Here is a 57,671-nt window from a genome sequence, read left to right as displayed (position 1 = left end):
TCCATTTTTGTTCATCGTCGAAGTCGGATAACTTAATGATTAATTGTAAGGCATTCATATCCGTTGCTGTAAGTAAAGAAGTGAATGCTGTTTTATCATCTTCAGAGTAATTCTCCAATATTCTTTCGTGGTTGACGAGCAACTCATCCCAGTAAGTTGCAGTAATATCAGTTCTACTTGTAATTTGAAGTAAATACGGCATAAATATCATTCCTCCGACAATCTATTTCTCTTGAAAAAGTTAAGTGAACCAATATACCTATTCCCTTTATACTATAATATTGTAAAAAAACCAATAACCATTAGGTCATTAGCGTTGAATAAGAGACAAAGTGTTTTGAGAAACATGTTGGTTAAAGCTTTTATTGCAATGAAGTTATATATCACAAGAGTAGGATACAACAGCTAATTAGTTCAAGTACATTTTGTTCAGACGATGGACTGTTCTTTTTCTTTTGTTCTATACATCTATGTTAATATAAGGATATATCTTTTTAAAAGTCACGCACTAAGGGAAGGAATGCTTGACGGTTCTCGACTTTATTGGCCAATCGCATAAGGACTACAATTTTCAAGATAAGTTTCGAGCGATATTGGGCAAAACGAAGCATTCTGTCCAGCATTATGTAGAGCATGGTTTTTCGAGTCTGCCGAAGGGCAGCTTTATTCAGCTAGAGAAGCTCGCCAAAACCTTCATTCTACATAATTTGAAGCAGGCAACGATAAACAGAAGAAGTCTTATTTTTAAGCTGAAATATTTTGAAGGGGACACAGGACTTGAGCTGAGCCTTGAGAATTTTGTCCATTATCATGGAATGACCTTACATGAGCTTTATGGCGGGAGAACAGGAAAACGTTCCTTTCGAGGCTTGATGGTGGAAGCAGAGGTTCTAGATGCTTTTGAAATGGAGCAGGAGGATCACTTAGTCAAACGATTGCCTGCCTTGCTAAGCCTTAACTCGCGTAGGCTATTAAAGTTCCTCATTGCTTACCTATCTGGTGAAAAAATCGCGGCTACAGAAGAAGAGCAGCTCATGCTGAATCTGTTCTACTACACGTTCTATTCATCTGAGCCTAGCAAGCAAGGCTTTACAAGTATGGAACAGGGTATTCAATTCATTATTTCCTGCCCAGCCTTCCGGGAAGAAATCATTGATATTTTATCCTACAATATGAAGCATATAAATTTCGTTGACGAGTCCAATGCTTTTCCATACGCGTGTCCGTTGGATTTGCATTGCAGGTACTCGACTAATCAAATATTAGCGGCTTTTGGGGTTTGGAACGAGCATAAGGCGCCAAGCTTACGTGAAGGCGTGAAGTATTTGGAGGACAAGGGCACGGATATTTTCTTTATTACGCTCAATAAGTCAGATAAGGATTTTTCGCCGTCCACCCTGTACGAAGACTATGCGATCAACGAGCGTTTGTTCCATTGGCAGACCCAAAGCCGCATCTCGGAGGAGACGAAAACCGCTCAAAGATATATTCATCATAAGCAGTTGGGCCATCGCATTGCCTTATTCGTTCGGGAATACAAGGAAGAGCATAGCTTCACGTCGCCGTTTATGTTTTTAGGAGAAGTGGAATATGTTAGACACGAAGGAAATAAGCCGATGAGCTTTGTATGGCGCTTGAAGAAGGAAATGCCTCCTGCCTTAGTGCCGGCAGCGAATAAAGCCATTGTTTAGGAGGAGGTAATTGGATTGCTCGAGGTGGCTGCGGCTATTATAAGCAATGAACAGAATCAGCTCTTAATCGCTCGGCGCAAAAAAGGAAAATCGCAGGAAGGGCTATGGGAGTTTCCTGGCGGGAAAATCGAGCAGGGAGAATCGGCGCAGGCCTGTCTCCGCAGAGAGCTGCTGGAAGAGATGCAGATCGAGATTTTTCCCTATGAATGGTTTGGTGTGAATGACCATTATTATGGTGCTACTCATATCCGGCTAATCGCGTTTAAAGCCAAATACGTGAGCGGTGAAATTATTTTAGTCGATCATGATGACTATCGTTGGGTTCGTCGTGAGGAGCTGAAAGAATATAGCTTCGCGCCAGCCGATATTAAGTTTGTTGAGATGCTGGAGCTCGAAGAGAGCCTAGAATAGATGGAAAAAGACGATTTCTTAACGGATATGCTCCCATCATAGTAGATAGTAGAAAAAACAAAACTTCTACTGCTACCATGATGGGGGTTTTTGCAATGTCTAAAAGGAGTCCAATTTCATTAGATGTAAAACGACATGTTGTAAAAAGATGCCTTGAACATGATTCAAATCCTTATTATGAAGCAGAGGGTTATGAAGGATAATTTGTATTTCCTGTACATGGTTTGTTGATGTGAAATGGATGTGAAACGGCCACATTTACCTTTAAAACAAGTCATAACCACCGCTTAGTCGGTGGTTATGACTTGTTTTTTTGCAGGAGAAAACGACTGATCAAGATCATTGTTCATGTGAAGATTCATATAATTTGGCTTGTATGCGTTCTTTGTGAAGGCAACATGTTGTGGAATTATGTCGATTTTTAAGGTTTTTTTAAGGTGCGATTTTTTATACTAGGCTAAAAGGAAGGGGACAAAAGTATGATGATCTGTGGGGGCATACGCACATTGCAGGAGAGATAAAAAAGCTTGTAGATTTTGTGATTGAACAAAAGAAAGAAGAGGATGGTACATCCTATGTGACTTTTCAGAATGTAAGTGACGCGCTGAATGTCGTTGTAATGAAGTATAGCGAGGGCCATGGCCGGATACCCCTCAGGAATCTGGATCCTCTGCCGACAATGGGTTATAAATGCTGGACTGGATATAGACGAGGCTGGAATGTCCTATATTGCTTTTACTAACAACTACAACATATTTGTCATGAAGCTTGATCTGGCAGATGGGAATTGGAAGCAGAGAATATTATTGGCGATGGTATTGTGATGACAAGGATGTCAAGGCAATCTTGGCGATTATTTCAGGAAAGGGTTGAGCACATGAAATTTTATGAGATGAAGGAGCGAAATTTGGCGGGCTGGAGAAGATGGATATCCCTCTTGCTGGTTATTTGTCTGGTGCTGTCCGTCAGTCCGACGGTTAGAGCCGGAAGTTCCTCGGGTACAGATAATCTGCCTGCCATTGAAGTGAGCAGTACGGAGGGCAAGCCGGGCGATACAGTAAGTATGGCAGTGTTTACCGAGCCGGAAGACCTTATTTATAAATTTGATTTCTCGCTCGAATACGATGCCAGTTCACTTGAATTGCTGTCAGTGGATGACGAGCTTCATGTAAGCAGTATAGAGACCTACACAATTGATAGCAGCACAACAGGCAGCATTCACTTCAATGCACTTCTTGCAGATACAGTAATTTTGGAGAAGACCAAGATTGCTACACTGAACTTCAGAATCAAAGAAAGTGTACTGCCTGGTGATTTAATGGTAAATGTAACGAATTATGTAGGTAATGATCCATCCGATTCAATCTATATTTCTAATGGAAGCATTACGGTCACAGCAGCGAAGTATTCAGTGGCCTTCGATTCACAAGGAGGCAGCTTGGTGGAGAGCGTCATCGATGTAAACAGCGGAGCAACCATCAGCGAGCCGCCCGCTCCGATCAGGAAAGGCTACAGCTTCATGGGCTGGTATACCGACCCGGAAGGGACATCGGCCTGGGATTTCTCCTCAGCAGGAGTTAAGGCGAACACGACACTTTATGCCAAATGGCAGCGTCATACAGTAACGATCGGCATTGGGAGTATAGCCGGAGCGCCGGGTGAGACAGTCAATGTTTCGGTAAGAGCCGTTAGCGAGATTTCTGGAGTCGGCTCCTACATGCTGCGAATAGACTTTGATGCAGGCGCCCTGGAAGTGACGGATATTCAAGGTGCAGCGGGCGACTACTTCGACTCCAATTATAATAATACATCAGGCTGGCTCAAGACGGTCTGGGTAGACAGTGACGGTGGAGATACGCCGATTATGGCTGGAGACGAGCTGTTCACGGTGAGCTTCCTCATCAAGAGCGAGGCGACAAATGGACAGAAGGCTCTGACCGTGCAGACGTCAGACTTGAATCAATTTAGTGTCACAGATGCTTCGGCAAATGAGATGGAGAAGACACTGAATCCCGGTAAAGTAACAGTCTCGCCGTCGTCTGGAAATTTGGACGTACCTGCTGTTCCACAAGGACTGACAGCAGTTGGAGGAGACAGTCAGGCTTATCTGGAATGGACTACAGTAACAGAAGCGACATATTACAACATTTACATGGCGACAGAGCCAGAGGGATATAGTGAACAGAAGATCGCGAGTGTAGCGACCTCTGTCTACACGGTCAATAATCTGAGCAACGGTCAAACTTATTACTTTACGGTCAAAGCAGGCAATGCTCATGGGCTGAGCGAGGCTTCGGTACAGCAGAGTGCAACTCCAAGCGCTGGAGGTGGTTCAGGACCTGACACACCGACGCCTGCAACCGTTCCGGGAGTGCCAACGAACGTGACAGCTATTGCGGGAAATGGACAAGCAACGGTCCGCTTCACAGCACCGGCAAGCGATGGCGGCAGCTCGATTACTGGCTACGAGGTTACTGCCGAGCCGGGCGGAGTTGTTGTGACGGGAATGGCAAGTCCAATCGTCGTGACTGGTTTGACCAATGGAACAAGCTATACGTTCACGGTAAAAGCTGTGAATACAATCGGGGCAAGCGCCGCTTCAGCTGTATCCAATGCAGTGAACCCTTACAGCAGCACCAGTGGTGGTAGCGGTACGCCTGTAACGACAACGCCGCCCCAGGCTGCCAGTGGCGTGGAGATTCTAGTCAATGGCAAGGCTGAGCAAGCGGGGACGGTGGTCACAAGCGATCGCAGCGGCCAGAAGGTAATAACCATTCAGGTTGATCCGCAGAAGCTGGAGCAAAGGCTTGCAGCAGAAGGCCAGGGAGCGGTCATCACGATCCCGGTCAGCACAAGCTCGGATGTAATAATTGGCGAGTTGAACGGTCAAATGGTCAAGAACATGGAAAGCAAGCAGGCGGTGGTCGAACTCAGGACCCCTCAGGCCACGTATACGCTCCCTGCAAGTCAAATCCAGATTGATGCCATTACGGAGAAAATGGGCAGATCAGTTGCACTGAAGGATATAAAAATATACATTGAAATCGCTGCGACAACAGCAAGTATGCTGAAGGTATTAGAGGATACAGCTGCGAAAGGCTCGTTCACTTTCGAGGTGCCGCCGATTGAATTTACAGTGAAGGCCGTGAATGGAGATACTACTGTTGAAGTGTCGAAATTCAATGCTTACGTGCAGCGGAGCATCGTGATTCCGGCTGGAGTCGATCCGAACAAGATCACGACAGGTGTCGTGGTTGCTCCAGACGGCAGCGTGCGGCATGTACCGACGAAGGTCGTGAATGATGGTGGAACCTATTATGCTCAAATTAACAGTTTGACTAACAGCACCTATTCCGTTGTATGGCATCCGGTGGAGTTCGACGATGTGGCTTCGCATTGGTCACAGTCCGCTGTAAATGATTTGGGGTCACGGATGATTATTGAAGGGACTGGCGATGGGCAGTTCAGTCCGAATCGCGACATCACCCGTGCGGAGTTTGCGGCCATTCTTGTACGGGGGCTGGGACTTGCTTTCGAGCAGGGAGAAACAGCATTTTCGGATGTGAAGCAGACGGACTGGTATAGCAAGGCAGTCAGCACAGCACAAGCATACGAACTGGTTGGTGGATATGAAGATGGTACATTCCGTCCGAACGACAAGATTACGCGTGAGCAGGCGATGGTCATGCTGGCGAAGGCGATGAAGTTGACGGGACTCAAGGACAAGCAATCTTCTGTGACCACATCCACAACCGCCGTACTCGATTCGTTCAAGGATGCAACAGCCGTATCGACCTGGGCACAAGACGGTGTAGCCGACAGCGTGCAGGCAGGCATTGTATCCGGTAGAGGCTCTGCTGAGCTGGCACCTAAGCAGCATATGACTCGCGCCGAGGTAGCGGCGATGGTTCAAAGGCTTCTGCGGCAATCCGGTCTGATTTGATTAGTTCAGTTCAGGGGGCAATTCGCCCCCTGTGTTTGTATACGTTGGCAGACGTTCTTTAAGCGGTATTTCTGCTTGCATCATGGGAAATATGGAATGCATTTTTGCATTATCGAGAGGAGAAAGAACAATTTATGCTCAAAAAAGTAGGAAGAGTTGCTTTATGCCTGTCGTTGGTCTCCACCTTGCTGGTCAGCTTGTTGCTTTCCAAGGACGAGGTACAAGCAGATGGTTCAGCAACGGCTCCGCAGTATAAATACAAGCTGCTCAAGGATAACATAGGTTCCCCGATGAAGCTCTATTTCAACAACGGTACCTTTTATTACAAATCGCAATTGACTGGTGGCCATAATGTCGCTCACCAATCCACGGATATGCAGACATGGACCAAAATCATTGGCTCGGATACCTTCGGTTCGAGCAAGAGTTTTAGCCTGGCAAACCTGTCCTTTATTGGAGATAGAACCTATGCGACGGGATATAACATGACTACAGACTTTTTTGATTATACGACTACTTCTTTCTTGGGTTACATGAATGATACATCCAATACCAGCTCCAGTTGGACTCCATCCGCCTTTCCAGTGGAAAGCTTGTTGCTTGGGCCCGTTGTTACTGACGGAAGTAATTTTGTAATGGGAGCTGGAAATAGCAATGTCATCTATCGGCAAGCTTCATCCACTGGGAATATAGAAGAGAAGGCATGGACGAAAAATACTTTCAGCGGCGTTCGCATTATAAATGCTGTATATGATCAGGTTAACAGTCGATTCATCTTAGGAGATCTGAGAAAAAATATTTACTATTCGACTAACGGAGGCTCTACCTGGAATTCCATTCAGGTGAGCTCTACAGATACGGACTTTAGCGACCTTGCTCAAGCCGGAGGGACAACTTATATTTCCGGGGCAGACGGAGTATGGAAGCTTGTAGGCACTACAGTAACCAGAATATTGCCCTCAGGCAGCAATTACCGCGCTCTAGCTGTTGATGAAGACAATAATGTGTATGTATTGCGTTCTAACGGAACCGTGCTCATGTCATCCGATGACGGGACTACGTGGACATCCATCGCGACACCAGACAGTGACATTACTTCTACTTCTTTTGGTGCTATGCAATATGGAAACGGGAAGCTGCTTGTCGGCGGTAATGCTGGATTGTACCAGGTAGGAGCCGATTTAAGCATTACTAAGCAGCCGGAAGATACACCGGTGGATGTTGGTGCAGCTGCTACCTTCTCTGTAACAGCTAGCGGCAGTGGCCTTACCTATCAATGGCAGGTAGATACGACAGGTACAGGTAACGGTTTTACGGATGTGAGTGGAGCAACAAGCAGCAGCCTGACTATTAATCCGGTATTACAGAATATGAACGGTTATCTGTATCGCGTCATCATTACCGGTGCCTCCGGGCAGCAATTAATCTCGAACACAGCGGTCCTTTCTCTCCATTTATTGAAGGTGAGCTATCAGCCTGGCGATCATGGGACAATCAGCGCACAGAGCGAGGACGTTGAGGTTGGAGCCAAGCCAGTAGCTGTACCCACTGTTACTCCAGATAGTGGGTATCGGTTCATAGGCTGGAGCAACGATGGTGGTGTGACCAAGCTGAGCAGCGAAGAGTTGAAGGCGATGATAATCACTGCGGAGACCACATACACAGCCTATTACGTCCAGATTGTTAAAGGGGATCTTGATGGCTCTGGCAGCGTATCGTCTGCGGACGCCCAGTTGCTAGTGAAGTATCTGAAGGGACAAATCACACTAGAACCGGATCAATTGGCAGCAGCGGACTTCAATAATGATGGATTTGTGGATGAGCTGGATGTTAAGGCAATCCTGGCCTACATTATAGGAAGATCCTAAGTATTCAGTAATTGGAAAGTAACTCGATGTAAAGTCTGAGGGCAGCCGTATCGCCATATTTGTTCGTGAATACAAGGAAGAGCATAGCTTCACGTCGCCGTTTATTTTTCTAGGGGAGGCGGAGTATGTGAGGCATGAAGGGCTATGAGAGTTTCCCGGCGGGAAAATCGAGCAGGGAGAATAGACGCAGACCTGTCTCCGCAGAGAGCTGCTGGAAGAAATGCAGATTGAGATTTTTCCCCATGAATGGTTTGGCGTGAACGATCATTATTATGGGGCTACTCATATTCGGCTAGTTGCGTATAAAGCGACATATGTAAGCGGGGAAATTATTTTAGTCAATCATGATGATTATCGTTGTGTTTCTCGTGAGGAGCTGAAAGAATACAGCTTTGCACCTGCCGATATTAAGTTTGTTGAGAAGCTGGAGCTCGAACAGAGCCTAGAATAGCTTGAAAAAGACGATTTCTTAACGGATATGCTCCCATCATAGTAGATAGTAGAAAAACAAAACGTTCTACGTCTATCTATGATGGTTTTTTTCATGTCTATACGCAGTCAGCCATCTCTTAAAGCGAAGCTGCACTACACATTTCTAACTGCATGTTAAGTTGTATTTCAGGTTTTTTCAAGGGCAAGAGTGGGTTATCTATTCAATAACCTGCTCTTGCCCTTAATTTCTGAACTTGATCCTTAACTTAATGACATTGGGGCGACGAGCCCTTCTTTGTTGTTACTAGACACAGATTTGACGCTTACATCTCAGGATTGAACCGCTTGGTTATATAAGTGTCGCTGCCATAGACTCCAATACAAGGAAGCGATACATAGAAAATTGACCCCGTCTTGCCGTCGCTCTCCGCTCGAACCGTTCCTCCATGCGCCGGACGATATTCCTGCAAATCCCCAGTCCAAGCCCACTTCCCTCTACGCCATTCCCCGGGCTCAGTCCATCATACCTGTAATTACGATCAAAGATTTGCTCGAGTTGGTCTGGAGGAATACCCGTGCCAGAGTTTTGTACGCTAATTTTCGCGCAACGGGAAAGGTTCACCTCATCCGCAGCCAGCACAATTTGCACCAGCCCGTCTTTGGAGGTGAACTTCATGGCGTTCGATACGAGATATTATCATCATTAAAGGGAAAAGTGCCCTACAAATAGCTGAGCGACAATAGGAAACTTTCTTCAGATCGAGACAACCTTCAGGTCTTGCGCTTCCTTAACGCAAGTGCGAGTAAACGCGAATTTAAAGTTTTCTTTACACTCCGCAATTGGTCCTATTAACGATGATAAAATAGTGACATAAATCTACATATATTTACAAGGACGAAGCGAAGGAGGACTATACCGTTTTTAATCTGATAGGGAAAGCGGTATGGAGGTAAAAGAGATTCATAGCAGCTAATGGAAGGGTTGGATGGGTTTGAAGAAGATAGCAAAGCGGGTATGGAAGTTGAAATCTCAGATTCTGACATGGTTGCTGGTCATCAGCATGTTGGTGACCGTACTGCCAGTGCAACAGGCGGCAGCGGCCGAACTGCCGGCGCAGCAGGTGATAGCGGCCGAACTGCCAACGCAGCCGGTGATAGCGGCCGAACCTGGGTTCCAGGATGTTCGTCCAACGGACTGGTTCTATGATGCGGTCGAATATGTCCAGAAGAACGGCATATTCAGCGGAACGGGCGTTGGCACCTTCTCGCCCCAGAGCACGATGACGCGTGCCATGTATGTGACGGCGCTTGGACGAATGGCAGGTGTGGATGTAAGCGAGTATTCAACCTCGACCTTTGCCGATGTGCAGCCGGGCATTTGGTATGCGCCATATGTAGAATGGGCGGCTAAGAAAGGGATTGTCACCGGAACGGGCGGTCGGAACTTTTCTCCGGACGCAATCGTATCCAGAGAGCAGATGGCGACGCTGAATTTGCGGTATTTCGAAAGCTATCAGATTCCCTATCAAACAAGCAATCGCGTAACCACGAAGCCGGGGGATCTCGCCGATGTTTCTTCTTGGGCGGTTGACGCGGTCGTCAAGCTGTGGCAAGCAGGTTTGTTCCTCGGAGATGGGAATGGCAATTTCAATCCGCATGTCCAAGCGACTCGTGCGGAAGCGGCTGTTCTCTTCATGCGCAATAACGAAGTTGTGCAGACGTGGAAAAATCAGAATCCAACGGCACCGACACCGAAGCCGACATCTGAACCCGGCAATAATGGTGGAAGCAATAGCGGGGGAGGAACGAACGGAGGCGGTTCTACCCCTAATGCCTCTACATATACGCTTACGTTCGAGAGCAACGGAGGCACGGAGATTAACGCCCGAACGGTACGGCAAGGGGAAGCGCTAAGTAATCTGCCTGCTCCTGTGAAAGAAGGGTATATTTTTCAAGGTTGGTTTAGGGATAGCGAGCTTTCTCTTATTTTTGCGAATGGCAGTACCATTGCCGCTGATACGAGGTTGTATGCAAAGTATATCGATAACATTAGTAATGCGGTACAGAACATTCCCAGCTATTCGGTGCTGAATGTCGCACCGGACTTCACCATCCCTGTAAACGATGCGACCGGCAGTCTGACGGCAGCAGAGGTACAGGCGGGTATGACGTTTGAAGATATCGCGAATCCGGACTCCGCAGGGATTACCGTCACCGCTGCGGACGGACTCTTCACGATAGCGTCTGCAACCGGTCGGTTCGAAGAAGGCAATACTTATCAGCTTACGTTGACGGACGATAAGCTGTCTTTCCAAGGCCAAGACGCGACGACGAGCATCTATGTATTCAGCGTCGCCAAGCAGGAAGTCATGAATATCCCGTTGAATCCGAATATGATTTATCTGCCCTTCGCAGAAGTTTCGGATATGATGCTGAATGGCGCGGATGTAGATTCGCCGGCGATTCCGGTGGTCACGACGACGGTGGGCGACAGCGATACCGGTCTCGCTGCGGCGAATGCAAGCGGCGGAACGTTCACGTATACCGGTGCAGTCGGGATTCAAGTTGGCGATACCGTCGCCATCTATGAAGGGGTTCGCCCCGATCAGCGTACGGTAGAAACAACAGGTGACGCCGATGGTGCTATCGCCTATGTACAGATTACGGAAATTGACGGCAGCACCTACACCTATGATCACGCGGATGCCAAGCAGGTGTTGTTCAGGCCGGATGTTCTGCCTGTGAGCGTAGAGGCAGACGAGGACGGAGAGCGGGATAACCACTCTATCACGGTAGATCATATCGCGATGAACTACAGCGACAGCCAGTATGCGTCACTAGGCTTGAGTGAACTCACCACCGTCGATGTGGGCGATTTTATCGCTTTCTATGAGGGTGAACTAACGGATGTAAGCTCCCAACTGGTCGGTTATGGACGCATTACGTCGATTGTGCCCGACGCGGAAAAGGATATCATTACGTATACCGATGCCACAGAGGAAGATATTAAGCATGTCTTCGACATCTATCAGCAGCAAGCGATTGACGGCGAGCAGCTGCTGTCGAAGGATGATATCGCGAAGCTTGAGGATCAGATTGAACAGCAGGCGACAGCCAGCGGATTCGTCAATCAAGCTGCGGACTATCTGTCCGCTCTGGCTTTGAGTACGAATGAATTCAAATCACAGATGGAAGTGAAGATGCTATCGGCAGACCAGAGCAATGTCAGCGTGGAGAATCTGACCGTCGTCGCTTCACTCGGCACGAAGCTGCAGCATATTGCCGGCCAAACCTCCGGTGTAAGCGCCTCGCTTCAAGTGGGAGCCGATATTGTCATTCGGATTCATGAGGAGAGTGACCTCGTCATCCATATGACCGGTACTTTCCTTGAGGAGATAAGCCTGGGGCTAGGCGTAAATGGAGAGACGGAATGGGGAGAGGCATGCGCATGGTTTCTTTGCATACCCTACCCGAGTGATTATCGTGTCACCGCGAATCTGGATGCCTACAGCTATACCGGGATCAACGTTACGGCGAAAATAGCCACCGTCGAACACGATAAGCTGCAGGAAGCGTTGGACGACTGGGATAAAGCGAATAATGGCGGCATACTAGGTCATGTGCGGGACATCGCAACCGAGATTCAAGCGTTAATCGATGGCGTGCAAGATACCGGCGTAGACGAGGCGTCGCTGAGGGCGCAGTATCAAGAGATGATGGAGAACGAAACGGATTGGGTTCCGTTAATCAAGAAAGAGCTCGTCGACAAGAGCATGCGCGTGGCGCTTGGTATTGTTGAAGTCAACTTTACCGCAGAGTTCGTCGTCAAAGCCAATGTGAACTTGACGATCGGGGCGGATTTTAACTATACGACGGCGAAGCGCTACTCGGCTACCCTGCACGTGCTTAGGCTCACAGGATCGAGTAGCACCGTAAGCTTGCCGGGTGACGGCAATTATCAATTCACCTTCTATGTTATGGGGACGCTCGGATTGCGGGCGGGCATTCATCTGGAGCTCAAAGCAGGGGTTGGAAGTGTCAAGCTGAATAGCATCGGGTTATCCGTAGAACCCGGCGCTTATGTGAATCTATGGGGGTACTTCTACTATCAGGTGAAGCAGCTGAATGGGAAGCAGACATCTCGGTCTTTAGGCGCTCTGTTAGTTGAGATTGGCATCTATCTGGAGAGCTCAATAGGTGCACAATTGGGCGATGGATTGCTCTCGGCCAGCATACCGGTGTACGAGAATACATGGCCGCTGTACACGGTAGGGGAACAGCAGCAAGTTGTCGACTTTGCCTATTCGCAGGGTGATGCGCCGACAGTGAACTTGGCGGGTTCCGCGTCATCCATCTCTGTTCCGCAGACGCTGCTCACGATGAGTACGTTTGATTTGAAGACTGGAGAGATGAATACCCAGGTGTATGACCGCTCGAGATTTGATATTCAGGTGGACAACAGGAATTTCAGGTATAGAGCGGATACCGGGAAGATTGAAGTGGTGAACAAGGATATTCAGGTGAGCGAGGGCAACCTGGTCATCACCTGGAAGGGGGCGCCGCTGTCGTACTCGTCAGATTCACTCACGCGCAAGATTCCGTTGAATTGGTTGGCCAGAGTGGGCGACTATATATTCCAACTGCATCCGGAGAATGGTGGCATGACCGAGGTTGTCGCCGCCCCATATAACGCGGAAATCAGCTTGAACAACCCGGTATATCCGGGATACACCTTTGACGGCTGGTACTGGACTGCCTCCGGCGGTACGAAGGCGACCATTCCGAGTCGTATGCCTGCCTCGGATTGGAATCTGTACGCGCACTGGATCCCGAACACGGATACGCCGTATACCGTTCGGCATTATTTGATAGACCCGAACACCAAGACATCGACGTCGCCTGTCGAAACGCAGACTTTGACCGGAACAACCGGCACGGAGATTCGGATCAGCTCCGACAAGTTTAAGGACCAAGGCTATGCGACAGGTACATTAAGCGGTGTCACGATCAAGGGAGACGGCTCGACGGTCGTCAGGGTTGATTACTACCCGATGAATCGAACGATGACCTTCAATTGGGCTTATGCGGGTGCGCCTGGAAGCTCGTTAACGGAAGCAGTAGGCAAGAATATCGCTGCTCGTATACCCGTGCCGACAAGACAGGGATATACGTTCGCCGGGTGGTCGCCGGACGTTCCAAGTGAGATGCCTGCTTCGGACACCACCTATACTGCAATGTGGACAGGGAGAGAGGACACGTCTTACCAGGTCGTCTACTTGCTGCAGAATATCGGAAGCGACACCTATACGGTTGCGGATACGGAATCGTATCGCGGGACAACCGATACTGTGGCGAGCCTGACGAATCCAACCAAGTCCTATGAGGGCTTTACTTTCAATGACACCGTACCGGGAACGGTGCTGGAGGCTCTGATTACGGGCAAAGGCACAACGGTGCTGAAGCTGTACTATAAGCGCGATAGCTACAAGATGACGCTCAATTACAATGGCTCCGGCAAAGCAACTGAGTTTGTTAACGTACCGCTTGGGGCAACGATCCAATCGTACCTTGCCGCTCCGACTTGGCAGGGGCATGCATTCACAGGATGGTCGCCTGCTCCTTCGACAACGATGCCCGCGCACGATGTCGAGTTCACCGCTCAGTGGACGCTGAACAACAACACGGTGAGCTACGATAGCAATGGAGGGTCTGCGGTGGATGCTCAGACGGTAGGCTACGGTTTGCCGGTAAGCGAACCGACTGAACCAGCGAAGGACGGTTGGGTGTTCGGCGGCTGGTACAGTGATAGCGCGCTTACGATCTCCTACGACTTCGCGACACAGGTGACGGAAGACCTCACGTTGTATGCGAAGTGGCTGCACAGCTACACGGTGAGCTTCGACAGCAACGGCGGGTCGCAGGTACCTGACGCGACGGTCTACGAAGGAGCCAAGGCTGCGGCGCCTGGCGCACCGACGTTGGAAGGCTATGTGTTCGGCGGTTGGTATCGCGATATAGATTTTGAGATTGCTTATGACTTCGAGACAGAAAGGGTGACGGAAGACCTCACCTTGTATGCGAAGTGGACGATTGCCACAAAAGACAGCTACACGGTGAGCTTCGAAAGCAACGGCGGCACGGTAGTGGATAACCTTACGGTGGAAGACGGCGCCGTGGCTACGGCGCCTAGCGCACCGACGATGAGCAACCATACATTCGAAGGTTGGTACACTGACAGCGAATTGACGGGCACGAGCCGCTTCAGCTTCTCGACGACACCGATTACGGCTAACCTTACGCTATATGCGAAGTGGACGATAAACAGCTACACGGTGAGCTTCAACAGTAACGGCGGGTCAGCGGTGGCTAACCAGCCGGTGGAATATAACGGCAAGGCTACGGCCCCTGCCACACCGATGAAGAACGGTTACACGTTCGTCGGTTGGTACAAGGATGCCGTTCTGAACACACCCTATGACTTCGAGACACAGGTGACGTCTAACTTTACCTTGTACGCGAAGTGGACGGCCATCTACACGGTCCGCTTTAACAGCAACGGCGGATCGCTGGTGGATGACCAGCATGTGGAACAGGGCGACAAGGCTGCGGCACCTGCCGCACCGACGAAGGACGGTTATACGTTCATCGGTTGGTACAGCGACGAGGCACTGAATGAAGCCTATCTCTTCACGGAGAGACAGGTGATCGCTGACCTCACATTGTACGCGAAGTGGTCATTTAATAGCTACACGGTGAGCTTCGACGGCAACGGCGGGCCAGCCATAACGAGCCAGGCGGTGATTCCTGGAGAACAAGCTGTGGCACCTGCCGCATCGAAGTGGGTGGGGTATCGGTTCGGTGGTTGGTACAGCGATCCCGAGTTGACGATTACCTACGACTTCTCGGCAGCGGTGACCGAAGATATTACCCTGTACGCGAAGTGGACGATGACATCGTGGCTGGAACTGGGTGATACGTCAGAATTGGCTGTGACCAGCCAGTCCAACGTCGTTGTCGACAGTAATGGCACTCCTTATGTTGCTGTATTGAACTTTAATAAAGAGGTGTTCGTGAAGAAATATGTGGGAGCGACAGACGAGTGGCAGATCGTTGGCGGTCCAGGCACCTTCCCTGAGGCTCAGAATAGTTCAGTAGACGTAACTCTCTCCATAGACAGTCAGGACAACCTTTATTTTGCTTATGTTGCTCGTATTAATGCATCATGGAGAACCGTGGTATATCGATATAATGGGGAAGCTTGGGAAACCGTAGGCAGTACGATAACGCATTTCGGAACAAATATGTCGATTGTGTTCGACGAGGGGAACACTCCTTATATGGCTTATGTCGATGCCAGTACGACCAATCAAACCATATACTTGGTGAGGTTAATAGATGGCCAATGGAAAAGAATAGATAGTATAGGGACTGGGGATTTTAAAAATCTAGTCATCGCGTTTGGCAAAGACTCTGATGGCGAAGGAGAAGTAGAGACTCTTTATCTATTCTATACGTATTACACCATTCAGAGTGGAGTTCTAGCTGCCGCTGTGAAATACGAGGGTGCGAATCTTGCCAAGACCTCTCTCAGCACTCCCCCGGTTCCAGGCGGTTATTATGGGGCATCCTTCAAGCTTGATCCGAGCGGCGTACCTTATATCGTCAATACGAAAGATAACAAGGTGACCGTGGTGAAATATGTGGAGAATGCTTGGGTGCCTGTAGGCATTGCTGATTTCCCGATCCAAACGAATGGTGGGAAGCTCATCGCGGATATCGCCTTCGACAGACAGGGTAATCCTTACGTTGCTTATCTGGATGCTTCACTCGGCAACAGGGTGACGGTGATGAAATTCGAGAACAATTCCTGGAGCGTCGTAGAGTATGCCGGCATCTCCGCAGCTAACGTAGCTGAAATTATGTGGTTACAGATCAGCTCAGACAGGAACGACAACATCTATGTGAACTATATTATTAGACCAAATACGAACTCCATCTTAGGTGATAAAGTGATTGTGATGAAGTATGATCCGGCCTTGCATTAACCTTTAATAATAGATCAAACAATTAGAACAGCCTGCTCCCATCGGAGCAGGCTGTTTTGCTGCGAGTTCGGTATGGCCATATCTTGGCGGATGCGATTGAGCGCAAGGTGCGCATAAAGTTTTCTTTGTCATGCACAAGTGGTCTCATGTGCTGTGATAAAATTAAGAGGTGAAAAATCGATATGGGCGAAGAATACGGACGGAAGGTGACGAGGGGCCTGAGGCACTTGTGAAGCCGATCTCAACATACGTATCGGCTCCTGTTTTCGGCGTCAGCATCATAACGAGCTTGAACATAAAGTTTTCTTTACATTTCATTTGCGTAGCAATCTACCATGATAAATTAGAAGAAATATTTGTAGTTTTTTGACGAAGAAGAATGATTTGTCATGAGAAGGTAGATGCAATCGGATGCTTGGACAGAGGCGTCGTTGCATGTGACGACATTTGTATTTAGGAGGGAAATGGCGTGAATGTAAAATCCGTGCAGCTGGCTAGTAATTATTTCAAAGGAATGCAGCAAAGCAAGGACGCTCTAGCGACGAATGATCAGACGCGTTTGGCATCTATTAGAAATGTACTCATGCTGGGAAAGAAGCTGCGCACCGACGAAATGGACTACTTACAGCGAAAAGATTCCAATTTATATGATCAAGCAATCAGCCTCTCGATGGAACGCCAAGCATATAAAGACGTATTGCAGCACAGTCGAAGCAAAGCGGATGCGAGCTATTACAGAACGTTCAAGCTCATGCAGATTGCGGGGCAACTGAAGCATGGCGGTTCCGAGGAGCTGCTGATGCGCGTGAACTCGATTCAGGAAGCCCATCGCGAGTTCATTCGATCGAGCAAATATGCCTCGCTGAGGTAAGGTGGGGCGTAACTGCCAGATTTAATGCTGTGATTGCAATTGACATTGCAACAAAAACAGAGCATCGAAAAAAAAGGACTTGTGCTAATGTTAACCCAAACGTTTGTTAATGAATGTGTGGACAGAGGATGGACACCCCAATGGTCTTGCTTGAGCGTGTCTAAGTTCGTTGTAGATACCCCTTAGAATAGTCATTGGAAAAACCCGCGGGTAATCCGATGCATGCTAAGGGGTGTGTTTTTTAGGCCAAGAAGCAGATTCGGCTTTCGCTCGAAGCCATCGAAGGCTTCTTTATATTTCTTTTGCATATTCAGTATTTTTAAATGCCATCGTAAGACGTGGCAAAGGTATGCCGGCCTTTTTTGCTTCTCTCACAACTTCAAGTACCGCAAAACCTGCTTTACTATTGTTGTATTCCACAAAAAGTCGCGGTAAGCTGCCTTTTGCAAAAATAACCTTGTTAAAAAGTATGCCGAGAAGTACCGGTGGAATTTTAGTCAACATGAGAGAAATGGCATCAAGCTTTGCACCTCTTGCTTTAAGTACAGGGATCATTTCTCTCATATTTAACCCAACATTTGCAAATGAGGTCCTATGATTCAGGAGTGCTGAAAAACTTCCCTGTTTTAATACCTCGGTTTCCATAGCTGCATTCATGGCAAAGTGATTCCATAGCCAGTTTTGCATATCCTTTACCCAATTAATTTTAAAATGGGCACTTTCAAAACCTTCTTTGACCAATTGGTTAATATGCTCAGTGCCTGCCCGTGGTTTTTCAAGAAATAGCATTTTCAAAAAGCCACCTCGAAGCCTATTGTCCGCTATGCCGCCTCCTGCTCCGGGGAAGCCAAAGACAACATTGTTCATTGACAATGGTGCGATCGATGATTTCAAATCTTGCCAAACGTTATTGAATATGAGGACAGGGGTGTTTCCTGCAGCAGTCGATAGGAATTGTGCTGCTTCCGGAAGTTGTTCCGTGTTGACGCTCACAATAATGAGATCATAATTTGGAAGTATCTCCTCATGCAGTTTGACGTTCCAGCTTTCTTTTATGAGTTTTTTCCCTCTTCGTGCGTCCCACATTTCAAGCTCTATACTGCTTCCGAAGGTTTCTTTTCTCCCCTTTCTGACGTAAAACTCAACTGTATGCCCTGCCTGTTCAAAAGCCCACGCATATTGGGTCGATATTACACCTCTACCGAAGAATAAAATTCGCATGTTAGCCTCCCTAAAATAGTTGATAATCCTTGTTGATGATCAAACAACGTGTTGTATAATAATATTGTATGTATTCACTATACGGTCATCAACCATCAGATTTTTAATATCTGTCGGATAATGTATTGAACAGAAAATGGAGGCTAATCATGAAAAAGCAACCTGAAATTACGGACAAAACAAGGCAAGCATTTATAAGTGTTTTCTGTGATTTATATAGCCAAAAACCAATTGAAAAAATATCTATTCAAGAGATTGCTAACAAGTCAGGATATAATCGCAGTACATTTTATCAATACTTTACAGATATCTATGAGTTGTTGGACTATGTGGAAGAGAGTATTTTGAAATCCATTAAGGAGGAAATGGCAAGCAGGGAGCTTTCTACGCATAATTTCCAAGATGCCCTTCAATGCTTGGAAAATACAGAAGAAATTTCAGTCCTAAAAGCCCTCTTAGGTGACTATGGTTCTGTTCATTTTCTTGAACGTCTGAAAAGAGAAATTCCCTTTGAGAGATTGATTGTGGACCTTCCAACAAATGATATCTTAACGCCATACCTGATTGAGTTTTACATATCAACTTTAATGTCTATGTTTCGCCTTTGGATACGCAACGGCAAAGATTTATCGTCGGAAGAATTGGTCAAGCTGATAGATAGCCTATTCGCAAATGGGATAACACCGTTTCATATCTTTGGCACGGTCAATCCGCAGCGCCCTGATTCGAATAAAATGATAGAATAACAAGAAGCACTGCGTACGGATTGGAGAGGGACCTAGGATGATACTTACAGAAGCTATTCATTTGAAGGAAATGATGAACGGAGATCCAATGGACGTCGCTTCCTTCTTACGTATAGCTATAGGACTAACTGAGTCGGTACATCGGGCTCATAAGCAAAATGAATTATTTGGAAATTTAAATCCGGCGAATCTTCAAATTCAATTTGATATGAAATCAGCTATTCTCACAGATCCGCTACTCATGGATTACACCTATATGTCTCCTGAACAAACGGGCAGAATCAATCATATGCTAGATGGGCGCAGCGATTTGTATGCCCTGGGTATGATCTTTTATGAGATGCTGTCAGGCAGTCTGCCGTTTCATGCACAAAGTTTAGAAGAATGGATACATGTGCACCTTGCTGTTGTACCGAAGCCTCTGCGCGAATGGCGTTCCGATGTGGCTGGCTCGCTTGAGGCTGTTATTATGAAGCTGTTGTCGAAGAATCCGGAAGAGCGCTATCAGAGTGCTTATGGTTTATTAAGTGATTTGAAGCAGTGTGCCTTATCGATGGAGGAAAAGGGAGAAGTCATATTTTTCGAAATCGCTCAGGCAGATGAGGCAAGCCGATTTCGGCTTCCTCAGACCCTCTTTGGTCGTGAAAGGGAAGAAAGAGCTCTCCGAGATGCTTTCGAACAGGCAAAAGCTGGTGCATCTTCGTTCGTTTTCGTCAGCGGAAGTGCAGGCAGTGGCAAAACGGTGCTCGTCCGAGCGCTTCAGATGTTAGTTAGAAGGGATGGAGGTCGGTTCATTAGTGGCAAATGCGATATGATGAATCGCGACATTCCGTTCTCTTCATTGCTGGAAGCTTTGCGAAGCCTAATCCGACAAATATGGAGCGAATCGCCGGATAGAGTAGCGAAACTGAAGAAACAATTAACAAAGGCTTTAGGCCAGGGAGCAGCTGTTATTGTACAGCTGTTACCAGAAGCTGCAGAGCTGTTCGATGTCATTCCAGCGATAGAGCCGCTGCATCCTGCTGAGGCTGCTATTCGCTTTAACCGCTTAGTACCTATATTCATAAAAGTTTTTGTAGATAAGCAGCATCCCTTAGTCATATTCTTGGATGATCTTCAATGGGCAGATCCTGCTACAATAGATGTTCTTCGTACAATTGTACACGATCAGGCACGGCCTGGCTTACTAGTAATCAGTGCGTTTCGGGAGGAATTCACTTTAGGATGGCAAAAACATGAAGAGAATAAAGTGGATGCAGCTGTATGGATGGCGGAGTCGCTTTCCTTGCATGATGAATTGCAATTATCTGTACATCATATCCATCTCGAGGCTCTGTCCTACATTGAAGTGAGACAATTCGTGTCGGATGTTCTTGATGAGAACTCCGCCCGTATTCGCTCGCTTGCGGAGGTGTTATACCACCGAACAGGCGGCAATCCACTATACCTGAATCGTTTACTGGACAATCTGTATCGAGAGAATAAGCTTTATTATGATGAAGTAGAGGCCTCATGGGTCTGGGAACCATCTGTCATCACGGAAATTCCTGAGGATCCTGACATTGTACATTTGATTGAGGCTCGTATTCGTATGCTATCCCCCGAAAAGATCGAGCTGTTAGCCATAGGGGCAGCTATCGGACATCGTTTCTGTCCACTCACGATCTCTTTAGTAAGTGGATATCCCCTGCTGCATGTACGCAGACTTCTGCATGTCATAGAGGAAGAGGGGCTAATCTGCCGAGAAAATGACAGTGATGAGTCAGACGGTGTTGAACGTTATTATAGATTCTTGCACGACCGTATTCAACAGGCGGCTTATATGACAATGTCTGAATCGGACCAAGCGAGCTTACATCTGACCATTGGCCGTGTCATACGCGATCATTTATTAAGTGAGAGTGTATTTACTATATTTGATAGGGTGCATCACTTGAATCTGGGCAGCGAGAAGATAGTGGATGATGCGGAGAAGAGAGAGCTTGCCGCATTTAACTATCAGGCGGGTATAAAGTCTAAGGCAACAACAGCATTTACGGCTGCGCTCCATTTTTATGAGATCGCTTTACGTCTGTCTGGCGGTGACTGGAAGAATACAGCGTCCCTTGATTACCGTATCATGCTGGAGATATCCGAATGTGAATATATGTGTGGTTATACAGAGCGTGCGGAGGAGCTACTTGCAAACTTAATGTCTTGCACAACAAACGTGGTTGAACGTTCTCATATCTATTTGATACGTATTGCCATGTATTCGTATTTGAAGAAGGATGAAACGGCTGTCCATATTGGGCAGCAGGCGCTAGCAGAATTGGGCTGGCATTTACCAAGCAAGCCCTCCAAAGCATTAGTTATAAAGGAAATATTAATGACACAGAGCGTATTGTTCAATAAGGGTAGCGAGGTTCCTCATTTACCGATTAATCGTGACCCGCGCTATAAAGCATTGTCAGACCTGGTCATGGCGATTTCGCTCCCTGTCTATGTACTAAGTCTAGAGCAGTCAGCTGTGTTATTCTCAAGATTTGTTCGGTATGGTCTAAAGTATGGAAGCAATGAGGCTTTCTCCTTTATGCTTGCCAGCTACGGGATGGTTATTTATAAAATGTCAGGTTTCCGTACGGGGCCTCAATATGTAGATCAGGCATTCCATCTAGCAGCCTCCTTTGACAGCGCAGACCTGCGAAGCCGATTATATTATCTGAAAGGTCTTGTCGGAATTGTTACTCCGGATGAAGGGATTAAGCAGTTTGAGAAATCGATCCAATATGGGATGGAATCGGCTAATCTAACCTATGTTAGTATTGCGATGATGACGACTATAACAAACTACACCGGCGATTTGTATTCATTATCTGCACGGATAAAAGTGTATGAAGAGACTTCACAGCAGCTTGTGGACGGTGTCACACGTAATATTTTTCGTAGGGCGAATTGGTACATCGCACAAATGCAAGATGGGGCTGGAGAAAGCGATCAATACGTTACGCCCTTACTGAATGAGCCATACAAGGATTTTTTGAATAACGAGGTCTATTACACATGCACCTGTAACATAGAGATTGCTTATCTCTTCGGGCGGTACCGGGAAGCCCTTGAATGGGTTGAAAGAGGTGAGAGAAATACTTTCCTCCAAACTCGGCCGCATGTTCGTAAACAGAGGATGTACCATTCATTAACGCTTGCTGCTATGTATTCGGAAGCGTCGCCGAATGAGCAGAAGAGGATACGGATTAAGTTGCGTAAGCACTTGCGTTCCATGAGGCGATGGTCTGGTTATAGCGGCAAGGATTCGTCTACTTATTTGCTTTTATCAGCTGAACGCTATCTGATGGAGGGCAATAGAGTTGCTGCTGCACAATTATACGAGGAAGCCATTCGGGCAGCCCGCCAGGCGGGAGAGGGACTAATGGAGGCTATTTCTTGTGAACGGGCTTCTATTTTCTATAGGCAGATGGGGAGTATGAACGGGGCGGAGGCTCTTATTGCTGATGCTTGTGACGCTTATACAAGATGGGGCGCTACTGCCAAAGCAAGGCAGCTAAGAGAAACAAATGAAGGATTAAGAACAGCTGCGATTGAGAAAATAGGGGATGACAAGGCAGTTGCAGATGAGCCTAGAGCAATCGAAATCAAGTCTGAATTCACGTCTTGGCTTACTGCGGACAATAGGCAATACAAACAGCAGCAAGAATGGATGACTTCACTAGACCATTGTCATACCATGGACCAATTCCTGGAGCTTGCAATCCGCTATTCTGGTGCGGAAAAGGGATTTATTGTGGGTAGCGAGGGAGAGACCTACGTCGTTGAAAAGGAAGTCTCATTGAGCGATAGCAGCGGAGCTTCGTATGGTGAGTCTATTATCCGTTATGTACTAAAAACAGGCGAATCGGTGGTACTTGCTAATGCTTCGCACAGCTCTTATTCCGCTGATCCCTCTATTCATAGAAACCAGTCCCAATCCGTACTGTGTATGCCTGTTCTTTTCACAGGAGGACTAACGCCATTCGCACTTTACTTGGAGAACAGTCTCATAGCCGGCGTTTTCACTCAAGAAATACGGGTCATGCTGGAGCAAATGATTGCCCGAATGATGTATGTGAAATCATTAGATGAAGCTCGCAGCCAAAGTTATTCACCAATCGTTCCAACAGATGATCCGTCATCAACTTCTGCGAAAGCTTCACAGCTGTTATTCGAATCACTTACAAATCGTGAAACAGAGATCCTGTACGCGCTGACAGATGGATTGACGAATAAGGAAATTGCCTATCGATTCGGATTAACAGAAGGGACAGTCAAAGGCTATATTCATAACGTATACGGAAAACTGGGAGTTAAAAGAAGGAGTCAGGCAATCGCCCGTGCAAAGGAGTTGGAACTCATAAATTAGACTTTTTTCTACAATATTTGCGAAACACTAACTTTGGTTAGTGTTTTTTTGTATGGCTTGGGACCTATACTTAGGTCCGAATTCAATAGTGGTATGGAGGAGAAAACGACATGAGTACAAGATTTCGAGCAAGTAAGAAAGTAACGTCTATCATCTTAGCGATGTTGATAGTACTAGGCGGATGGAACGGGCTGTTCGTTAGAGGGAATCAGGTATCTGCTGCGTCAGGTGTAGAATTTGCAGGAGGAACGGGTACGAGCAATGAGCCTTATCTCATTGAAACGGCTGCTGAGCTCGATGAGGTCAGAAATCATTTGGGATCCGGGATATATTTTGAGCTGATCGCGGATATCGATTTAAGCGGTTTTGCGGGAGGAGAAGGCTGGGCGCCGATTGGCAATCCATTTAGAGGGAGCTTTAACGGCAAAGGGTATAAAATTACTAATCTTACGATTAATCGACCACAAAGTAATCGTGTTGGGCTTTTCGGAGAAACCTCTGCTTTAAGTTCAATTGTTAATATCGGGCTGGAAGATATCGATGTTGTGGGTAATGCTAATGTAGGAGGCTTGGTTGGGTCCAGCTTTGGAGCAATCAGGGGAAGCTTCACGACCGGCAAGATAAGCGGAGGTTCATCTGTAGGAGGCTTGGTAGGGTTCGCTTCTGGATCAATCAGCAGTAGCTACAGCAATGCGAGTGTGAATGCGGCGCATAGAAACGCAGGCGGCTTGACAGGGATTAATCAATGGGAGATCCACAATAGTTACGCCACAGGAAAGGTAGGGGCTGAAAGCTCTCCTACAGGAGGCTTGGCCGGTGCTTTGAATCCAGGAGCATCAGTCTCCAATAGCTTCTACGACAGCGACACGACGGGGCAAAGTGATACGGGGAAAGGAACAGGTAAAACAACTTTAGAGATGAAGACGCTAAGTACGTATGTAAATTGGCCGGGCTTTAACGATTATTGGGGAATCGATCCGGATGTGAATGAAGGCTATCCCTATTTGAAAGCTTTCTACCGTTTTGTGAACTACGACGGTAACGGTAACATGGGAGGAAGCGTGCCGATTGACAACAACGTATATTCTAATGATGCAATGGTTACCGTGAGTGGAGATATAGATCCTTCAGATCCTTTAGTCAAAACCGACTATGTCTTCGTGGGATGGAATACGTTAGCGGACGGCAGCGGTACCAGCTATGTGTCAGAAGACACATTTTCGATAACCAAGAATACAACCCTGTATGCGCATTGGCTGAGCACCAAAGCTACTTTGACATCCGGGTTTGGAACGGTGAGCACGGGCGGGACAGCGACGGAGACCATTACGAGCATTCCGGGCGATGTGACGTTAGACGAGTTGAAGGCAGCGATCACGCCGGCAACGAATGCTACGTTCGAGATTTATGATGCTGATGGAACCACGGTAGCGACGACGTTGGCATCGGGCAATAAGGTCATTGTTACGGCTCAGGATGGAGCAACGAAGATTACGTATACGGTGACGATGAATGCTATAGATGTCATTGCGACTGCAGCGATTAGCGGGGTACCTGCGCCAGTCGCGGGCGAAGTGCCAGTTCGGGAGACAACTACAGATGAATATACCGCATCAATCGCTTGGTCTCCTGAGGCTGCTCCCCGATTTGCAGAGGGAGAGACCTACACGGCAACTCTGACGATCACGCCCAAGAGGGGGCATGTGTTGACGGGAGTGCCTTCGGATTTCTTCACGTTAGCGGGGGCAACAATCGTAACGAATTCAGCCGATTCCGGAGTGGTAACAGCGACATTCCCGGCAACGGGTACGGTATTTGCCGGTGGTTCGGGAACAACAGAGGATCCTTATCTCATTGCAACCGCGGCCGAGCTTAATCAGGTCAGGTATTTCTTAAACGCGAGTTTTAAGCTGACAGCGGATATCGATTTGAGCGGATATGCGGCCGGTGAAGGCTGGATGCCAATTGGTAATTGGGATTATGGTAATGGATTTGCAGGAAACTTCGACGGCAGCGGTTATACGATTGCGAATTTAAAGATTAGTAGGACTTATTCTTACGATCCTCTAGGGCTATTCGGATTTATATACCATGGGATGGTCAGCAATGTCATTCTGGAAAATATCGATGTAAGCAGTGGAGAGGTTGTTGGTGGACTAGCTGGAGTGAACAGCGGAACGATCACGAACAGTGGAGTCATCACAGGAAGCGTCAACGGGTACTTTGCAGGCGGATTGGTAGGCTCTAATGAAAGCAGCATTACCAATAGCTTCTTTGCGGGAAGTCTGAGCGGAGCGGCGACATATGCTGGCGGATTGGTCGGCGTGAACTATAGCACGATTAGAAATAGCTTTGCTACCGGAAGCATTAGCGGTCAACATCGGACAGCAGGCGGATTGGTAGGAGGCAATGAAGGATCTATCTCTGACAGCTACTTCAATGGAAGCGTGAATGGGAAGAATTCCGCAGGCGGATTAGTTGGCGGAAACTGGTCTCCTATCGTCAACAGCTATGCAACGGGTGCCGTAACAGGTGACGGAAGCTTAGGTGGCTTAGTAGGAAACAATAGTGGGGCTAACAATAGCTTTTTCGATAGCGAAACAACAGGACAAACGAGTTCGGGGACAGGTGGCGGTACGGGGCTAACGACAGCGGCGATGATGCTGCAAAGCAGCTATGAAGGTTGGGATTTCGAGCAAACATGGGCAATCGATTCCTCGCTTAACGAGGGGTATCCTTACTTGCGGAGCTCTCAGCTCCATCATGTCACCTATAACGGAAACGGTGAAACCGATGGAGACTTGCCGAGTGCCGAAACCGCGTATTTGCGTGGAACAACGGTTAGCGTTGTCGGAAACACCGGCAATTTGGTCAAGACAGGTTTTACGTTCGCGGGATGGAATACGCTAGCGGACGGAACCGGCAAGAGCTACTCGGCTTCAGACAGCTTTACGATTACGACGAATAAGACGTTATTTGCTAGATGGATTAATACCACCGCAACGTTAACCTCTACAATCGGAACGGTTAGCACGGGCGGAACATTGCACGAGACGATTACGAACATTCCGAGCACAACGACGTTAGAGGCGCTAAAGGCAGCGATTACGCCAGCAGCGGGTGCGACGGTTAAGGTCTACGAAGCAGATGGGACAACAGCAGCATCAACTTTGGCAACAGGCTATAAGGTCATCGTTACAGCACAGGATGGAGTCACACAGGTTACGTATACGGTAACGTTAGTGAAAACGGTGGCGACGCTAACTTCGACAATCGGCACCGTAAGTGCAACGGGCACAGGAAATGAAACGATAACAGCCATTCCATCCGGTATAACTTTGGCAGCGCTGAAAGCAGCAATCACGCCAGCAGCGGATGCGACGTTTGAAGTGTACCAAGCAGACGGAATAACGGTAGCTACAGTATTAGCGACAGGTAATAAAGTCATCGTCACTGCTGAGGATGGCGTAACGCAGGTTACGTATACGGTGACGGTAAATGAAGCAACTGCTCCACCCAATAATGGAAGCAATAGCGGAAGTGTTGTTCCAGCTCCAGCTAAAGTGACGTCAAAAGATGGGAACCTAACGCTTCCAATAGGATCAATTGGCGAGGTAAGCTTGGAAGAGCGGTTCACGATTACCGTTCCTACAGGCGCAGTCAATCAGGAACTGAAATTAACGATTACGAAATGGCTAGATACGAAAAATGTGTTAGTCCATAAAGAGGTTCTTGCAAGCTCGGTATATGAAGTATTGAAAAACATTCCAGGTAATTTCATCCAGCCTGTAACGCTCACCTTTGCTTTCGATGCGAGCAATGTGAAGAGCGGCCAAGGGGTTGCGATCTTCTATTTCGATGAAGGGAAGAAAGAATGGGTAGAAGTGAAAGGCAGCAAGACAATCGGAAATGTGGTTTCAGTAGAGGTTAATCACTTTACGAAATTTGCGGTTCTTGTTGTAGACCAATCGACAGGGCTTCCCGTATCAGAGGGAACAACGCCTGCTGAACTTAGTGATATCGCAGGACACTGGGCTGAAGCAAGTATCAAGCAAGCAGTAAAAGATGGTGTTGTTAATGGCTATGTGGACGGAACGTTTAAGCCAGGTAAAACGGTAACCCGTGCAGAATTCACAGTTATGCTGATGAAAGCATTGAACGCTCAGGAAGAAGGAGCGGAGCTGACCTTCACAGATAAAGCGGATATTGGGGCTTGGGCACAGGCTGCGGTAGCACAAGCTGTGCGAGCTGGCATTATTAGCGGTTATAAGGAAGGTACCTTCCAGCCGAATGCAAATATCACGCGCGCAGAGATGGCAACGATGATTGGGAAGGCATTTGAGCTGCCACTGGACCCGAATGCAGTCACCTCTTTCTCAGATGATCAATTGATTCCGGTCTGGGCAAAAAGCGCAGTAGCCGCTCTGAAAGAACGCGGCGTAGTGAAAGGAACAGGGGCGAACACGTTTAATCCCCGTGCACAAACAACAAGAGCTGAAGCGGTTGTTATGCTTTTGAATATGTTGAATCTAGAAAGTGAAAAAAGCAGTCAATAAGTACATGATTGTTGTAAAAATAGAGAATTATCTCCCAAGAAACGAAGATAATCCGGCGTAGCCGATATTTAAAAGACGCTCGGGAGATGCCGCCCTGAGCGTCTTATTTTTAGAATTTGAAATGAACAGTTTCACTGCCCCGTGTGGATTGCACAATTCTTAGTTCAGATCCGTAACTGGATTTAGGATGGACTTGGGAAAAAGAGGATCAGTTATATGCTCCCGCATTCAGAAAAATGTCGTGAGGAGCTGAAAGGTTATAGCTTTGCGCCAGACGATATTAGTCGTGTACACGACCAACCTTATCCCTATGTTAACGCTTACTGGCAACCAGCATATATCCGGCCCCGCGAATTGTAATGATTCTCTCAGGATTGACAGGATCAGCCTCGATTTTTTTGCGTAAATTACTGATGTGTACAGCGACCGTTCTCGTATCCTCCAGGCTCTCCATTCCCCAGATGAGCTGAAACAATGCATCGGCACTGACGACACGATTCACGTTTTGTGCCATATAGGACAGTAGATTGAACTCTTTTTTTGATAAAAAGATGGGTTCACTACCCAGGTTGACGGACTGTGCGTAGAAATCGAGCGTCAAACCCGGTAGCTCCAGCTGTTGTTCCCTTCTGCCCTTCGATACTCTGCGAAGGTGAGCCTTGATTTTGGCCATGAGTACGCCTGGGCTAAACGGCTTGGTCACATAATCGTCGCCCCCATCGGATAATGCGCTGATTTTCACCTCGTCTTCCTCACGACTGCTCAGAAATACGATCGGTGCATCCGTGTAGCTACGGGCGTTTCTGCACCAATCAATGCCATTTTCATTAGCCAGTAGTACATCCAGTACAATCAAATCCGGCTCGAAAGACGCAAGCAGCTCCATAGCTTCTGTCCCGTTATGACTGTAGGCGGATGTGAAGCCCTCTCTCTCACAATACACCTGAACTATTTCGCAAATATGGGGATCATCATCGACGATCATAATTTTGTACGTATCCTTCATGCCATCACCTTCCTGCTTCTCAAAAATACAGAGGCAGCGATACATAGAATATCGACCCCGTCTTGCCATCGCTCTCCGCTCGAACCGCCCCGCCATGCGCTTGTACGATTTCCCTGCAAATCGCCAGCCCGAGGCCGCTTCCCTCTATGCCATTTTCCATGCCTGATCGATCATATCTGTAATTGCGATTGAAGATTTGCTCAAGCTGCTCCGGAGGAATACCCGTACCAGAGTCTTGTACGCTAATAATCGCACAGCGGTTATCCTTCAGCTCGTCCAAGGCAAGTGCAAGACGCACCACCCCGCCGCTAGTGGTGAACTTCATCGCGTTCGACACTAGATTAAACAAAGCCTGCTCTAATCTTTGTTCATCCATCTCGACAACAGGCATGTCGGGTCGTTGGTCTTCTATATTTCCGATATCCAGTATGAAATCCAGCCCTGCGTCACGCACAACCAGCTCATACTGTTCAAAAAAACCACGCAAGAAGTGAATCGCATGAACCGGTTCCATTCGATACGCTATTTGCCCCGTCTCCAGATGTGACAAGAAGGACAACTCCTCGATCATGCGATTAATCCTAATCGTGTTGTCCTGAATATACTTCAGGTACTGTTCATTGCGCTCCGGCTTAACCATGTCCTTCACAGCCTCGACATAACCAAGCATGCTGGACAGCGGCATGCGCAAATCATGTGTAATGTAGGCAAGCAGCTTCTTCCTCCCTTGCTCAGAGTGGAGTAACCGCTCATATGACGTGCGGAGATCTTCGTGAGCTGCGGATAAAGCATGTGTGCGCTCCATCACGATCCGCTCCAAATTGGTATTCATTTCAGACAGCTTGTTATTCGCTTCCAGCAGCTCGCGTGCTATCTTCTCTTCGTTCGTTGCCGCCCTCGTAAATCTTGAAGAAAGCAGAATCATCTGTGCGATCGTAAATACCAACAGACCAAACGGAGATGTATTTCCGATGGGCGACCATTCGCTGTAATATAAAAAATCGTTGATAACCGTAACGAGAGTAACCACCGACACGAGCAGGAAGATCAGCGCTCCCTCCAGACGCCGCAAAGCCGCGTAGGCAAGCCCGATCATCAAATACGCCATCTGCAGTACAACGATTACACCAATCACCAGTAACAATTTGGAATAGATTAGCGCAGGGGTCATCACAACAATTAGGCAGAGCGCGCCAGTTGCGATATGGGTGCAAAGACGAAACCATCGCGACACATAATTCGGGAAAATGCATTCAAAATACATGGTGATGATATAACCACTGATGCAAAGAATTAAATACTCAATCTTGAACTGCAATTCCCAGGGAAAATGAGGAAGCAATTGTGTAATCATAATCTCGCCGTTGAGCAAGGAGCGGATGCCGAACAACACGGTGAACAGACCAAAGTACAACGGCGCCCTATCCTTGCGTCGCAGCACGAACAACAGCAGATTATACAAGCCAATCACCAGCAGGCCTGCCGTTATGAACATATCTGTGGCAACCTTCAGCTTTGTCCTGACCGTTAACTCATCACTGCCGCCCAGCTCTATATACGTGGTGATGCCGCCTCGCTTATGATGGAAGTTCGATACTTGCATAACCAGCTCTACCTTATCGTTTTTGGGCTGGAAGAACACCAGCTTCGTTGCCAGATGGGGTGTCATGTCACTTTTGTCCTGACCAACCACACCGACTTCTGCTAGCAGCTCACCATTAACCCATAATTTATACGCATGAAAAATAGAAGGTAGCCGCAGAGCAAGCCTTTCGTTCCTATCCTGATCGCTAAGCTCAATGACCAGCCGAAATGTGGCAAAGCCTTTTCCTTGCAGCTCTTGACCATTGAGCGGGTAGCCTAGCCAGGAGCCGGGGATGTTGATGTATCGATCAGCCTGTCCCTCTTTTTCGATGCGGCTTCGTATATCCTCAGGCGAAAGCAGCTCTTGCCAGTAGAACGCCCATTCCCCTTGCAGCCTTAGCAGATTCTTACTGACATGATCCTGCGTTAAATCTAGAATGCCTTCTTCGCTTTGAATCCGAGGGGAACCCGGTGCAGACGAGATGAGATAGCTTGCGACCAAACCAGCAACTACGGAAATAACAGCTAAATGAAGCAAGATAGTACGAGTACCAAATCGGAGAATATCCCTCATGATGAAGTCGACCCCAATCTACAAGTTGCGCTATAAATAAGTTGATTATTTTAATGATAGCATGATTGGCCTATTTTATCTCAAATGCGAGTTTAAAGTTTTCTTTAGGTTTCATTAAAGACCCCTCCTCTAATCTTCTATCAAAATTACGAGGTTACAGGTTGGACAGCAGTAGATGGAGGTCCAGTGATAGATAATCTTTACATTCGTTCACTCCCAATACCTGCACAGAACGTAACCTATGGAATGATTCTTGGTGACTACTCTGCTGATGGTGGCGGTGGCGGTTTCTCAGGCTGGCCATTATGATGAATATTTAAAAGCTCAGCGAAGTCACTAGGGAAATAAATTTTCTTGCATCATTATAAAAAGCCGCAAAGCCTTGGTGCTGTGCGGTTTTTGCGTTTTTGCGTAAAATTCCATCATTATTCTTTTATTAGGCTGTAATAAGCTTATTTATGAACGTCTAAGGGATAATGGAGGGGAGAAAAGCAATGCGTAGACCGGGAGCGAAATGGTTGGTCGTGCTGGTGACGGCGGTCATGTTATGGAATGCCATAATTGGAGGGGGCTTCGGAAGTGGCAAAGCCTTCGCGGCGAATGAATTTTCTGGTAATGGCACATCGAGCAGTCCGTATCTTATTGGAACGGCCGATCAGCTTAACGAAATCAGGGGTTCTTATCTGAATAAGGATCTTTTTTTCAAGCTGACAAAAAATATTGATTTCAGCACCAGCAGCTATAAGGATAACTGGACGCCGATTGGAGATAGATCGAATACACCTTTTCGGGGGAATTTCGATGGCAACGGATTTGTGATTTCTGGGCTGACTATCGATAAGCAGAGTAATAATCTGGGATTGTTCGGTAATACCAGCGTAGAGAGTGTTATTCATAATATAAAGCTGGAAGATGTGAATATTACCGGTTTGAATTCGGTAGGCGGTCTGGTTGGCGCTAATAAAGGTAAAATCACAAACAGCTATGTAAAAGGTCAAGTAAATGGAGACGATCATACGGGCGGTTTAGTTGGTTACAATGGTGTCACGCTTTTTAATGCGAATGCGATTATTGACCATAGCTTTGCTGTTGTGGATGTGTTTGGAGCGTATGGAACAGGCGGTCTTACGGGTGGGAATACGGGAACAATCACATATAGCTACGCCACGGGGGACGTGAAAGGCGATTATGCAGTAGGGGGCTTGGCAGGTGAAAATGATGGATCAATTAGTTACAGCTACGCCACCGGGGAAATGTTGGATGGACAAAGTATAGGCGGATTAGTGGGCAGCAATACTGGAGCAATTGACAGCAGTTTTGCCATGGGACGGGTGAACGGAACGTATTATACGGGTGGTTTAACAGGCTACAATTATGGAACGATCAGCAAGAGCTATTCCACTGGGGATGTATACGGAGAACAGCATGTAGGAGGCTTGGTCAGCAACCTTGAATTAGCCGGATCCATCAGTGACAGCTTCGCCACAGGTAATGTAAGCGGATCATATTTTGTGGGCGGTTTGATAGGATATGATTACGCCAATAGTACAGGGTCGTATAGCAACAGCTACGCCAGCGGGAATGTGAGCGGAATTGCTGATGTAGGAAATTTGAGCAGCAGGGACTTGGGGAATAATGTGGGCAGTCTCTACCTGGACGCAAGTATGAAAGGACCTGTTGCCGGGTGGGATTTTGTAAACCTATGGGCGGTAGATCCGCTGCGTAATAACGGCTATCCTTATTTGCAGGATTCTTTGTTTCAACTGCAATATGACGGGAACGGAAACAACGGCGGGGCTGTTCCAAGCGACGCCAACTCGTATTTTCCGGGTGAAACGGCCAGTGTTTATGCGGGAGCAATTAACCTAACGAGGACGGGATATACGTTCAGCGGCTGGAACACACAGCCAAACGGGTACGGCAATAGCTATAGCGGCTCTTTGCAGATTATGCCTTATACGACCTTATATGCACAATGGGCTGCACAAAGCTCCGCGGCTACATTGACTTCCGGTATCGGAGTCGTCAGCCAGGGCGGAACGGCAAACGAAACGATAACAAACATCCCATACGGAACCTCATTAGCTGTTTTAAAGGAAGAGATCACACCAGCACCTAATGCGACTTTTGAAATTTACGATGCAGACGGAACGACTGTGGCGACGACCCTGGCTTCTGGCAATAAGGTCATTGTAACCGCGGCGGATGGTTTGACGAGGGTTATCTATACCGTGACCGTCATTGCCAGCAGTGAAAAGGATATTACAGCCTTCAGCTTCGCTGAACAGACCGAAGCAGCAACGATTAATCAGGCTGCCCAGACAGTAGTGGTAGAGGTGGCGGGCGGCACTGATGTGACTAGTTTGAAAGCCGCATTCACGTTATCTGCTGGAGCGACGGCTTCGGTTGGCTCTATTGTTCAGGTAAGCGGGACGACGGCCAATGACTTTACAAATGCGGTCATCTATGAGGTGAAGGCAGAGGACGGCAGCACGCAAAATTGGACAGTCACCGTGACGAAGAGCAGCGAGAAAGAGATCATGGCATTTTCAGTAATTGGGGTTACACAAACGAAAGCGGCAGTTATTAATACGACTGACTATACCGTAGATGTTGAGGTCGCCTACGGAACGAGCCTGACTAGCTTGTCTAATTTGAAGGCAACGTTCTCCTTGTCTTCTGGAGCGACAGCGAAAATCGGCAGTGTCGTTCAAGTGAGTGGTTCTACTGCCAATGATATGAGAACTCCTGTCACATATGTCGTAACAGCGGCAGATGGCAGTTCTCAGGAATGGCTCGTTAATGTCTACATTGAAGCGAGCAATGCAAAAGACATTACGGCGTTCAGTTTTACTTCGCAAACCAAGCCGGCAACGATTAATGCAGCTGCCCACACGGTAGACATTGAAGTGAAAAACGGCACGAATGTGGCTAATTTGGTCGCCACTTTCTCGTTAACTTTATCATCCAGCGCCAGGGTTAATGGCGTATCTCAAAGAAGTGGCATAACATCTAACAATTTCACGAATCCCGTTACTTATGTAGTGCAGGCGGAAAATGGAACTAGGCAAAATTGGGTCGTTACGGTGACCGTTGCGCCGCCGAGCAGTGAAAAGGATATTACAGCGTTCAGCTTTGCGGAGCAAAGCAGAGCAGCAACGATCAGTGCTGCCGCGCAAACGGTTGAGATTGAAGTGAAGAATGGTACTAATCTGAATGGTCTAAAAGCGAGCTTCACATTATCCGCAGGAGCCGCGGCTAAAGTCAGCAATGCAACACAAGTGAGTGGTACGACGACGAATGATTTCACGACCCCGTTGACTTATGTCGTGACTGCGGAGGATGGCAGCACCAAGAACTGGACAGTAACGGTGACTGTCGCGGCGAGCAGCGAGAAAGACTTTGTATCGTTTAGCATGGCAGAGCAGACCGGAGCAGCGACGATTAATGCGACAATGCACACGATTGCGGTTCAAGTGGCGTATGGAACGGATTTGGATGGCCTTGTAGCAACCTTTGCGTTATCACCGGGAGCATCGGCAATGGTTGGCTCGGTAAATCAAGTGAGCAGTACGACCGCGAATGATTTTACGAATGTAGTGACCTATATAGTGGAAGCGGCTGATGGAAGCACGCAGAACTGGACCGTTACGGTAAGCGTCGCGACGGCTGCTGCGAGCAGCGCGAATGATATCACGTCATTCAGCCTAGCAGAGCAAACGGGAGCAGCGATGATTAATGCGACAGCCCACATGATTGCAATTGAAGTGGCGAACGGCACGGACGTGAGCAAGCTGGTAGCTACGTTTACGTTGTCTGCCGACGCATCAGCCAAGGTCGTTACGGTAGATCAGGTGAGTGGCACAACCAATAATGACTTCTCTGCTCCGGTCGTGTACATGGTGACTGCGGAGGATGGCAGCACACAGGACTGGACCGTTACGGTAAACGTTGCGAAGAGCAATGTGGCTACGCTAACGTCTGTGATAGGGATCGTAAGCTCGAGAGGTACGGTTAACGAAACCATTACGAGCATTCCATACGGTACAATGTTAACCGCATTCAAGGCGGCGATCACGCCAGCACCGAATGCAACTTTCAATGTATACGATTCTGACGGTAATACCCCGGCTACCGTATTAGCAACAGGTAAGAAAGTCATTGTTACTGCAGAGGACGGGATCACAAAGGTGACATATACCGTAACCGTGAATGCTGCTCCTGGCGGTAACGGGTCGACGCCTCCAAGCACAACTCCATCTGACGGTGGATCCGCTGGCAATCCTTCTGATAATGGATCTGAAGAGAATCCCTCTACAAATCCACAACCGACGATTGTTTTCAGCGACATTAGCGGGCACTGGGCTGAGGAAGCCATTAAGCAAGCTGTACAAAATGGAATTATTACCGGTTATCCGGATGGTACTTTCAAACCGAACCACACTGTGACGCGCGCTGAATTCGTGGTCATGCTGATGAACACGATGAAGCCAATGACAGTGGGAGTGGAGCTAAACTTCACCGATACGGAAAATATTGGGACATGGGCACGGGAAGCCGTCGCGCAAGCCGTGCAAGAAGGTATTATTAAAGGGTATGAAGATGGCTCGTTCCGACCGAACGCGGAAATAACGCGTGCGGAGATGGTCGATATGATTTCCAATGCGCTTAAGCTTCCGACCGAATCGGGAGCAACGGGCTTCGCGGATGACAAGGATATTCCTGAATGGGTGAGAGGCGCAATAGTCGCGATAAAGAATCTTGGCATCGTTCAAGGTATGGGCAATAACCGATTCAATTCGAATGGGAATGCGACGAGAGCGGAGGCAGTAACCGTTCTGATCAACATGTTGGCTCGGCAGAATCAGTAAGATAAGAGAGAGACTGTAGATTGGATAAGACTTATAGTTGATTCATATTGGCATCTATAAGAAATGAATGGAATGTTTTAATGTTGATGCTTGATCAAAAATATGACCGCCATTAGGTTTAGGTGGTCATATTTTTGTTGCTGTATAGAAGCTACTCCTACAAGCTTGATGGTAAACCATGCAGATACATAATAGTACAATCTGTATTTTGAATTAATGAGTTGATTGTTTTTATGTTTGGTGCCATGTAAATGACAGGATAATCTATTTCACCGTATTCCTCGCGTATAGGAAAAGCCAATTTCTCTTCTTCTAATGAAAACTGAGCGTTCACCCCCGATTTATTCCCACGTGCATCTAATCGAATCCATTTTCCAATTGACCTAAGATAAACAGCATTTAACGCATGGATAACGTGCCCCGTATCAGGGGTATCTCCCAAAGTTAGACGTTGGTAACAGAACCCGGCTGGTACTCCTTGGCACCTTAATAATGCACACAAAAGGTTCGATTTTGCATAACAAATTCCTTCTTTGAAGAAAAGGACTTCAGATGCTCTGCACGTAACGCGAGAGCTTTGAATATCCACTGAATGAGAGATGTGATCACGAACAAATTCAAAGGCCGATTTAACATAATCCATTTCATTTGATGATTGATTATATAATTCCGCCGCTAAAGCTTTGATCGAAAAATGACCAAAATCAACCTCTGTAGTTTCTTCTAAATAATCATCCAGGTTACTGGACTCGCATGTAAATGTCATTCTGTTTCCCCTCACATATTTATTTGCATTGTAATTTCATAATTATGCATTATATCGAATTTTTATTCAACATAAGTTTTGGTTTGAATTTAGGTAAATAGAAAAAAGACGACTTCCGAACACAGAAGTCGTCTTTTTCCATGTCGCACCCCGTAAATTCGGGAAACGGTCAATCCGTTTCAAATTGTAAATCGTCCATTTTCCGTAATTGCGCATTCTTTTCGGTTATTGAACATTGATGATAGGGGGCGATTTCGATAAATTGATGGAGTGACGGAACGGATGGTTCATGAGTTTCGAAAATTCAAGACGTGTAGGTGTAGATGTAGATGGAGGCAGCGAGCCGCAAGCCATCCTCGCCATCCATTATTGCTCTAATTAGTGAAAGCGATTACGAAGTTGAAAAGATCATTCAAACGGTTCACCGAATAACGTTTCGGGGGTTGGCGTTTTAGGGAGGGCGGATGGACGATCAGCATCAAGCTGTATAAATTCTCATAAGGAAGTGATGACGCTAGTGGCAGCTCATGCACGAGCCAAGGCTGTAGATACAACTCCGCTTTGGAAACATGTGAAAAAGGAATGGAAGCTGTATTCGTTCCTGATTATACCGGTGATATACTTCCTCATTTTCAAGTATGCGCCGATGCTTGGGAACATTATTGCTTTCCGAAAGTATAGGGGCGGGCCGAATATTTTGGGCTCGGAATGGGTGGGCTTCACTTATTTCGAAATGTTTATGAAGGACCCGACGTTCTGGAGAGCCTTCTTCAATGACCTGAACCTCAGCGTAAGTTATCTGCTCGTCAAATTTCCGATTACGTTAATATTCGCGCTGCTGCTGAACGAATTGCGGAGGGTGAAGTGGAAGAAGTTTGTGCAGACGGTATCTTATCTTCCGCATTTCATATCCATGGTCATCGTGGCGGGGATGGTGAAGGAGATTGTTTCCTTAACGGGACCAATCAACAGTGTGCTCGCTTCAATCGGCTTGGATAAAATTTCCTTCATCTCCTTGCCCGAATGGTTTCCGGTGATCTATGTCACCTCCGGCGTCTGGCAGAGCTTAGGCTGGGGAACAATTCTGTATTTGGCGGCAATGACCGGCATCAATCCAGCACTTTACGAAGCGGCGAAAATCGATGGAGCGAGCCGTTTAAGGCTCGCCATGCACGTCACGATTCCGGGCATTTTGCCGACAATCATGGTGCTCTTGATTTTGGATATCGGCAGCATTCTGGGCTCGAATTTCGAGAAAATCCTGCTTTTGTACAATCCGCTTACCTATGAAACGGCGGACGTCATCTCGACCTATGTTTACCGCATGGGGATCACCGGCGGCAACTTTAGCTATGCGACGGCGGTAGGGCTGTTCGAAGGCATCATTGGTTTAATTCTAGTGACGACCGCAAACGCAGTATCGAAGCGGACGACGAAATCCAGCTTGTGGTAGAAAGGAGCCGTTCAAGTGAAACGAACCTCGGCCTTTAGCACCTTTAACCTCTTAAACGGACTGTTTATGATTCTGGTTGTTATTTTTACCCTATATCCCTTCGTCTATCTCGTGGCCCAGTCCTTCAGCTCGGAGGCCGCTATTTATGCGGGCAAGGTGACGATCCTTCCGGTGGAATTTACGACCAAAACCTATGAGGTCATCTTGAGCAAGCCTGACTTCTTCCGTTATTACTGGAACACAATTGTTTATTCGGTCATTGGCACGTTTATCGCGGTGGCTGCGACGGCTGTTATGTCCTATCCGCTCTCCAAAGAAAAGCTGCGCCTCAATAAATTTTTTATACCGTTCGTGCTGTTTACAATGTATTTTGGCGGCGGCCTTATCCCTAACTACATTCTGATTGCGAAAACCTTGGAAATGAGAGATACAATCTGGGCGATCGTCATTCCGGGGGCGATCAGCGCCTTCAATGTTATTTTGATGAAGACGTTTTTCGCTGGGATACCGAACGAATTGGAAGAAGCGGGGCGCGTCGATGGCTTAGGCGTGTTTGGCATTTTCACAAGAATTATTCTTCCCTTATCCAAGCCGATTCTCGTTACGATTATGCTGTTCGTTATCGTTGGCATGTGGAACAACTGGTTCGGACCATCGCTCTATTTGCAGTCGAAGGAAAAATGGCCGATTGCCTTGTATTTGAAGCAAATTATCGACAACGCGGTCAGTCCGGCTGAAATCGGGGCTACGTCCGAGCAGACGAGCCAAATTGCCGCAAGCGTCAAATCGACAGCTATGGTCCTGACGTCGCTGCCTATTATTTGCATCTATCCTTTTGTGCAGCGGTATTTTGTGCAGGGGATGATGATCGGCGCTGTTAAAGGTTAAGCGATATAATAGGGAGCGCTTTTGACGTTTCCATTATATATAAACAAAGCTCGAACCAAAAAGGGGAGGCAAAAACGATGAAAATTGGTCAATCATTTGCAATGGGAACGCTGGCGCTGCTGCTCGTGTTTATGACGGCATGCACGTCTGGAAGCGAAGGGTCTTCGGGCGGCAATAACAAGCCCGCTGCATCAAACGCGGCAGGCACGAATGAGTCAGCAGCTGGCGCGGCTAAGGATTACACCTTTGGGGAAGACCAGACATTCCACTCCAATGATGCGGTATCCTACTCCATGATGTACAGCGATCATGAGAATTACCCTTATAAAAAGGACTGGAGACTGTGGAGCGCGATTCAGGAAAAAACGAATGTGACCTTCGATTTGTCGATTACAGCTAGAACCGAATATGAAAATCAGAAATCGTTGCTGGTGAATAGTGGGGATGCACCTTATATTATTCCTAAGACCTATGATGAATCCGCTTTCGTGGCAACGGGCCAAATTGTGCCTGTCAGCGATTGGGTGCAATACATGCCGAACTATATGAAGGTCATGAAAGATTGGGGCATGGAAGAGGATCTGAAGGCCAAGCTGAAGGAGGACGGAAAATATTACGTCCTTCCGGGCATGTGGGAGATCGCTGGCGGCGGTTATTCCTATATTATACGTAAAGATATTTTTGAAGCGGCGGGCGTGGACGTCGAGGGCGAGCAAGGGAATTGGACGTACGAGGATTTCTATGCAGCGATGAAAAAGGTGAAGGAGCATACGGGGGCAAAATACGTCATCTCCGATCAATTCAAGGGTGAATCGGCTTTGAACATTGCTGGTGTGCAATATGGCGTCACCGGAGGCTGGGGCTTGTCTAACGGCTTGGTATATGACCATGATAAGCAGCAGTTCGCATTTGCCGATGACTCGGATGACTTCAAAAGCTATCTGGGTTACTTCAATAAGCTGGTTTCTGAAGGCATTATGGACCCTGAAACCTTTACACAAGAAGATGATGTGGCAAAAGCGAAATTTTTCAAGGGCGACACCTATGTGATAAGCGGTATTTATCAGGTATTGGCTGATTTCAAGAGCAAAATGCAAGATCCGAGCAGTGAATTATATATGATTACCCAGCCCGGCGGGCCAAAAGGACAGCAACAGGTCGAGACCTCCCGCTTGGAGAACGGCATTATGATCAGCCAGAACGCGCTTGATGATTTGGGCGAGGAAGGTTTTATTAAAATGCTTCGTTTCGTAGATTGGTTCTGGTATTCCAATGAAGGTCAAATGCTCAGCCTGTGGGGCGTAGAAGGCGAGACATATACGCTTGATGCGGAAGGAAATGTCGTGCTTAATCCAGAAATTTATTACAACGGAATGAATGAAGGCGCGGCAAAACAGCTGAACGCCGATTACGGCTTTGCCGGAGGGATGTTCGCTTACGGCGGCTCTGAGAAGCTGAGAATGTCCAAGATGACCGAAGGGGAGCGGGACTTCGTAAGCCGCGTCCAAGCGACACGGGAGGTGCGCAAGCTGGCACCGCCAATCATGTCCACGACGGAGGAAAATGAACAGATGAAATTGATCTCGACGCCGCTTATGGATTACGTCAAGACGATGACCTTGAAGTTTATTATCGGCCAAGAAAGCTTCGACAAGTGGGACAGCTACAAGGCTCAGGTTGCAGCGAACGGCAGCACGCGTTATACGGATATGGCAAATGATATTTTTCAGAAGACGAAAAGCGTATTAGGCTATTAATTTCTAAAAGCAAAGGGCTCGGTGTGCAGTCTTCCTCAGGAGGCTGCACCTAGCCCTTTTAAACGATTAGCCAGTCTCTCTCAAAACCTATGAAAGTGAGCTGTTTGACTATGAATACGAAAGTGCTTTTCAACGATGGATGGGCATTTGCCAAAAGCGGTCTGGACGTTGTGTACCATGCCGGACTCCACTTCGAACCGGTTGATCTTCCTCATGATTGGTTGATTTATAATACGTTGGCGCTTTACGAGAATAGTATTGGCTGGTATCGCAAAACATTTATAAGGTCGCGGAGTGATCGGGAGCTCCTGCTCTGCTTTGACGGCGTGTACATGGATTCTAGCGTATATGTAAACGGACAGTTGATGGGCGAATGGAAAAATGGCTATGCGTCCTTCGAGCACGAAATAACGGATGCGATTATCGAGGGTGAAAATGAAATCGTCGTAAAAGTGGTGCACGAGAGCCCGAACAGCCGCTGGTATTCAGGAGCAGGCATCTACCGCAACGTCTGGCTCAAGGAGCGGGATAAAAATCACATAGTCACCGGCGGGGTGTATGTTGCAACCAAGCAGCAAGATGGCGGCAGTTGGCTAGTGGAAATTGACACAGCCGTGCACATTGATGAAGATGTGCTTCTGTCGCATGATATCGTCTTCCAAGGACGGACAGTCGTGTCTACTTCGGAACGGGTAAAAGCAGGCGGCGGCCTGATTGCGAAAAGCAGTCAAACGTTAACCGTAGATGCTCCCTTCTTATGGAGCACGGATGAACCAAGCTTGTACCAAATCATTACGCGAATGCAGCGACAATTGTCGGAATCGGGCGGGGAAGATGGCTGCGAGGACGAAGCATTGGAGACGCTCACACATCCTCTAGGCTTCCGGAGCATCGTTCTTGATCCCCTGCTAGGACTTCAGGTGAATGGGGAAAAGCTAAAATTGAACGGGGTTTGCGAGCATCATGATTTTGGTGCTTTAGGGGCGGCGTTCAATATTTATGCGCTGCGGAGAAGATTTAAGCTGCTAAAGGAAATGGGCGTTAATGCGATTCGCACAGCGCATAATATGCCAGCTCCTGAGCTGATGGATTTGGCGGATGAGATGGGATTATTCGTCGTTACGGAGGCTTTCGATATGTGGGAGCGCTCCAAAACGGCTTACGATAACGCAAGATTTTTCAAGGAGTGGGCGTACGCGGATGTGAGAAGCTGGGTGCTCCGGGATCGCAATCATCCAAGCCTGCTCATGTGGAGCATCGGGAATGAAATTTACGATACGCATGCGGACGAGCGGGGGCAGGAAATCACCAGAATGCTCATGGATTACGTTTTGGAGTTCGATCCGAAGCAGAATGCCCGAGTTACGATTGGTTCGAATTATATGCCGTGGGAAAATGCGCAGAAATGCGCCGATATCGTGAAGGTTGCTGGCTACAATTACGCGGACAAATATTATTTCAAGCATCATGAGGAGTATCCGGATTGGATCATCTACGGCAGCGAGACCGCCTCGGTCGTCCAGAGCAGAGGCATTTATCATTTCCCCTTCGAAAAATCAATCCTTGCCGACGATGATGAGCAATGCTCGGCTCTTGGCAACAGCTCGACAAGCTGGGGAGCCAAGTCGGCGGAGGCTTGTATTTTGGCGGAGCGGGATACGCCGTTTTCGCTTGGCCAGTTTTTGTGGACGGGATTCGATTATATTGGAGAGCCGACGCCGTATCATACGAAAAATTCCTATTTCGGCCAACTCGATACGGCTACGTTCACGAAGGATTCCTATTACATTTACCAGGCTGCTTGGACGGATTATAAAACGAAGCCAATGGTTCACCTCTTCCCGTATTGGGATTTTAATGCTGGCCAAATAATCGATGTCAGGGTCTGCTCGAATGCGCCCAAGATTGAGCTGCAATTTAATGGAGATACGATTGGAGTTTGCGACATTGATCACGAGCATGGAACAGAGCTTGTTGGCTGGTGGAAGGTGCCTTATGCGGAAGGGGAACTGAAGGCCATCGCTTATGACGAGCATGGCAACATAATCGCAACCGATGTTCGAACATCGTTCGGGGATGCGACAAAGCTTCGCCTCGAGGCCGATAAAGCGGTGCTGACGGCGAACGGTACGGATTTGATTTTTGTGGAAATTGGCATGCTGGATAATCAGGGGCATTCGGTAGACAATGCGAACAATCGTGTTCACGTCGAGGTGACGGGTGCGGGTCGCTTGCTGGGGCTTGATAATGGTGACAGCACGGATTATGACCCGTATAAGGGAACAAGCAGAAGGCTGTTTAGCGGCAAGCTGATGGCGATTATTGGGGCGACTCTTGAGCCGGGGAAAATCCGAATCGAGGTATCCTCCGAGGGGATGGAGGCTGCGGCCGCGGAATTCGAGTCGCATACTGCGAGCGATATAAGCTTGGAAGGCATTTCAGCCAACACGAGCAATCAAGAGCTGGAATGCGTGACGGGGGAGGATGCAGAAACACCGCTTCGTAAAATCGAAATCATTAGCGATTCTGGGCAAGTTATTGATGAATCGACCAAAGTCATTATTGTTCGAGCTAAGCTATGGCCGGAAAATACCTCGTATCGAGAGGTGGAGTGGCGTGCCGTAACGGACGAAGGGATCGATTCGAACATTGCTAAGGTCGAAGCAAATGGGCTTGAGGCGAGGATATTCGCTATCGGCGACGGCGCTTTTCGCTTGCGCTGTACGAGTAAGAACGGCACGGATAAGACGAAGCTGATTTCCCAGCTGGAGTTTAAGGCAACAGGTCTCGGAACCGCCTACAAGGACCCGTATAGCTTCATCTCGGCGGGGCTTTACGATTACAGCAAAGGCGATGTTGGGAATGGCAACGAAAGAGGGGTAGCAACGAGCCGAGATGGTGAAACGAAAGTAGGCTTTCAAGATATCGACTTTGGCCCCTATGGCTCTGATACCATTACGCTACCAATCTTCGCCTTGTCCAGCGAGGAGTACTCGCTGCAAATTTGGGAAGGGATGCCCGGTGTTGAGGGAAGCAGCTTAGTTGCCGACGTCATCTATCAGAAGCCGTCCAAGTGGAACGTCTATCAAGAGGAAACGTATCGCCTGACCAAGAGACTTCGCGGCATTACGTCGCTTTGCTTCGTGCTTCGCCAGAAGGTGCATATTAAAGGATTTTCTTTCGAGCGTCAGAACCGAGCTTTTGAGAAAAATGCCGCCGCCTCCTGCGATTGCGTTTATGGAGATGCCTTTACCTTCGCAGCTGAGTGTGTGGAAGGCATCGGCAATAATGTGTCGCTGGAATTCGCGCATATGGATTTTGCGGGTGATGGCGCTACGAAGCTAGTCATAAATGGAAGCTCGCCAATTGATAAAAATACGATCCATATTCGTTTTGCTGGCGAGGGCGGCGAAAGCAATCAGCTTGTAGAATTCGAGCAATCGAATGGATACGAAGAACGGGTATTTGCATTGGAGCAAATAACAGGGCTGCAGAAGGTGACCTTTATTTTCTTGCCAGGCAGTCATTTTGACTTTGGCTGGTTCCGTTTCATGCAGGAGTAAAGCAAATATTTAGGCGGAAGGTTTGCTGATTTTTCACTCTGGGAAATCTATAATAAGGGGAGTACGAATAACGCTTCATTTTCAGTTATCGGACAAGCTCTTTACAATATGGACGATTGATTGCCAGAGAAGGTAGGGATTCGGATGAAGGTCGAAGAGGTTATGCAGGAGCTTGAAGCGCTTGGCAAGGAGCGTACGAAAAAAATATATGTATCCAATGGCGCTCATGAGCCCTTGTTTGGTGTGGCGACAGGCGTGATGAAGCCGATTGCCCGGAAAACGAAAAAAGATCAACCGCTGGCTGAGCAGCTTTATGCGACCGGAAATTATGACGCGATGTATTTTGCCGGCGTTATTGCGGAGCCTGAGGCGATGTCGGAGGCTGACTTTGACCGCTGGATAGAAGCTGCCTATTTCTTCATGCTGTCTGATTACGTCGTAGCGGTAACGCTAGCAGAAACGGATATTGCGCAGCAGGTAGCTGATAAATGGATTGCAAGCGGCGAGGAGCTGCGTATGTCCGCAGGTTGGAGCTGTTATTGCTGGCTGCTTGGCAGCCGTAAGGACAGTGAGTTTTCCGAGAGCAAGCTGGCCGGGATGCTGGATAAGGTCCGTGATACGATTCACGATGCTCCTGAACGCGCCAAATACGCAATGAATAATTTCGTCTATACCACAGCCGTATCCTATGTGCCGCTGCATGACAAGGCAGTCGAAACCGCCGCGGCGATTGGCCCGGTGGAGGTGGCGGACGCGAAGGCAGGGAGCAAGCAGCTTAGCGCATCGGGCAATATTCAGAAGGATGTCGATAAAGGACGAATCGGCTTTAAACGCAATTACGTAAGGTGCTGACATTGGCTCTTATTCAGGATGATAGTGCAGCCTTGGTAATGCTGGATCATGAAGGGCGACATCATAATATGGAAGGGAGAAATAAAGATGACAACGAATTCAAACAGCGCTACAAAGGAACTATCAGCAGAACAGCTTGAGGCATTACTTAAAGCCTTGAAAGCCCGTTTTGATAAAAATACAGATCGGCATAAGGAGCTTGAATGGGCTAGCGTACAAGCGAAGCTTGAAGCTCAAGCCGAGAAGCTATGGTCGCTTCATGAGATGGAGAGAACCGGCGGTGAACCGGATGTTGTTGGTTATGACAATGAGTCGGGCGAATTTATTTTTTATGATTGCTCGGCGGAAAGTCCTAAAGGTCGCAGAAGCATTTGCTACGACCGTGAAGCGCTAGAGTCACGGAAAGAGCATAAGCCGCAAACTAGTGCGGTAGAAATGGCGGAGTCCATGGGTATTGAGCTTTTGACAGAAGAACAATATCGGGAGCTGCAGGAGCTTGGGAAATTCGATTTAAAAACGTCCAGTTGGGTGAAAACACCCGCTAATATTAGAGAGCTCGGCGGTGCTATTTTTTGTGATCGTCGCTATAACACGATTTTCTTGTATCACAATGGAGCAGAATCCTATTATGGCGCTAGAGGGTTCCGGGGTTGGTTAAGGGTCTAGCCTTTCAGGTGGAGGCCGATTGATTTTTTACATTTTTGAAGTGAGAAGAACACCTGTACTCTATGGGCTGTTCTTCTTTTAATTTGTAGGGAAGTACGATTATATACTCGCTTACAAAACTCTGAGGTTTTTTCATTTGAACATAGAGGATTGAGGATTGGTTATTGTATGATAGATGATAGTGAGACTGCCTCAAGAGTTAGTTATTAATAGAGAACATAGGAGGAATACATGTCCTGGAGCAAAATGAAACAAAATCTGGAGAGCTTTCTTAGTCCTACGTTACATGGAAGGGTCGAATACCGTGCAACCAGCTACCGATATTTAATTGATAAAGCCGGGCTTTGTTATATTGCAGTAGATAAAAAGAACGTGCTCAATATGAGTGATACCACTAACTCAATCAGATGGTATCAGACGGAGCTGGAAATTAAGAATGATTCAAGCATCCAAATTCCTATCAGCCATGAAGAAATGGAAGCCATCAGAAAAGAGACCAAGGGGTTAGTTCCGGAGGATCGTCTAATCGTAATTGCCCGAAGCAGAAAAATATCTGAACATGCAAAGGAGCTTTTGGCGGCACAGTCATCCTTAAGTAAATCAAATTTTATCACCGTAGCGACTAAGTTTTTATCCATTTCTATTGAGGAAAGCATGGAGAGCCATGATATCTTATTGAATATACTAGCTTTGGTGGACAGGCGCGTTGGGAAAAAGCGGATTTTAAATATGAGCGAGAAGATGAAGCTAAAGCATCCCATTGTGCAGTATTTTTATGAACTACGGCTTAGTACATTTTGAAAATAAAAGCCTAGATGTAATCAGATTTTTGTGGAATATAAGAATTTATAAGTTTCCCCCTTACATATTTGAATTTGTGTTCTCCATACAGAAAAGGATACCTGCAAAAAAGTTGAAGGAGACAACAACGGATGATTCGTGTAATGCTCATTGATGATGAGGAAGATGCGCTGGATTTGTTGGAAATTTTGCTCGGGCAAATGGGAGATGTTCAAGTCGTAGGAAGATATATCAATCCGCTCCAAGCGATTGAGGTTTTAGGCCATTCCCTCGTAGATGCCGTGTTTCTAGATAACCAAATGCCGGGAATGAAAGGCACGGAGGCTGCCAGAATAATTAGAAGCAGATTTCCACAAATGCCGATTGTATTCACAACAGCCTATGCGGAATATGCGGTCGAAGCGTTTGAAATTCAGTCCATCGACTACCTGCTGAAGCCATTTACGATAGATAGATTGCAGAACACGGTTTCGCGCATTAAACAATCCTTATCTGAGTCCGTTATTCTTTCACGCCTAGTAGCAGATATCGCCCCTGTCGTCCAATGCTTGGGTGGCTTTCAGCTTGTATTGCCGGGCGACATGAGTAAGGGGCTGACATGGAAAACGAAGAAGGAAAAGGAGCTTTGCGCGTTTTTGATCCATTATGCCGGAAAGTCTGTGAATACCGCCTCCATCATTGAGGCGCTATGGCCGGGCTATGATCTGAACAAGGCGAAGACCTATTTGTATACATGTCTGTCCTATTTAAGAAAAAGCCTGTCTGAACATCATATTCCGATTCATATTACGAAAGCGAATCAAGGATTCAGTGCTGTATGGGATGGGGTGGCGGTCGATGTCATCGAATTTGAGCAGTTGCTCAGCAGCACATTGGCCGAAGTGGAAATGGATGAAGCGTCTTATCATAAAATAAACCAGATGTACAAAGGCGAATATATGGAAGCCTGTGATTTCGGATGGGCCACTGCTAGACAGTTAGGGATTAAAGCCTCGTATGTCCGTGTGCTTCGCAAAGGATACATGCATTTTCAAAGTAAGGGCAATCTTTCACTTGCGTTGGACAGCCTGCAAAGGCTGTTGTCGCTGGCCCCAGATGCGGAGATTGACGGACGCGAGTTGATTAAGCTGCATTTGAAGATAGGCAATCGAAATGAGGCGTACCGTGTTTGTCTACAGCTGCAGCAAGCGGTTCGCTTGCATTTGGGAGCAGAGCTAGAGGCAGAGACCTTGCGGCTGATTGAAGAAACGACGGACCAAATAGAGCGGCATGCCCGATGAGAAAAGAAGTTGCGGCGGCGCTCATTACCTTATCTCTGTTAATTGCAACCTACGTCATGCTGTTGACTTATTCAACGATCCAGCTGAAGCCTATGCCAACAGCAGTAAATGGGGTTATGGACTTGACCGCATGGAGCTTCGAGGAGGATGGAGCCGTTCGGCTGGACGGGCAGTGGGAGTTTTATCCGAAGCAATTGCTCACCCATCAGTCGGCTCTTTCTTCTACCGCTACGGGGGGGTTGTCACCGGCGCTCATTCAGGTTCCTGGATCATGGTCAAAGCAGATGGATACCCTTGGCATGGCGACCTATCGCTTGCAGCTTCAGATGGGCGATGCAGGTGCAGTCTACGGCTTGAAAACAGCGTCGATCCTGATTTCCAATCGGCTCATTGTTAACGGCGAAGTCGTCGGATCAAGCGGAAATCCCGCTGAGCAAGAGCAATACAAAGCACTTAATAAACCATATGTGAGCTATTTCACCCTGCAGCCAGGGTGGAATGAAATTCTGGTTCAGGTAGCCAACTATGAATTTCGGGTTGGCAGCGGGATCGGTGAATCCCTTCTCTTAGGCAAGGCTGAGCAAATTGCCGGAGTTCGCGATCAGGCGACCGCTCATGATTGGGTTTCGTTAACAGCCTTCCTGATCATAGGATTGTATTTTATTGGAATGTTTTCCCAGAGAAGAAGTGATTGGTCACTTGCAGTATTTGGCGCAGTGTGCCTATGTATCGCTATATTTACAAGTATCAGCGGCGAAAGAGTGTTATTCAATGCGGTTGGCCCATTGCCGTTCTGGCTTTATTTCCGTATTCAAATGGTCGCGTCAGTTGGTGGTAGTCTAGGATTTTTCCTATATATATATATTGCTTTCCGGCCCTACTGCTTTAAATGGCTCAATCGAAGCGGTCTGGTTCTCGGGGTGATCCTTGCCTTGCTTAATATGGGCTTCGCCTCCCAGCTTTCAACAGGACCTTTTCGCCAATTGACGTCGCTTTATGTTACGATCTCGTTTCTGTACGCCACGTATGTATTCGTATATACGGCACTACACAAAGTAGCGGGCAGCGGGTATTTAGCTGTAGCGGCAATGGCATTGAATGCGCTAGTGTTGAACCAGAATATGAATATTTATTTTGGCGTACCGATCTATGCGCTTCCCCCGATTGAGCCTTTTCTTGTTTTACTGATGCTCGCCTTGCTGATGTCGCTCCGTTTCTCGAACGCTTTCCATAAAATTGAGGAGCTGTCCGGGCAATTGCTGCAAGCGGACAAGCAAAAGGATGATTTTCTCGCTCGAACCTCGCATGAATTCAAGACACCGCTTCACGGTGTAATGAATATTTCCCAGTCCATGCTAAGCGATGACGTGCATCCGCCAACTGCGGAACAACGGGAAAAGCTTCAGTTGATTACCGACATTACAAGGAAGCTTTCGCAGCTCGTTTATGACATCTTGGACTTATCCAAGCTGAAGCAGGGTGAAATGAGAGTGGTTCCGGCACCAATCGACGTTCGTTCGGTAGCGGAGGTGCAAGTGCGCTTTTATTCCTATTTGTGCACGGAAAACCAGATTGGGCTCGTGAACCATGTGCCGGCGCAGCTGCCATCTGCTTTTGCCGATGAAATTCGCTTGAGTCAAATTATCGGAAATTTGCTGGATAATGCGATTAAGCATACAAAAAACGGGGAGATCATCATTACCGGAAGAGAGCAGGGAGGAAGGCTCGAAATTTCGGTGCAGGATACAGGAGAAGGCATTGAGCCGCAAGACCTTCCATTTATTTTTGAACCATTCAAATCACTTGAGGGAGCACAGCATCGCGGCTTTGGATTAGGGCTGCCTATTGCGAAGCAGCTGGTCGAGCTGCAACAAGGAACGATTGCGGTTGCTTCCACGCCGGGAGTCGGTTCGACCTTTACCTTCACTCTTCCGATTGCCGAGGAGCGGGGAGAAGCGTCATGGCCCTCATCCGATTCAAACCATCAGGCCATGCTCAAGGAACCTAATTATTCCTTCGCTACGCCGTACTATTCGAATCCGAGCGGGAAGCATACGGTACTAATTGTCGACGATCAGTATGTGAACTTAAAAGTTTTAATAGACGCACTTCAAGCACTCGACTATCAAGTGATCGCGGTCAAGAACGGCTATGAGGCGCTGGAGCAGCTGGATCAATCGGGTAGAATCGATCTCGTTATCCTTGATTTAATGATGCCGGGCATGTCTGGCTATGAAGTGTGCCAGGAGATTCGTAAACGATATTCGCTGCTGGAGCTGCCCGTTCTAATGGTTACGGCAGCTTATCAGCCGCAAGACAAGGTGGCAGCCTTCCAAGCGGGGGCGAACGATTATTTGCCGAAGCCGTTTGATCTCGAGGAGCTTAAGGCAAGAATCGGCAGCTTGCTCGCGCTGAAGGAATCGCTTGCCCGAGCAGTTAATCTGGAAGTGGCGTTTTTACAATCGCAGATCAAACCGCATTTTTTATACAATGTGCTGAATAGTATTGTTGCATCAAGCTATACGGATGTGGAGCGCGCGCGGAAGATGATTGTTGATTTGGCCGATTACTTGCGAGGCAGCTTTCGGTTCAGCAATGCGGAGGAACGCATAGGTTTTTCAGAAGAGTTTAGTCTCATTCGGACGTATGTGGAGATTGAACGAGCTCGCTTTAAAGAGCGTATTCGCTTCGAATATGTAATTGAGGAAGCTGCCTATAGCTTGCGAATGCCGCCGCTTTTGTTGCAGCCGCTTGTAGAAAATGCAATCCGTCATGGCATTGGCGATCGAATTGAAGGCGGCAAAGTGACAGTGAAGGTGGAAAAGCTGGATGGGAATTGGCACTTTGTTGTAGCCGATGATGGAGCAGGGATCGCGCCTGAACGATTGAAGAGGCTGCTTGAACGAGCCGATCCGGATGAGTCGCAGGGGGTCGGCTTGCGGAATATTAACAAGCGTTTGAAATATGAATACGGGATTTCGCTGGAAATAGAAAGCGAACTAGGGCACGGTACGAAAGTCACCATACGCATCCCTGCCTCGGGGGTTTAACAGGCGGCTTCCGCTTAACGCTATAGGTTCTCATAACAGGCTCACATCGTTTTACGATGAGGCCTGTTTTTTATGTAGAAAATTGTCGATTTTTAAGGTTTTTTTAAGGTGTCTTCCTGTATGCTGAACTAAATCATTTGGACTAGATGACATAATGATAATGCGGAGAGGAAGATGCGGTTTGGTCCCAGTAATGAGTAAGCGTAGAAATAACGATAAAATCCGAAAAACGATACATATCTTACTTGCCGTTATGCTTTTAATACCGCTTCTATCAAGCGGAGGTACGGCTTGGGCGGCAGCCGGCTGGACGCCGGTGGATGGTGGCGGTACGAATGGCTTGAACGTAAATGCTGCAAGAGAGGGAAACTACACTGCATTAGCTGTTTTCAACAACGAAGTATATGAAGCATGGCAGGAACCGAATGGAACGGCGAACCAAATACGTGTTAAGAAATATAACGGCACGAGCTGGACGAGCGTCGACGGTAACGGGGCAAATGGAGTAAACGTAGATCCTTCAAAAGCGGCGATTACCCCTGCTATGGCTGTTTTTGATGATGCATTATATATCGCGTGGGTTGAAAGAAACTCAGTGTCCAGCATCAATCAAATCAAGGTCAAGAAATATAATGGCGCCAGTTGGACGAGCGTTGATGGCGGCTCAAATGGGCTAAACATCAATGCCTCAAGTGGAGTATCATATCCTACATTGTTTGTACATGACAATAATCTGTATGCGGCGTGGAATGAGGTTAACGACAACAACGCAAATCAAATCCGGGTCAAGAAGTATGACGGCACTGCTTGGACAAGCGCTGACGGCGGCGGTTTGAACGGTTTGAACGTAAACACTTCAATGGGAGCGGCTAGCCCTAAAATGGCTGAATACGATGGTTCTTTATATTTGGCTTGGCAGGAAACCAACGGAAGCGCTGTACAAATTCGCGCCAAAAAATATGACGGGACGAATTGGACGTCGATTGATGGCGGGGGTACGACCGGTTTGAATGTAAATGGGGCAAAAACCGGAGCCACTCCCTCATTGGCTGTATTCAACAACGCCTTATATTTAGCGTGGGACGAAATAGCCGAAACGACAGATAATCAAATTCGAGTCAAGAAATACGACGGAAGCACTTGGACGAGTGTAGACGGCAATGGGATGTATGGTATAAACAAGCAGACTGATTACAGAGCAAACTATGTTGTGTTAACGGCACTCGATAACGCTTTATATGCAGTGTGGCAGGAATTCAATGGAACGGCTTTTCAAATTCGAGTCAAAAAGTATGACGGTACGAGTTGGACGAGCGCAGATGGAAATGGAGTCAATGGATTGAACGTAAGTGCCTCGAGAGCTGCACAATATCCTGCGGCAGCAGGGTTAAACAATGTTTTATATGTTGGGTGGCAGGAGACGAACGGATCGGTTGTTCAAATTCGGACGTCCAGTTATGTGCCACCTGTGCCTCCGACAATTAACAGCGTAACTGTGAGTCCAAGCACCGCAAGCGTTGTGCAAGGAGGAAGCAGACAGCTCACGGCCACGGTGGATGCAGCAGGTGGAGCAGCGACGACGGTGACTTGGACGAGCAGCGACTCGAGCAAGGTCACGGTAAACAGCGCGGGGAATGTAACCGTAGCAGCGGATGCAACGCCAGGCGATTACACAATCACGGCAACATCGACGGTAGATGGTAGCAAAAAAGGAACATCGACGATTACCGTCACGGCAGCGCCAGCCATCAACAGCGTAAGCGTGAGCCCAAGCACCGCAAGCGTTGAGCAAGGAGGAAGCAGACAGCTCACGGCTACGGTGGATGCAGCAGGTGGAGCGGCGACGACGGTGACTTGGACGAGCAGCGATGCGAGCAAGGTGACGGTGAACAGCACGGGGAATGTAACCGTAGCTGCGAATGCCGCGCCGGGTGATTACACAATCACGGCAACGTCGACAGTAAATAGCAGTAAAAAAGGAACGTCGACAATTACCGTAACGGCCGCACCAGCAGTTAACAGCGTAAGCGTGAGTCCGGGCAGCGCAAGCGTCGTACAGGGAGGAAGCGAGCAGCTCACAGCTACGGTGGATGTAGTAGGAGGAGCAGCAACGACGGTCACTTGGACAAGCAATGACTCGAGCAACAAGGTGGAAGTAGACAGTACGGGGAATGTAACCGTAGCAGCGGATGCAACGGCGGGTGATTACACAATCACGGCAACGTCAACGGTAGATAGCAGCAAAAAAGGAACGTCGACGATTACGGTCACGGCAGCGCCAGCCATCAATAGCGTAAGCGTGAGTCCGAATAGCTCTAGCGTTGAGCGGGGAGGAAGCAAGCAGCTAACAGCATCAGTAGATGCAGTTGGAGGAGCGGCGACGACGGTCATCTGGACAAGCGATGACGTGAACAGCAAGGTAGAAGTAGACAACACAGGGAATGTAACCGTCGCATTAGATGCCGCACTAGGCGATTACACGATCACGGCAACGTCAACGATAGATAACAGCAAAACAGGAACATCGACGATTACCGTCACAGTAGCGCAAGCCATCAACAGCATAACCGTGAGTCCAAGCACCGCAAGCGTCGTACAGGGAGGAAGCGAGCCGCTCACAGCTACGGTAGATGCAGTAGGAGGAGCGGCAACGACGGTCACTTGGACGAGCAACGACGGAAGCAACAAGGTGGAGGTAGACAGCACGGGGAAAGTAACCGTTGCGGCGGATGCCGCGCCTGGCGATTACACAATCACGGCAACGTCAACGGTAGATAATAGCAAAACAGGAACATCGACGATTACCGTCACTGCAGCAGCTTCCTATTCGATCGCTGCAATAACGGATCAAACGTTATCGGCACTTGTTCAGGGATACGAATCAGGTACCCAAGAGATAAAAACCATTCCGGTTATGAATACTGGAACTGGAAGTTTGTTAAACCTGTCGGCAGCGCTTAGTGGCACAAACGCCAACGATTTTGCAATATCCCAGCCAGATTCTACTTTAACAGGCAGCGCGTCAACAAGCTTTGACATTCATGCAAAGGACGATTTGCCAGCAGGCACCTACACGGCAACGATCACTGTATCTGCAGATCATATGGCACCTGTCTCATTTTTCGTTACGCAAGTCGTGAACTTGCCGAATGCTCCCGAAAATCCACAAAATCTTGTGGCTGTCGGCGGCGATCGTCAAGTTACGCTGAACTGGGGTGCAGTATCGGATGCGCTACAATATCGCATTTATATGGCAACAGATGCTAACCCAAATAACCTCGTTGAAGTAGCGATTGTCACATCACCTACTTACAACGCACAAAATCTGGTTAACGGCACCACTTATTACTTTGTAGTAAAATCAGAAAACGTAGGCGGCTTGAGCGGGGCGTCTAACCACACAAGCGCGACTTCATCAACCATCCCGGGAGTGCCAGCTAACGTATCCGCTGTGGCGGTCGACGGACAAGCTGTCGTAACCTTTACGGCTCCTACTGATAACGGGGGAAATGCGATTACAGGCTATGAAGTGACTGCTTCGCCTGGTAACATCAGCGTGATCGGAGGAGCAAGTCCGATTACGCTCACAGGCTTGACGAATGGAACAAGCTACACCTTTACGGTAAAAGCAATCAATGATACGGGTAGGAGTGCTGCTTCTGCGGAATCGAATGCAGTCATCCCGGCAGCATCCAATACGCCATCTCAGCCTTCCGTTCCATCCACATCGGGCACTACGAACACTGTGAACAACGGTGTGAATATTCTGGTTAACGGAAAAGTTGAGAATGCGGGTACGGCCACGGTTACAAAGCGAAACAATCAAACCGAAGTAACGGTGATTGTGGATCAGAAAAAACTGGATGAGAGACTTGCTGCGGAAGGGCAGCATGCGGTAGTCACGATTCCGATCGATCAAAAATCCGACATCTTTGTTGGAGAGCTGAACGGTCAAATGGTGAGAAACATGGAGGACAATGAGGCTGTCCTAGTGTTCAAAAACGAATATGCAACGTACACGCTTCCAGCAGGACAAATTAATATCGGTGCTATATCCAAGCAGGCTGGGGAATCAATAGCCTTGCAAGACATTAAAGTAAGGATTGAAATTGCCAATCCGACAACAAATACGTTGGAGATTGTGGAGAACGCAGCAGCCAAAGGCCAGTTCACGCTTGTCGGCCAGCCGCTGAGCTTTACGGTGAGAGCTGTATACGGAAATAAGATTATCGAAGTAACGAATTTTGACTCTTATGTGGAAAGAACGATTGTGCTTCCGAATGGCGTTGATCAGAGCAAAATTACGACTGGAGTAGTCGTTGAGCCGGATGGCTCCGTACGCCATGTACCAACTAAAATTCGAAATATTAACGGGAAATATGAGGCTCAAATCAATAGCTTGACCAACAGCGATTATGCGGTCATATGGCATCCGCTCGAATTTAACGATATGATGAATCATTGGGCGAAAAATGCCGTTAACGACATGGGGTCGCGGATGGTTGTAGGCGGAACGGGCAACGGGCTGTTCAGCCCTGACCTGGAGATTACCCGTGCCGAATTTGCAGCGATCATTGTACGCGGACTAGGACTCAAGCTGGAAAATGGAGCAACGCCATTCTCGGATGTGAAATCAACCGATTGGTTTAGCGGGGCGGTTAATACAGCTTATTCCATGCAGCTTATCAACGGCTTTGAAGATGGTGCGTTCCGACCGAATGACAAAATTACAAGAGAACAAGCAATGGTTATTCTAGCCAAAGCGATGGCGATAACCGGGCTGAAGGCTAAGCTGCTTGAGCAATCGACAGATGCAGCCCTTCGTCCGTTTGAAGATGCAGCGGAAGTGGCCACATGGGCACAAAGCAGCGTTGCGGACAATGTGCAGGCTGGCCTTGTATTTGGCAGAAATGGAGCTTTACTTGCGCCGAAGGGGAATATGACCCGAGCCGAGGTCGCAACTATCATCCAGCGATTGTTGCAAAAATCGGATCTGATTTAAGGTACGTACGATGGTATGAGAGGTCGGTTACTCTATTCATGAGTGGCCTCCTACTATCGTTCCCGTTATAATGGCACGCACGATAGTGTGCATCAAAACAACTAGGGAGGCACTTAAATGAATTCACTAAATGCTAAGCTCAAAAGATTCATCTCAACAACTTTAGCATTTTTACTCATATTTAACGCTTCGTTCTTTATGAATGGGCAAACGGTGCATGCAGAAACCGCGACGAACTTGGCATTGAACAAGTCGGTGACGGTAAGTGGCACTTTTAATACTTACGTGGGAAGTAACGCAGTAGATGGCAATAATACTACGTTCTGGTCTCAAAACAACACAACCACAGGGGGCTATATAACGATCGATTTAGGTACACATACGACATTTAATGCATGGGAAATGTATCGTGGTTGGTACATTTCAGGTATCGAATTGCAAGTCAGTTCGGATGGCATAAACTTTTCTAAAATTAACGACCCTAATGCTTCGGATACTATGACTCCAACCTCGTATTATAACTCGGGCATGAAGGCTTTTTCATCCCCAGTTACTGCGAGATATGTCAAGCTTGTTATTACCTCTAATTACGATAGCTATTTTAGAGTATATGAATTCAGCCTCTACAACCTGTCAGCACCTAGTGCTCCGTTGAACGTTAGTGCTGTAGGTGGCGTTAATCAGGCGAGGGTATCCTTTAATCCTCCAGCAAGCAACGGTGGTGCCGCGATTAAGAGCTACACGGTAACTTCCTCACCGGGCAACATTACTGCGTCGGGCACTACCAGTCCGATTACGGTGACAGGTCTACCCGCAGGAGACTACACGTTCTCGGTTCAAGCGGCGAATATAGCGGCAAAGAGCTCCAGTTCCGAGGATTCTAACTCCGTTACGGTAACCGCTCCGATGTCACCGGAAGCGACACCGTCGGCGGGAATCGACTACACGGCTGAGCAGTTGACGGGACTGGAGTCAGCTAGCGCCTACACCATTAACGGAACAGCGTTGACGGTGGACAGCAATGGTAAGGTGACGATCGACGGCAATTGGTTGGGCACAACCGTGAACGTCGTGAAGAAGGGCAATGGCACGACAAAGACCGACAGCGCGGCGCAGACGCTAAGCCTGCCGGCTCGCCCGTCGACACCGACCGCTGAAAAAACAGATGAGACATCCATTAACGGGAACGACGGAACGCTGACGAACGTGACGGCGGCGATGGAGTACAAGAAGGGGGCGGCTAGCAGCTGGACGGATGTAACCGGCACGAGTGTAACAGGACTGGCACCGGATACGTACTCCGTGCGCGTCAAAGCGACGTCATCGGCATTTGCGTCTGTTGCGCAGACGGTGACGATTGCGGCATTCATTGCGACGC

General features: G+C 47.8%; 28 protein-coding genes and 1 pseudogene (1 of these 29 running past the window's edge). 23 read left to right on the top strand and 6 right to left on the bottom strand.

The window, feature by feature from the left end:
- Window positions 1-202: the 5' end (the start) of a hypothetical protein gene (locus ACSR9A_RS07695; RefSeq protein ID WP_473756503.1), read on the bottom strand. Its footprint begins 2,384 nt before the window's first position; the window shows 202 of its 2,586 coding nt (coding positions 1-202); its start codon is at window positions 200-202; its stop codon lies off the left edge, out of view.
- Between the two features lie 310 nt (window positions 203-512).
- On the opposite strand from ACSR9A_RS07695, the pseudogene ACSR9A_RS07690 reads away from it, so the two are divergent.
- The 5 genes and pseudogenes from ACSR9A_RS07690 to ACSR9A_RS07670 all read left to right on the top strand — a co-directional run.
- Window positions 513-1,691: pseudogene (locus ACSR9A_RS07690) on the top strand (DUF3427 domain-containing protein); the annotation flags it as partial.
- A gap of 24 nt (window positions 1,692-1,715) precedes the next feature.
- A complete protein-coding gene (locus ACSR9A_RS07685) occupies window positions 1,716-2,102 on the top strand; it encodes a (deoxy)nucleoside triphosphate pyrophosphohydrolase (protein WP_473756800.1) in 387 nt (128 codons plus the stop codon).
- A gap of 877 nt (window positions 2,103-2,979) precedes the next feature.
- Window positions 2,980-6,045 carry an S-layer homology domain-containing protein gene (locus ACSR9A_RS07680; protein WP_473756502.1) on the top strand — a complete coding sequence of 1,022 codons (3,066 nt, stop codon included), beginning with the start codon at window positions 2,980-2,982 and terminating at the stop codon, window positions 6,043-6,045.
- A gap of 134 nt (window positions 6,046-6,179) precedes the next feature.
- The gene (locus tag ACSR9A_RS07675; RefSeq protein WP_473756501.1) at window positions 6,180-7,913 is read left to right on the top strand and encodes a dockerin type I domain-containing protein; all 1,734 of its coding nucleotides are present in this window, start codon (window positions 6,180-6,182) and stop codon (window positions 7,911-7,913) included.
- Between the two features lie 220 nt (window positions 7,914-8,133).
- On the top strand, window positions 8,134-8,364 hold the full coding sequence (locus tag ACSR9A_RS07670) for an NUDIX hydrolase (RefSeq protein WP_473756500.1): 231 nt from the start codon (window positions 8,134-8,136) through the stop codon (window positions 8,362-8,364).
- A 330-nt stretch (window positions 8,365-8,694) separates the two neighbouring features.
- Here ACSR9A_RS07670 and ACSR9A_RS07665 read toward each other — a convergent pair whose 3' ends face one another.
- Entirely contained in the window at window positions 8,695-9,021 is a 327-nt protein-coding gene (locus ACSR9A_RS07665; protein WP_473756499.1) for an ATP-binding protein, read from the bottom strand.
- A 346-nt stretch (window positions 9,022-9,367) separates the two neighbouring features.
- Between ACSR9A_RS07665 and ACSR9A_RS07660 the strand changes: the two genes are divergently transcribed.
- Together ACSR9A_RS07660 and ACSR9A_RS07655 are read left to right on the top strand one after the other, a co-directional pair.
- Complete coding sequence (locus ACSR9A_RS07660) at window positions 9,368-16,390, top strand: InlB B-repeat-containing protein (RefSeq protein ID WP_473756498.1); 7,023 nt, start codon at window positions 9,368-9,370, stop codon at window positions 16,388-16,390.
- Between the two features lie 469 nt (window positions 16,391-16,859).
- Window positions 16,860-17,261: a hypothetical protein gene (locus ACSR9A_RS07655; RefSeq protein WP_341281138.1), complete on the top strand. Its 402-nt coding sequence runs from the start codon at window positions 16,860-16,862 to the stop codon at window positions 17,259-17,261.
- Between the two features lie 291 nt (window positions 17,262-17,552).
- Here the strand turns inward: ACSR9A_RS07655 and ACSR9A_RS07650 are convergent, their stop codons facing one another.
- Window positions 17,553-18,482: a ketopantoate reductase family protein gene (locus ACSR9A_RS07650; protein ID WP_473756497.1), complete on the bottom strand. Its 930-nt coding sequence runs from the start codon at window positions 18,480-18,482 to the stop codon at window positions 17,553-17,555.
- Window positions 18,483-18,631: 149 nt separating this feature from the next.
- Here ACSR9A_RS07650 and ACSR9A_RS07645 point away from each other — a divergent pair, with 149 nt between their 5' ends.
- The 3 genes from ACSR9A_RS07645 (at window position 18,632) to ACSR9A_RS07635 (ending at window position 28,180) form a co-directional block, all read left to right on the top strand.
- The gene (locus tag ACSR9A_RS07645) at window positions 18,632-19,228 is read left to right on the top strand and encodes a TetR/AcrR family transcriptional regulator (RefSeq protein ID WP_341281140.1); all 597 of its coding nucleotides are present in this window, start codon (window positions 18,632-18,634) and stop codon (window positions 19,226-19,228) included.
- Window positions 19,229-19,265: 37 nt separating this feature from the next.
- Window positions 19,266-23,624 carry a BREX system ATP-binding domain-containing protein gene (locus ACSR9A_RS07640; RefSeq protein WP_473756496.1) on the top strand — a complete coding sequence of 1,453 codons (4,359 nt, stop codon included), beginning with the start codon at window positions 19,266-19,268 and terminating at the stop codon, window positions 23,622-23,624.
- Between the two features lie 110 nt (window positions 23,625-23,734).
- Window positions 23,735-28,180, top strand: a complete 4,446-nt coding sequence (locus ACSR9A_RS07635; RefSeq protein WP_473756495.1) for an S-layer homology domain-containing protein — start codon at window positions 23,735-23,737, stop codon at window positions 28,178-28,180.
- A gap of 313 nt (window positions 28,181-28,493) precedes the next feature.
- Here ACSR9A_RS07635 and ACSR9A_RS07630 read toward each other — a convergent pair whose 3' ends face one another.
- Both ACSR9A_RS07630 and ACSR9A_RS07625 read right to left on the bottom strand, forming a co-directional pair.
- A complete protein-coding gene (locus ACSR9A_RS07630; RefSeq protein ID WP_341281143.1) occupies window positions 28,494-29,186 on the bottom strand; it encodes a response regulator transcription factor in 693 nt (230 codons plus the stop codon).
- Window positions 29,187-29,205: 19 nt separating this feature from the next.
- Entirely contained in the window at window positions 29,206-31,344 is a 2,139-nt protein-coding gene (locus ACSR9A_RS07625) for an ATP-binding protein (RefSeq protein ID WP_473756494.1), read from the bottom strand.
- A gap of 494 nt (window positions 31,345-31,838) precedes the next feature.
- Here ACSR9A_RS07625 and ACSR9A_RS07620 point away from each other — a divergent pair, with 494 nt between their 5' ends.
- Window positions 31,839-36,215: an S-layer homology domain-containing protein gene (locus tag ACSR9A_RS07620; RefSeq protein WP_473756492.1), complete on the top strand. Its 4,377-nt coding sequence runs from the start codon at window positions 31,839-31,841 to the stop codon at window positions 36,213-36,215.
- 157 nt (window positions 36,216-36,372) lie between these two features.
- On the opposite strand, the gene ACSR9A_RS07615 is transcribed toward ACSR9A_RS07620, so the two are convergent.
- Window positions 36,373-36,981 (bottom strand): transglutaminase-like domain-containing protein, encoded by a 609-nt coding sequence (locus ACSR9A_RS07615; protein WP_473756491.1) that lies wholly within the window; start codon window positions 36,979-36,981, stop codon window positions 36,373-36,375.
- Between the two features lie 329 nt (window positions 36,982-37,310).
- Between ACSR9A_RS07615 and ACSR9A_RS07610 the strand changes: the two genes are divergently transcribed.
- The 12 genes from ACSR9A_RS07610 to ACSR9A_RS07555 all read left to right on the top strand — a co-directional run.
- Window positions 37,311-37,436, top strand: a complete 126-nt coding sequence (locus tag ACSR9A_RS07610; protein WP_473756490.1) for a hypothetical protein — start codon at window positions 37,311-37,313, stop codon at window positions 37,434-37,436.
- Window positions 37,437-37,489: 53 nt separating this feature from the next.
- A complete protein-coding gene (locus tag ACSR9A_RS07605) occupies window positions 37,490-38,434 on the top strand; it encodes an ABC transporter permease (protein ID WP_473756489.1) in 945 nt (314 codons plus the stop codon).
- 15 nt (window positions 38,435-38,449) lie between these two features.
- Window positions 38,450-39,322: a carbohydrate ABC transporter permease gene (locus tag ACSR9A_RS07600; protein ID WP_473756488.1), complete on the top strand. Its 873-nt coding sequence runs from the start codon at window positions 38,450-38,452 to the stop codon at window positions 39,320-39,322.
- 77 nt (window positions 39,323-39,399) lie between these two features.
- Entirely contained in the window at window positions 39,400-41,079 is a 1,680-nt protein-coding gene (locus ACSR9A_RS07595) for an ABC transporter substrate-binding protein (protein WP_473756487.1), read from the top strand.
- Between the two features lie 110 nt (window positions 41,080-41,189).
- Window positions 41,190-44,642 carry a glycoside hydrolase family 2 TIM barrel-domain containing protein gene (locus ACSR9A_RS07590; RefSeq protein ID WP_473756486.1) on the top strand — a complete coding sequence of 1,151 codons (3,453 nt, stop codon included), beginning with the start codon at window positions 41,190-41,192 and terminating at the stop codon, window positions 44,640-44,642.
- Window positions 44,643-44,786: 144 nt separating this feature from the next.
- Window positions 44,787-45,494: a DNA alkylation repair protein gene (locus ACSR9A_RS07585; protein WP_473756485.1), complete on the top strand. Its 708-nt coding sequence runs from the start codon at window positions 44,787-44,789 to the stop codon at window positions 45,492-45,494.
- Between the two features lie 87 nt (window positions 45,495-45,581).
- Window positions 45,582-46,160 (top strand): DUF4256 domain-containing protein, encoded by a 579-nt coding sequence (locus tag ACSR9A_RS07580; RefSeq protein ID WP_473756484.1) that lies wholly within the window; start codon window positions 45,582-45,584, stop codon window positions 46,158-46,160.
- Between the two features lie 231 nt (window positions 46,161-46,391).
- Window positions 46,392-46,961, top strand: coding sequence for an SF0329 family protein (locus ACSR9A_RS07575; RefSeq protein ID WP_473756483.1), 570 nt, complete (start codon window positions 46,392-46,394; stop codon window positions 46,959-46,961).
- 131 nt (window positions 46,962-47,092) lie between these two features.
- Window positions 47,093-48,241 (top strand): response regulator, encoded by a 1,149-nt coding sequence (locus tag ACSR9A_RS07570; RefSeq protein WP_473756482.1) that lies wholly within the window; start codon window positions 47,093-47,095, stop codon window positions 48,239-48,241.
- Window positions 48,238-51,291, top strand: coding sequence for a sensor histidine kinase (locus ACSR9A_RS07565; protein ID WP_473756481.1), 3,054 nt, complete (start codon window positions 48,238-48,240; stop codon window positions 51,289-51,291). The genes ACSR9A_RS07570 and ACSR9A_RS07565 overlap by 4 nt, the downstream gene beginning before the upstream one ends.
- A 193-nt stretch (window positions 51,292-51,484) precedes the next feature.
- Entirely contained in the window at window positions 51,485-56,293 is a 4,809-nt protein-coding gene (locus ACSR9A_RS07560; RefSeq protein WP_473756480.1) for an Ig-like domain-containing protein, read from the top strand.
- Window positions 56,294-56,410: 117 nt separating this feature from the next.
- The coding region (locus ACSR9A_RS07555; RefSeq protein ID WP_473756479.1) for a discoidin domain-containing protein at window positions 56,411-57,671 on the top strand (1,261 nt) is incomplete at its 3' end.

This window comes from Paenibacillus sp. R-74696 (genome assembly GCF_055814915.1).
Note: the sequence above shows the minus strand (reverse complement) of the source record. Positions and strands in the feature narration are given on the sequence as shown.

Coding starts and splice junctions, on each gene's coding strand:
- ACSR9A_RS07680 (WP_473756502.1), top strand. CDS start 2,980: ATGAAATTTTATGAGATGAAGGAGCGAAATTTGGCGGGCTGGAGAAGA.
- ACSR9A_RS07675 (WP_473756501.1), top strand. CDS start 6,180: ATGCTCAAAAAAGTAGGAAGAGTTGCTTTATGCCTGTCGTTGGTCTCC.
- ACSR9A_RS07670 (WP_473756500.1), top strand. CDS start 8,134: ATGCAGATTGAGATTTTTCCCCATGAATGGTTTGGCGTGAACGATCAT.
- ACSR9A_RS07665 (WP_473756499.1), bottom strand. CDS start 9,021: ATGAAGTTCACCTCCAAAGACGGGCTGGTGCAAATTGTGCTGGCTGCG.
- ACSR9A_RS07650 (WP_473756497.1), bottom strand. CDS start 18,482: ATGCGAATTTTATTCTTCGGTAGAGGTGTAATATCGACCCAATATGCG.
- ACSR9A_RS07645 (WP_341281140.1), top strand. CDS start 18,632: ATGAAAAAGCAACCTGAAATTACGGACAAAACAAGGCAAGCATTTATA.
- ACSR9A_RS07640 (WP_473756496.1), top strand. CDS start 19,266: ATGATACTTACAGAAGCTATTCATTTGAAGGAAATGATGAACGGAGAT.
- ACSR9A_RS07635 (WP_473756495.1), top strand. CDS start 23,735: ATGAGTACAAGATTTCGAGCAAGTAAGAAAGTAACGTCTATCATCTTA.
- ACSR9A_RS07630 (WP_341281143.1), bottom strand. CDS start 29,186: ATGAAGGATACGTACAAAATTATGATCGTCGATGATGATCCCCATATT.
- ACSR9A_RS07625 (WP_473756494.1), bottom strand. CDS start 31,344: ATGAGGGATATTCTCCGATTTGGTACTCGTACTATCTTGCTTCATTTA.
- ACSR9A_RS07620 (WP_473756492.1), top strand. CDS start 31,839: ATGCGTAGACCGGGAGCGAAATGGTTGGTCGTGCTGGTGACGGCGGTC.
- ACSR9A_RS07615 (WP_473756491.1), bottom strand. CDS start 36,981: ATGACATTTACATGCGAGTCCAGTAACCTGGATGATTATTTAGAAGAA.
- ACSR9A_RS07610 (WP_473756490.1), top strand. CDS start 37,311: ATGGAGGCAGCGAGCCGCAAGCCATCCTCGCCATCCATTATTGCTCTA.
- ACSR9A_RS07605 (WP_473756489.1), top strand. CDS start 37,490: ATGACGCTAGTGGCAGCTCATGCACGAGCCAAGGCTGTAGATACAACT.
- ACSR9A_RS07595 (WP_473756487.1), top strand. CDS start 39,400: ATGAAAATTGGTCAATCATTTGCAATGGGAACGCTGGCGCTGCTGCTC.
- ACSR9A_RS07590 (WP_473756486.1), top strand. CDS start 41,190: ATGAATACGAAAGTGCTTTTCAACGATGGATGGGCATTTGCCAAAAGC.
- ACSR9A_RS07585 (WP_473756485.1), top strand. CDS start 44,787: ATGAAGGTCGAAGAGGTTATGCAGGAGCTTGAAGCGCTTGGCAAGGAG.
- ACSR9A_RS07580 (WP_473756484.1), top strand. CDS start 45,582: ATGACAACGAATTCAAACAGCGCTACAAAGGAACTATCAGCAGAACAG.
- ACSR9A_RS07575 (WP_473756483.1), top strand. CDS start 46,392: ATGTCCTGGAGCAAAATGAAACAAAATCTGGAGAGCTTTCTTAGTCCT.
- ACSR9A_RS07570 (WP_473756482.1), top strand. CDS start 47,093: ATGATTCGTGTAATGCTCATTGATGATGAGGAAGATGCGCTGGATTTG.
- ACSR9A_RS07565 (WP_473756481.1), top strand. CDS start 48,238: ATGAGAAAAGAAGTTGCGGCGGCGCTCATTACCTTATCTCTGTTAATT.
- ACSR9A_RS07560 (WP_473756480.1), top strand. CDS start 51,485: ATGAGTAAGCGTAGAAATAACGATAAAATCCGAAAAACGATACATATC.